Consider the following 57,671-nt stretch of genomic DNA (forward strand, 5'->3'; position numbering starts at 1 on the left):
CAGCTTCAGGTGGAATGGTTGCGTATCCATTTGCTTTTAGACAGCAAGCTTCATCAAAAGCGGATGCCCTTCATTCAAAACGACCGCTACATTGAAGCGACAGAACTACAGCCATTCATTTATACCGAAATTAAATCTCTTCAGGCTTGGTGTATGCAAAAGCGGATCGGTTTTGATATTGAGTTAGAGGAAAAGGAAGTGCTGACGGATGGCAAATGGCTCGGCTTCATGTTACGACAGTTGCTAACGAACGCGATTAAGTACAGTGAGGGCACAGATATTCACATTCATTCCTATAAAAAAGCCGACCATACTCACCTAACCATTCGTGATGAAGGTCGGGGCATTGACGAAAAAGACCTGCCCAGAATTTTTGATAAAGGATTCACCTCAACCACCCACCATGTCGATCAAGCATCAACTGGAATGGGGCTTTATTTAACAAAGAATATCGCGAATTCCTTACATATAAAAATAAAAGTAGAATCTCAGCCCGGTGTGGGGACAACCTTTTGTTTAACCTTTCCGCGCAAGAATGATCTCGTCCATCTAACAGGCGTGTGACAATAATGTCACATGCCTTGTTATTTTGTTCGGACAATCGAAGGAAGAATAATAACCTATACGTTAAGATAAAGATATCAACCAAAGGAGTGTTCGGAAATGACAATTCTACAAGCACAAAAAATATATAAAAGCTATGGAAATAAACTGAATCGACAAGAGGTTTTAAAAGGAATCGATATGGAGGTGGGAGAAGGTGAATTCATTAGCATCATGGGCGCGTCCGGTTCAGGAAAAACAACATTGCTAAACGTGCTTTCTTCCATTGATAAAGTAAGTCAAGGGTCCATTCAGATTGAGGGGAATGAACTGACTGCGATGAAAGATCAGCAGCTGGCCACATTTCGAAAAAAACATCTAGGCTTTATTTTTCAGGATTATAATCTCTTGGATACCTTAACGGTAAAAGAAAATATCCTGCTGCCCTTAACGATTCAAAAGGTTTCCAAAAAAGCTGCTAACAGTATGTTTCAAGCAATTGCTGAAGAATTAGGCATTTATGAAATCAAAGACAAATACCCAAATGAAATATCCGGGGGACAAAAGCAGCGTACCTCTGCAGCACGTGCCTTTATTCATGAGCCAAGCATCATTTTTGCAGATGAGCCAACTGGTGCTCTTGATTCCAAGGCGGCTTCTGATTTACTGAATAAACTAAGTGAAGTAAATGAAAAACGAAAAGCAACTATCGTTATGGTTACCCATGATCCGGCTGCTGCAAGCTATTCGTCTCGGGTCATTTTTATTAAAGATGGGCAGATTTATAGCCAATTAAACAAAGGCGGCGAAACAAGACAATCCTTCTTTAAAGACATCATGAAAACACAAGGTGTGCTCGGGGGCGTTCACCATGACAATTAGACAGTTGATTTATCGTAATTTCAAAAAGAATTTAGCAACCTATTATTTATACGTTTTTGCTTTATTATTTAGTGTGGCACTTTATTTCGCGTTTGTTACGTTGCAATTCGATCCATCCATGGATGAGACGGCAGGTACAATTAAAGGTGCTGCAGCTATTAAAGTTGCATCTGTTTTGCTCATTGCGATTGTCGGAGTCTTTCTCCTTTACGCCAATACACTATTCATCAAACGGCGAAGTAAGGAAATAGGATTATACCAGCTTATTGGCATGACAAGACGACAAATTTTCAATATGCTAAGCGTTGAAAATATGCTGCTTTATTTTACATCCTTGTTCATCGGCATATGTATTGGATTTGCGATATCCAGATTCATTTTAATGATATTAATAAAAATTACTGGTATCGAAGCGATTGCGAATTTACATTTTTCAACAGATGCATTGATTCAGACCGTAATTGTCTTCACTATCATTTTTGGTTTTATTTCATTGATGAATTGGATCTTTATCCGTCATCAAAGCATTTTAAATTTATTTCGGGTTCGTTCTAAAACAGAAGCGAAGATTGGTAAAGTATCCTTTTTCCAAATCCTTATCGGTATACTTGGGATTGCGCTCATTGCATTTGGGTACTATGTTTCCTCCAGACTCTTTAGTGGAGATGCCACCATAGAGCGATATTTATTCTTTGCCATGTTACTTGTGCTGGCCTCTGTTATTCTTGGGACCTCTTTATTTTATAAGGGATCGATTACCTTTATTTTCTTTCTCATCCGGAAGAAAAAAGGCGGCTACTTATCTATCAGGGAAGTGCTCTCTCTGTCATCCATCATGTTTCGGATGAAATCCAATGCGCTATTGTTAACGATTATTACGACCGTGTCTGCATTAGCGATTGGACTATTGTCACTTAGCTATATTTCGTATTATTCCGCAGAAAAAACAATCTATGAAGCTATCCCGAATGATTATGCAATTGTGAGCCACGAGGATGGCATGGCATTCAGCGCGCTATTGGATGACCATGATATTGCACACACGACAACAGAAGTCGACTTCACCATTAGCCATGCCGATTTACATGACGTGCTGGGAGAACATGCAGAGGATTTTGGTTTTAAAGTAAATGATACGCCTATGATTGTAGTTAGTGATAAAAATATAGACACAATCGATTTGCAGGACAACGACACGGTATTTATTAATTACAGTAGCTCTATCATGAATATACTCACATTCAACGATACTGGTACCGTTCAATTGTCTGGAAAATCAGATGCCCATGACTTGAAATATCAAGGTTTGGAAGAAGTTTATATCTTGCCATTTCGAATTACATCAGGCGGCTTTCCAGTGGCAGTTGTGTCTGATTCCGTCTTTCACGAGCTGCAAGCAGATGAAGACCCTGACTTGGAACCCTTTTTCCAGGATTTTGTAGGAATTGATTTGAAGGACAAAGCAGATGTCGACGAAGCGGAAGAACTTTTCCACCAAGATATCAGTCAATATGCAGGAAATGAATCACGTACTGCTTCCTTCCAGTATCAAAAGGAAAACATGGGTATTACGATGTTTGTCGTCGGTTTTCTCGGACTTACCTTCCTCGTTACATCCGGATGTATTCTCTACTTTAAACAGATGGGTGAAAGTGAAGAGGAAAGGCCAAATTATACCATTTTACGAAAACTAGGCTTTACAACGAAGGATTTACTTACCGGGATTAAACGCAAGCAGCTATTTAACTTTGGGATACCACTCGTTATCGGGCTTTGCCATAGTTATTTCGCCGTTAAATCCGGTTGGTTCTTTTTCGGAAATGAAATGCTGACACCAACCGTCATTGTGATGCTGATCTATACAGCGTTGTACTCGATATTCGGCTTCTTATCGGTACTATATTATAAAAAAGTAATCAAATCCGCACTTTAAATGATTAAAAACAGCATCTACTACCAACGTTAGCCTGAAGTAGATGCTGTTTTTCATGTTCAAGATGGGATTAGTATGCCCGCCCGTTCAAGTGCTTGACAGGCGGCGATAATTTTTTCCATGGAATCTGCCTCTAACGTATGTAAATGGATTCCCTTCGTCAAGGTCGATAAATAAGCCGCCTCTGTTTCCGTAATTCGTTGCACAAATTGGTCGACTTCCATTCGATTACCAACCATAACGGAAGCAGTCAAATCCCCATACACCGCATGCTCAACAATGACATCCTTCACAAAGACACCGTGATCAACGAGTACATACAGCTCTTCCTTTGTTTGTTCCGGTGTATGCTGGCACACAATAATTTGTGTACAAGCTGCAGGCTCAGCTTCCCGATCAACTAGTAAATATCCTTGGCTCGTTGCAATTATTGGTATTTTCTTTGCTTTCATAATGGAAACATCCTGTACAATCACCTGCCTGCTAACACTGGTTAACTGAGCAAATTCACTTCCTGTAATCGGATGGTCTGCATTGGTTAATCGTTCCAAAATAAGTTGTTGCCTGTCACTAGAAGACATCTTTTTCTGAATCATGCTGCTCCACCTTTCCCGTAACTTCTTTCCCTTGCCCCTATTATAGCAATACAAACAGCTATCGACAGCTTCTATCCATCAATTATAAAAAAGATACTTGTTATTTCCAGCATCTTGTGTAAATATAGATGACAAGACACTTGTTAATACATATTAAGTTTTGTCTTATGTTTCATTCAAACACTGGGAACATCGTGTTTTACATGTGAAATATTTCACAACTACAAGGGGTTACAAGAAAGGGAGAATCAACATGAATCCAATCAAATTAAGAAACAAGCTTGCAGAATTTTTGGCGGAAGATATAGGGGATAAAGATGTAACAAGTACGTCCATCTTTCCTGCTGGGCAAATTGGTAAAGGCGTAATGGTCGCCAAAGAAGATGGTGTCCTTGCTGGGAGCGATTTTATACAAATTGGATACCAGCTATTGAATCAAAGCATTCAAGTCGAACGCTTTGTCACGGACGGTTCAATGGTAAAACAGGGGCAACCCATCGCGGAAGTAACAGGTCCCATGGCTCAACTATTAACAGGGGAGCGTGTCATCTTAAATATCTTACAGCGAATGAGCGGTATCGCAACGATGACCGCCAATTATATTGCCGTCCTGGATGATCCAGCTATCCATATTTGTGATACGAGGAAAACCATGCCTGGACTGCGCATGCTTGATAAATATGCGGTTACATGCGGTGGTGGAAAAAATCATCGATTCGGACTTGATGACGGGGTCATGATTAAGGACAATCACATTGCCTTTGCAGGTTCCATCACCAAAGCGGTAGAAAAGGTACGAGAAAAAATTGGTCATATGATCAAAATAGAAGTGGAGACAGAAACGGTGGATCAGGTCCGAGAAGCTGTTGAAGCAGGCGTGGACATCATCATGTTTGATAACCGTTCCGCTGAGGAAGTACGTGCTTTGCGTCCACTTGTCCCAGCACATATCATTACCGAGGCTTCCGGCAATATCACATTGGATAACATCGCCACTTACAAGGGAACAGGTGTCGACTACATTTCACTTGGATGCCTCACCCATTCCGTGCAGGCATTGGATATAAGCCTAAATGTGGAAATAAGTGAAATGCCAGCAAGTAAACAGGGAGAGAAAGCACATGCAAAAAGCATTCTATAAATATATTGTCATCAGCACCTTACTACTTCTACTTGCCGCTTGTAGTGGAATAGATTCGCCTAAAACAAAAGCAGCAAAAAACAATACATCAAATGATGCAATAGAGGCCATGATTATTGGCGGACGAACCGGTGGAGCCTGGTCTGTGTTTTCAGAAGGAATCGCTGAATCTATTCGCCGCCAACAGGACGGTTCCATCGTTACCGTTGAACCTGGCAGCATTGTGGAAAATCCACCAACTGTTGCAACCAATAAGGTTTCCTATGGGCTATCTTATGCCATGACTGCTTTTGCTGCTTATCATGGTACGGAACCCTATCAGGAAGCTTACACGGATTTGCGGGCAATCAGCGTTGTCATTCCGGCCAATTATTATCAATTCATCGTACGGGCGGATGCTCCTTATGACACATTAGATGAAGCAATTCAGAACAAAGCACCGATACGCCTAGCTGTGGACCAACAAGGCTCTGCTGGAGAAATCATTACCCGTACCATCTTGAAGCATCATGGCATCGATTATGAAACGATTGTGTCCTGGGGCGGAACCGTCGATCACTTAAGCGGTGAAAAATCGTTCGAGCTCATGGCAGATAAACGGATTGATGCTGCAGCAGATGCACTTTCCGTACCCTCCAGTGATATTTTAGAAGCAGCTACCACCATGGATTTAAAGCTGCTTGCTTTGGAACAGGAAACCATTGAGGCTGTTGCTGCCGAGATCGGCATGCTCCCAGGAGTCATCGCTGCAGGTGGTTATGACTTTCAGACGGAGGACATCGGCACTGTCAATACACCTGTCCTTTTGATTGTGAACAAATCTGTTCCAGAAGATAAAGTATATGCCATTACCAAAGCGATTTATGAAAGCTTTGATTACTTACATACGGTACATGAGGAGTTTCGCAATTTATCGGCAGAAAACATGGCAGCAGTTGGCGATATCCCGTTGCATCCAGGTGCAGAAAAGTTTTACAAAGAAGAAGGAATGCTGAAATAAAGTGAAACTTCAATCAGTGGGGGTCTTACAGCCAGTTTACCTGTGATAAAACTTTCATGTTATCAAGCACATACCGACAATAGTCAGTGTGTTGAAATCTGTAAGACCAGGAACGACTAGACAAGACAGAAAAGAGGTTTGAAATTTGCATATCAACAAGCATTTAGCCGGTATCCTTCAAATGGGACAAAAACGCCAACTAACCGGGGTGCATCTCGGTTGTTTTTCCTTACTTGCATTGCTCCTATCCTGCTATCAGGTATGGTCCGTTATTTGGGGACGATTGGATCCTATGAACCAAATGGCTATCCATTTAGCGGGTATTCTTGCAATTGCCTTTTTACTTTATGGTTCCTCCAATCACAAAAGACCACGTTTATTAGACTATATTGCTACAAGTCTTGCACTAGCTGCCGGTATCCATTTCACCATCTATGCAGAATGGTTTGCAACGCGTATCCCGATTATGGAAGCTTTACGCCCTATAGATATCTTTTTCGGCTTGGTATTTGTCTTATTATCTTTGGAAGCAGCACGGCGAACCATTGGCTTGCCTATTGTTCTCATTGCTGGTGTGGGCATTGCTTATGCCTTATGGGGGCATCATTTACAGGGTATTTTTGGCCATCGTCCATTTACGAGTGTTGAGATATTGGATGATATCGTCTATAGCTTCAATGGATTATGGGGTTCTCCGATATCGGTTGCAGCCTCGTTCGTATTTATGTTTATTTTATTTGGTGCGTTTCTCAATCATGCTGGAGCGGGGGAGTTTTTCTTCCAGCTTTCTACTGCTATTGCTGGACGCTCTAAAGGAGGCGCTGCAAAGGTAGCGGTGCTAGCAAGTGCCTTATTTGGCTCTATTTCCGGTAGTCCAACAGCCAATGTCGTTACAACTGGCAGCTTTACGATTCCCGTCAGTAAAAAGACAGGCTATCGTCCAAGCTTTGCTGCTGCAGTGGAGGCAGCAGCATCTACTGGAGGAAGTATATTACCACCAATTATGGGGTCTTCTGCTTTTTTAATGGCAGCCATAACCAATATTCCGTATGGTACGATCGTGATTGCCGCAATTTTGCCAGGAATATTATATTACGTTTCTCTATTATCGATGGTCCATTTAGAAGCAATGAGACTTGATCTGCCGCGGACATCAGCTGAAGAAATCCCTAAGCTCGGCACTGTTCTGAAAAGCGGCTGGCAATATTTTATACCGCTTGTCGTGCTCATTGTATTTCTCGTATTAGGCTACAGCGCTTCCCGTACTGGATTTTATGCGATTTTATCCATTATTGCGGTAAGCTGGCTTCGAAAACACACCCGTATGGGCTTCCGAAAAGTAGCGACAGCAATGGTAGATGGCGCACGATCTGCCATCCCTGTATCGACTGCCTGTGCTGCAGCAGGACTAGTAATAGCAGGTATCATGTCAACCGGTCTAGGTGGAAAGCTCACAAGTATTGTCCTCCATTTAACGGCGGGAATGTTATTACCAACCTTACTACTCGTGATGTTGATTTGTATCATTCTCGGCATGGGCATGCCAGTTGCAGCAGCATATATTTTAACGGCAATGCTTGCTGCACCCGCACTCATGGAGCTTGGTGTATCCAGTTTATCTGCCCATCTATTCATTGTATATTTTTCAATTTTCTCAGCTATTACACCACCTGTTGCAGTAGCGGCCTTTGCTGCAGCAGGGATTGCAGATGCCAATCCAAATCGCGTCGGCCTGGAAGCATTACGGCTAGGAATCGTTGGCTTTATCGTGCCATTTTTATTTGTGTTTGAGCCAGCACTCTTACTAGACGGAACACCTGTTGAAATCAGCATTGCCATTATTACTGCTATTGCAGGTATTTTAATGCTTTCAGCAGGCATCATCGGCTGGCTAACGATGAAAACGACCTGGTGGGAACGAATATTGCTCCTCATCGGTGGGTTACTTTTTCTAATCCCCGGTATCTTATCGAAAAGTATTGGAAGCCTGTTCCTGCTTTCCATTTATATCATTCAACACCGAAAAGTACTTGTGAACAAACGCTCTACAGCACTTTGGCAAAAGGAAAAAATAAATCAGATTTAAGTACAACCCGCGGAATTATACAAGTCTTTCGCGGGTTTTTCTGTGAGTTCAAGAATAGGATTTGTTATTCGAACACTTCCCTCTTTTATTTCATTGCATTTTAAACCTTATTCCCATACAATCAGACCATACAAATAATAGAACGAACGGGGAAAGAGAGGTTTTATATATGAATAAGCAGGAATTAGAAGAAACAGCTGACCTGATTGCGTTGCTGAATCGAGAAAACACTCATCATATTGGATTTTGTGGACAGGATAAAGATGAAATATTAGATACATTACAGCATGATTTTTCCGATGTAGATTTGGATCGTTCCTTTGCTGTGATGAAAAAAGATGGTCGGATTACTGCAGCCCTGGGACTGGATATCAATCTGGACGATGGTTCAGCTGAAATGTGGGGCCCATTTATTCGCGAGACGGATTGGCAAAAAACAGCGACATTGCTTTGGCAGGATATTCTTAAAAAAGTAGGTACGCAGGTCAATACCTTTCACGGTTATTATCATGTGGACCATACGCGAGCTGCTGCCTTCATGCAAAGTATACACGCTGAAGCGAAAGACAGACATCACACACTAACGATTCATCGAAAAGATTTTAAATGTTTATCACAGCAATCTGTTCAGGAGCTCATCCCAGCACAGGAACCGGCCTTTCAGCTACTGCATGACCGAACATTTCCGAAAGCCTATTACAGCGGGGCAACCATTCTCACCCGACGCAATGAACAGCAAAAGATTTTTTATGCAGAAATAAACGGCAAACTAGCAGGCTATGTCTATGTAGAGGGAAATCCAACTTTTCAGGAAGGCAATATCGAATTTATTGCTGTCGCCCCTGAATTTCGTGGGCAAGGCATTGGAACAAAGCTTGTTCAGCGGGCATTGCAATTCTTATTTGACAACCTCCAAATCGAGGTTGTTACCTTATCTGTCATGGAACAGCTTTCGGGAGCTATCCAGCTGTATAAACGCGCAGGATTTCAAGAATCAAGCAAGCTCCAGCATTATATCGTGAACGTACAACTTGTCTAAAATGTAAGGAGGCTGGCATGGACATCTATCAACCACTACCCGTCGACTTTTATCAGCAGGATACATTGGAACTGGCTAAATCTTTGATTGGCTGTATGCTTGTTCATGAAACAACTGCAGGAATTTCTGCAGGTGCCATCGTCGAAACAGAGGGATATCTAGGCGCAGCGGACAAGGCTGCACATGGGTTTAAATACCGGCATACGAAGCGTACTGAAGTCATGTTCGGTGCACCAGGACACGCATATACCCACACCATGCATACCCATTGCCTCATTAATGTTGTAAGTGGCGCAATCGGTGAACCGGAATCCGTACTGATTCGTGCCTTGGAGCCATTGACCGGGATAGACCTCATGCTGCAGCGCAGACCTGTGAACAAGCTTCCGCTACTAACCAATGGACCGGGGAAATTGACGAAAGCAATGGGCATTTCTATGGCAGCCTACGGACATTCATTCTTACAGCCCCCCATTTGGATTGCCGTACCACGTGTAAAACCAAAGATAACGACTGGCAAGCGAATTGGTATTGATGGCTCTGGTGAAGCAAAGGATTACCCATACCGTTTCTGGGCAGCCAATCACCCATTTGTATCGAAATAAAGTGAAGCTTCAATCAGTGGGGCTTTTCGCACTTCCCCACTGATTGTTAGTTGAACCAATCGGGCCTTTACTGGCTGTTGATCCCACACTTACCATCTTGTTATCTACATAAATGCTTGAGGTGGGGGGCTTACAGCCAGTTAATCTGTGATAAAGTGAAACTTCAATCAGTGGGGTTTTCGCACTTTCCCCACTGATTGTTAGTTGAACCAATCAGGCCTTTACTGGCTGTTGATCCCACACTTACCATCTTGTTATCTACATAAATACTTGATGTGGGGGGCTTACAGCCAGTTAATCTGTGATAAAGTGAAACTTCAATCAGTGGGGTTTTCGCACTTTCCCCACTGATTGTTAGTTGAACCAATCAGGCCTTTACTGGCTGTTGATCCCACACTTACCATGCTTGTTATCAACAAAAATTATTGATGTGGGGGGCTTACAGCCAGTTAATCTGCGAAAAACCAGATGCACTTTTTCTTCTCCCCTCCATATGCTAGTAAGTAGGCAGATTACACAGGAGGGAGAGGATCCTATGGCAGAACAGCTAGAAAGCTTGCTGACCAAAACCCCTGAAGAAGGCTTTCAATTAGCTGTAAAGCTGGCACAAAAAGGAGTAGAAGTTACCCAGCCATCCGCAGCAATTCGGAAAAGGCTTCGACCGATTTACTCAGAAAATGCCAATAGCCTCATTCATGCATCGGAAGTAATAGCCATCCAATTCCAAACCGTTGCAGCAGCTAATAATTACTGGAAAAAATCAAAACCGAAAAAAAAGCACAACAGAAAATGATTTTTCCCATCAAAAAAAGAGCAGAAGCTTAAACTGCTCTTTTTTGCGTGAAAACAGTGACAATTATCACTGAATAGTTTGTACATACCATCTATAATAAACATATTGTATGAAAGGGGATGAGATGATGGCAGATTGGCTGACAAGCCTGCAAACGGAGACGCCACAACAGGGATTTGAACTTGCGATTACGCTGGCCAGAAAAGGGGTAGGATATACCCAGCCTGACCCAGAGGTTCGTGAAAAGCTTAGACCCACCTATGCTGAGGATGCAGATAGCCTCACATTTGCTTCCCACGTCATCGCAACACATTTTCAGACCGTTGCAGCAGCAAATAATTATTGGAAATGATTGAATGTAAGTTATGCTGAACAAAATGAGATACACTAAAAAATAAACGTTTGGACTACGACCTACCAAACGTTTATTTTTTTGATGGAGTGGAAATCGGCCACTGCCGATTTATTCCCCTGCAGGCATGCGACTTTGTGGATGAGGCATGCGACTTTACCGCCAGGGCATGCGACTTTCACGCCGGAGCATGCGACTTTCGCGCCAAGGCATGCGACTTTTACGCCGGAGCATGCGACTTCAGCGCCGGAGCATGCGACTTTCACGCTGGGGCATGCGACTTTCACGCTGGGGCATGCGACTTTCACGCCGGGGCATGCGACTTCAGCGCCGGGGCATGCGACTTTACCGCCGAGGCATGCGACTTCTACGCCGGAGCATGCGACTTCAGCGCCGGGGCATGCGACTTTCACGCCGGAGCATGCGACTTCTACGCCGGAGCATGCGACTTTCATGCCGAGGCATGCGACTTCCTCCCCGGAGCATACGACTTTCACGCCGGGGCATGCGACTTTCACGCCGAGGCATGCGACTTCAGCGCCAAGGCATGCGACTTCTACGCCAAGGCATGCGACTTCCGGGCCGGGGCATGCGACTTCTACGCTGGAGCATGCGACTTTCATGCCGAGGCATGCGACTTCCTCCCCGGAGCATGCGACTTTCACACCGTGGCATGCGACTTTCACGCCGGGGCATGCGACTTTCACGCCGGGGCATGCGACTTTCGCTCCAAGGCATGCGACTTCAGCGCCGGAGCATGCGACTTTCGCGCCAAGGCATGCGACTTCAGCGCCAGGGCATGCGACTTCAGCGCCAAGGCATGCGACTTCCGGGCCGGGGCATGCGACTTTCACGCCGGAGCATGCGACTTTCACGCCGGGGCATGCGACTTTTACGCCGGGGCATGCGACTTTCACGCCGGGGCATGCGACTTTCACGCCAAGGCATGCGACTTCTACGCCGAGGCATGCGACTTTCACGCCGGGGCATGCGACTTTCACGCCGAGGCATGCGACTTCTACGCCGAAGCATGCGACTTTCACGCCGGGGCATGCGACTTCTACACTGGAGCATGCGACTTTCATGCCGAGGCATGCGACTTCCAGGCCAAGGCATGCGACTTCCGGGCCAGGGCATGCGACTTTACCGCCGGAGCATGCGACTTTCACGCCGGGGCATGCGACTTTCACGCCGGGGCATGCGACTTCTACACTGGAGCATGCGACTTTCATGCCGAGGCATGCGACTTCCAGGCCAAGGCATGCGACTTCCGGGCCAGGGCATGCAACTTCAGCGCCAAGGCATGCGACTCGGCAGGAATCGGCTTTGGCCGTTTCCATCCTTATCCAAAGGGAACTCTATCGAATATGAGTTAGGTTTCCGTTCCTCACAACTTTAGCTATTCCGTGTGCGGCGCAAATTGGTGTAATCCACGCAAGATAGATGATGACCATTCAAAGCATTAAATAAGTTTTTTCTTACTTTGCAATGGGACGTACTACTATCTCCCTACGTACGATTCCAAAACCGTTGTTTAGCTACAGCTTTTACAAACTCGGAAGCAAACTGTGGATTATTATTCGCAAAAATAACTCCGGCCAGATTATTGCCTTTGGATGTATGAATATATGGCTGACCAGATGTTGCTACACCTATTGGCTTATAATGCTTATATGCATCACCGACGTATTCCATGATATTACGGTTGAATGAAGCTTGATTCTCCACATCTCCACCAACCACGTAAAAGGAATCATACAGCACAGAATAAGTAGAGGTAAAAATTTGATCAACCTTTAATCTAGTGCCATCATCTCCGACAACATCTCCTAACGCTTCACTTACAATATGGATAAATGCGCCTGCTTCCTTTAAGGCATGAAGTGCTTGGTTCACTTCTCTTGCTGGAAAATCATTACCTATGAGAACAGCAACCTTTTGTGTATAAGCGGAAAACACTGTGTTTTGCATGCTTAAGGCCGGTGAACTTTTTGATACAGCTACTTGCGGACCTTTTGGTGGATTCACCCCAATATTTTCTGCAATAGTTGTAGCCATTCCGGTATCCACATTTCCAAACATATCCACTACCTTTTGTCTTACCGATTTACTCTTAACATATCCCAAATGGAAAATAAATGTTTCGACAGTATGCTGTTTTTCCACATCTGTTAAGCTATTCCAATACAGTCTTGGCTGTCTGAAGAAGTCACGGAATGAATCACTTGGCCGCTCCCTTGTCACATGGCCTTCCACCTCTTCCGGATAATGGGTAAACCCGCCTTCTTTAGGTGGCACCTCTGCAGGTGTATTACCAGCTAAAGCATTTTTATGGTAGTTAACTGAATCTACATCTATTCGGTATCTTGAATAACTATCACGCAAATTGTAATTCGTTTCAACAATCGGCTGATTGACTGGAATTTCGTTAATATTCCCTGTTCCTAGTCGATGATAATCCGTATCTCGATAAGCAAATGAACGTCCCTGCAAGACAGGGTCATTTGTAAAATCAATGCCTGGCACAAGTGTAGATGGATCAAAGGAGGATTGCTCTTCCTCCGCAAAATGATTATCAACCAAACGATTCAAGGTAAGCTTACCAATTAGCTCCACTGGAATAACTTCCTCCGGCCACAGCTTGGTATCATCTAAAATATCAAAATCATACTTAAATTGATCCTTTTCCTCAATTAATTGCACCCCAAGCTCATATTCCGGATAAGCACCTCTTTCAATTGCCTCATGCAAATCCCTGCGATGGTAATCTGGGTCAACACCACCAATTATATTTGCTTCATCAATCAACAGGGAATGCATACCAAGTAGCGGCTTCCAAACAAACCGAACAAAGGTTGACTTGCCCGCCTCATTAATGAAACGAAACGTGTTAACCGGATAACCTTCCATCATCCGCCAGCTTCTTGGTCGTCCGCGGTCAGACATTAACCACATAATAAAATGGGCAATCTCCTGATTACTGGAAATATAATCCCACGTATTATCATGTGCAATTGTCGCTTGTGGCACCCCTGTGCGCGGATTCGGTTTTACGGCATGAACAAAGTCAGCAAATTTCATTGCATCCATCACCGCAAACACAGCAAAAGAAAGGGCGAGCATATCATAGTTACCTTCCTGCGTATAAAACTTGGTCGCAAAACCACGAATATCAATGGCCGTATCCTTGGATCCCATACTCCCAATGAAATTAGAAAAACGAACGAAAACAGGTGTCTTCGTACCCGGTTCCTGCAAAAAATGCGCCCTCGTGACGTGTTTCATGGATTTGTACAGTTCAAACTCTCCGTACGCCCCATCTCCTCTGGCATGAACTACCTTTTCCGGAATCCGCTCTCGATTAAAATGCGACTGCTTCTTATAGAAATGAAAATCTTGAAATAACGTTGGTCCGCGCTTCCCTGCCCGCAACGACCACTCGTCATTGGATATTTTCATCCCAGCGTCACTCGTTAGCTTCTTGCCCTTTCCGGTATTCTGCCTCCGATACTGCTCCAGCTGCTCACTCTTTTCATCCTGACCAGACTGCTGCCTATCCCGCTTCTTCCCCTTATCATCATCCTGATGCACATTATCACCCTCCTGGCCTCATGATCATTTGCTCCATATAGAACATATGAGAGAGGACGGGTGGATATGCTTGATTCGTTATAAATACATAATAAAAAGCCGTGACATGTTTACGACTTTTATGGTTATTCCTATAAATTACTCCCTTCCAAAATATCCTCCACATCAAAAAATGCCGTTAATGGCTCCTGCTTCCCGTTCCGATGCCATGTATGATATGCCTGAAAGGCCGCATGAACATCCCCGTTGTATTTCACCTCAACCAGATGCTTGACTGTCAAAAAACTGCGCCAGTATTCAAACATAATACTCGATAGACTTTCTGTATAGCTCCCAGCACCAAAATCATTCAGCGACCTACCACCATATTGGGATTGAAAGACAGAAACCAGCTTTGATTCTACCTCGGTACATTTTGCAAATGCCTGGCTACTTAACAAATGCTTTCGAGGTAAATACTCACACATTCCCTCTTCAAACCAAATACTGTACGCGTAGTCATCATCAAATTCATCTAAAAATAAATCGGAGTGGTGGGTTAGTTCGTGGGCAGCAATGGTTGCTATATGTATGATTGAAAGTTCCTCATAATATCTTTGTATGTCAGGCAAGTCTTTGTTGTCCAATTGTTTTACAAAAAGCTCTTGCCAGCTTGCTACATCTGGGGACATATAAATAACATCATTGTTCGTGAATGCTGGGATCGGAACGCTCGAGAAGAAGGTCGTCGCCAGCTCTTCCGTTGTCCAAATACATGCCCGCGGTACTTCCTTCAATTCATAATGCTGTTCCATGATTTTCTGGTAATCATCAAGCACAGCCTTTATCTCTTTAACATCTTTTCTTAAATTCTCAAACGTGATTACATCTTCAAAAGCGTAAATATGCTTCATCTCAATCTCCTCACTTTGTCTCCATTATCAGATTCTGCTATTTTTCAACCCTTCAGACAAACGTATATTTACTTTTAATGCTACAATAAAAGTGGCAGGTTTGCTTCAATTTCTTTCAAAAAGAGGATGTTCATACTTTTGGAGCAGTCTCAAAAATAGTAAAAGGAGTGGATACAATGCAAGAACAAGCATTTGAGAAAATCAAGCATGGCAAAGGATTTATCGCAGCCCTGGATCAAAGTGGCGGCAGTACACCAAAAGCTTTAGCTGCCTATGGTGTTTCCGAGGATGCATATTCCAATGAGGATGAAATGTTCAAACTAGTGCATGACATGCGGACAAGAATTATCACTTCCCCGGCCTTTGACTCTGAGAAGATTTTGGGAGCCATACTATTTGAACAGACAATGGATAGTAAAATTGAAGGAAAATACACAGCCGATTATTTAGCTGACGTAAAAGGCATTGTTCCCTTTCTAAAAGTAGACAAGGGATTAGCGGAAGAATCCAATGGTGTGCAGCTCATGAAGCCTATCCCGGATTTGGATGCACTGCTAAAGCGTGCAAATGAACGTCATATTTTCGGAACAAAAATGCGTTCCGTTATTAAACATGCCAATGAAGAAGGAATCAAAGCCGTTGTGGATCAACAATTTGAAATCGGCAAGCAGATTATCGCTGCTGGCCTAGTACCAATCATAGAACCTGAAGTAGACATCCATAGCGCAGAAAAAGTCGCATGTGAGGACTTACTGAAGGCAGAAATACTTCGGCATTTGGATGCATTAGACAGCGATCAAAATGTGATGCTTAAGCTATCTATACCAACTGAGGTTAATCTATATAAAGAATTAATTGATCATCCGCGCGTCGTCCGGGTTGTTGCACTTTCCGGTGGCTATTCAACCGATGAAGCAAATAAAAAGCTAAAGGCAAATGACGGACTGATCGCTAGCTTTTCCAGAGCATTGAGTCAGGATTTAAATGTAAATCAATCTGACTCAGCATTCAACGACACCTTAGCAAAAGCAGTCGACTCTATTTATGAAGCGTCAATCTAAACAAAGAAACCGAGCATCGGAAATTACTCTCCTTTGCTCGGTTGTTTTATGATCATTGATGACGTTTGATCCAGGCAACAAATTCATCGACAAATGTTTGTAAAAAGGCGGCAGTTCCTTCATTGGCAATTTTTCCATCGTCATCAAATAATGCAGCTGTATTGGCAATATATGCTTCAGGCTGTTGCAACGTTGGCATATTTAAGCTCACCAAGGACTGCCTTAAATGATGGTTGGCACCAAATCCACTCAAATTCCCCGGCGACTGACTCACAACCGCTGCGGGCAACCCTGCCCAAACACTGGAAGCCTTCGGACGCGAGCCTACATCGATGGCATTTTTTAGTACACCTGGTACGGAACGATTGTATTCCGGTGTCACAAATAACACCGCATCCATATCCTTCATCTCTTCACGAAAATCTTGGACCTCTTTAGGTATTTCACCTTCATCATCAAAATCCTGATTATAAAAAGGAAGCTTGCTAATATCGACAAATACCGGCTCAACATCCTTAGGCAGCATTTCTGCCAAATTATTTGCCAACAATTTTGAATAAGCCGCCTTACGCAAACTACCAACTAAAATAGCCACTTTCATTTCAACGAATCCCCTTTCCTTTTCCACTAGCATGTCACCAATTATGTTTAAATATGTGAACATATCGTTCTATATCACTAATTTGCTGGAATTAAACCAATCACCTGCATCTGAACCGTTTAATTTTCCCTGAGTATCATCCAATTTTTTGACGGTTCAGCTGCTTTCGTTTAATTTCCATCGATTGATGAAGGATTTTTTGACGATTAAGACCGAACCGTTTTTCCCCCGATTATCATCCAATTTTTCCACGAGTGCCTTCTATCTTTTAATCATGATGCGCCCTATGCCAGACTGCGCTCTTCTTGTTGGTTTGGTTCTTGTTTGTCAATAACTGCTGCTCCGACGATGTCGCCGACAACATTGGAGGCTGTACCACCCATGCCGATGATGGCGTCAACTCCAGCGATCAAGGCGACAATTTCCAATGGCAAACCGAACATGCTTAAAACCGCGGAAAGTGTTACCAGACCTGCAGCTGGAACGCCGGCAGTACCGACAGATAGCAAGGTTCCAATTACGACGATGACTAGAAAGTCTGTAATCGATAAATTCAGTCCTGTAATATTTGCGGCAAATACGAGTGATACCCCCATCCGTAAAGCTCCGCCATCTGAATTAAAAATGGCTCCCAATGGCAAAGAAAAGTTTGCGGTCCGTTCCGATATCCCTGCCTTCTTGGCTGCGTCAATTGCAATCGGCAAGGAAGCCAAGCTACTGGATGTGAAGAAGGCCGTTGTATATGCTTCCTTCGTATCTCTAAAAAATGCCCGCACGGAATGTCCGGAAAGCTTGAGAAAGCCCGTGTACACAACTGCCCACAAAATAATCAATCCTAAATAAAATACACCCGTAAAGACAAGTAAGGATTGTAAGGTGTTCCAGCCTTGTGTTCCAAAGGTTGAGGCACTGATTGCAAAAACACCGATTGGCGCATAGAGTAATATTCCGCGTAAAATTCTATAAAACATTTCATTTAAAGCTGTAAAAAATCGATCCAACAGGGCACCGTATTCCTGCATCTTTTCTTCCTTGGAAAATATCATTGTCGAAATCGCCATGCCGATGATGACCGCAACAAATAATATCGCCATCAAGTCGCCTGCTGAAAAAGCTGCAAATAAGTTTTCCGGAACAATTTGTAACAAAATATCGGATACATGGGGAATTTCCGGCTTGTCTACAGACACGTTTGGCAAGGTTAAATGCTGTCCGGGACTGAATCCCAATGCAAGCGCAACACCAATTAATACAGCTGCTGCAGTTGTTGCAATATAATAAAGCATGAGCTTACCGCCCATTTTTCCAAGCTGAGATATGTTCATTTTATTAACCGCCAACACAACGGTTAGAAAGATAACAGGGATAGCAATCAAGCTTAGTAAATGAATCAGCAATGTTCCTAACGGCGCCAATATATCTGCCTTTTCCCCAAAAAGGAGTGCCACAATGATTCCTAAGAAAAAACCGATTGACATTTTCAATACAAGGGAGCTATCCCGATAATGTTTCCATACATTCATGTTTGTAATTCCTTCTTCCTATGAAAAATATAATCATCTCCATACCGCTTATCTTTTTATTATATCCTTTTCTAAAAATAAAAAGCATACATCTGCTTGATCACGTGCAGATGTATGCTCGTCTATTTATTAGGAGATGGTAGCCTTTTCCCGCTCCAGTCCAAGAACGACACCAGTGGATGCATGGATTTCGCGAATCATTTCCGGTTTTTCTAATAATGAAATGCCATATGAAGGAATCATTTCTTTAATTTTCTCTTCCCATGCTGGCATTTGGTCAGGGAAGCAGCGTTGCAATACATCGAGCATTACATGGACTGCAATGGATGCACCTGGTGAAGCGCCAAGCAATGCCGAAACAGAACCATCAGCAGACGTAATGACTTCCGTACCGAATTGCAGCTTTCCTTTCCCTTCTGTATCCGAATCCTTAATAACTTGCACACGCTGGCCGGCAACTACAATATCCCAATCTGCTTCATTTGCATTGGGAACAAATTCACGTAATTCCTTAATCCGCTGTTCCTTGGAAAGCAGCAGCTGTTGGATTAAATACTTTGTCAATGGCATGTTTTTTGCTCCAGCTGCTAACATGGTCATGACATTATTTGGTTTAACAGAATTAATTAAATCCAAATTGGAGCCTGTTTTCAAAAACTTCGGCGAAAAGCCGGCAAATGGTCCAAATAGAAGTGACTCTTTTCCATCAATATAACGCGTATCCAAATGCGGTACAGACATAGGAGGTGCGCCAACCGCAGCCTTACCATATACCTTCGCATGATGCTGTGCAATGATATCAGGGTTATTACACACAAGGAATAAACCACTGACTGGGAAACCGCCAATGTGCTTACTTTCCGGAATACCCGTTTTTTGCAGTAAGGACAAAGCACCGCCACCAGCCCCAACAAAGATATGGCTCGCAGTGTGGAATTCCAATCGATCGTCCTGATAATTGCGGACACGCACTTCCCACGCTTCATCTTCTGTACGTGTTAAATCCTCTACAGTTGCTTTATACTGAATCGTAACCCCATCTTGTTTCTTTAGGTTTTCGAGCAGCTTATTGGTCAGGTTACCAAAGTTTATATCTGTTCCGTTATCAATTTTCGTGGCGGCAATCGGCTCATCAGATTCGCGTCCATTCATAATGAGCGGAATCCACTTCGCCAACGTTTCCACATCATCAGCAAACTCCATACCCTCAAACAAAGGATTATCTGAAAGTGCCTCAAATCTCTTTTTCAAGAAATTAACATTCGTTTCGCCCTGTACAAGACTCATATGTGGAACAGGCATAATGAATTCTTCTGGATTTTCAATGCGCTTTTGATGAATTAAATAAGACCAAAATTGCTTAGAAATTTGAAACTGTTCGTTGATCCGCAATGCCTTGCTAACATCAATCGTGCCATCTGCATTCTCTGTCGTATAGTTCAATTCACAAAGTGCAGAATGACCGGTACCTGCATTATTCCATGCATTTGAGCTTTCCTGCCCCGCTTTTTCCAGCTTTTCAAAAATAGTAATATTCCATTCTGGAGCAAGCTCCTTTAATAACGTGGCCAAAGTAGCACTCATGATTCCGGCACCAATTAAAATAACGTCCGTTGAAGTGTTTTTATTCATATTAACCTTCCTCATACTATAAAATTTGCTGATTTTCTTGTCAGCTTTCCTCTTTACGCACAAAAAGCCAGGAAGACCTGGTTACTTCGCTTTCTAATATAAAAAACGATATTACTACTATTCTATCAAAAAATTGTAACATATTGTAGTTTATGTGACGTTTTATCATAAAAAAACCATCCAAATTTCACAGACGAAAAGCGCAGCATCCGCATGCTGCGCTCCATCACATTCTTATTTTATGAAATAAATGATATCATCGTAAAACGCAGAGATATACGCTCCATCTTGATGGCTATCCGCGGATATATATACACTTCCAGGTCCTGCTCCAACTTTTTCATCCAAGGCAATACTTTCCAACTGTTTGCCGGATTCCGGATCGAGTTTGATCACTTTGGTTGGTTCCTCTAATTCTTTATCCCGTTTTTCTGTCAAAAGATAAAGCGTATCATTCATCATATGAGCAGTATATAAATAATCTTCTTCCGGCAGGTTTACGGACCATATTTCCTCGCCCTGATCAAGGTCTGCTGCCCATATCGTCGATAAACCCGTGTCAAAATCTACATCCTGATAAACGACAGTAGACCCATGAAATGCCGGATATGGTGATGCAAAATCGGTAACGCCGCCTTCAAAAGCAAATTCAGAGATTTTATCCCCGGTTGCAGCATCATAACTCCAGATCACTTCCTGTCCCATGACATACAGCTTATCTTCAGATAGGAATGGCAGGGTATAACGATACTTTTCCGGACCTTCCACTGCCCAGGCTTGCTCCCCGGTTTCTTTATCCAGTGCAACGATCTCACTATCCTCATTCACGTAATAGAATAGATCATCCTTCTGTGCAAATTGAAATAATGCACCCTTTGTATTTACCGTAAACATATCTATATCCTTTTCCCAAATAGCCTTTCCGTCCTTCAGGCTATGCTTATGAAAGGTGAACGTATCGGAAAATAATAAATCATCCGGGTTAGAGCGGATTCCTGCCGCAAAGTAAATCGCGTCATCCAATACATATAGCTCACTCAGATCATTGTATTTATCCAAATTAATCCGGTATACAGATTTCCCTGTCTTTTTATCCAAGGCCTCAATATATGCAGTTTCACCCTCTGACGTTTCCGTATTGATTAACAAATAATCTTCTGTCAACACGACCGTTCTCCTAATCGGATACGGTAGTGCCTCACTTTGCCAAAGCTTCTTGCCATCTGTCGAATAAGCAACGGCTTCATCGTCTCTTGTAATGGTATAAACCGTGTCCCCATCTAGAAAGGCACGACTTTGCACATCCTCTTCTGTCTCCAGCTTTAGCCAATTTTCTTCCGGATAATCTTCGAGTGCAATTACTTCCGTATCATCTATCGTGCCAAGAAAGGTATCATCCGCGGCTTCAGATTCCCCGTCTGTTTCTTCCGCATCGACTGCTTTTTCATCTTCTACCCCTTGTGCGGAATCGACATCCTCCTCAGCAGCTGTTTGATTTTCCTTTTCTTTTTCATCTGCCCCATCTGAACAACCCGTCACGATAAAAAACGCAAGCCCCATGACGAGTATGAACCCTATTTTTTTCATGTTTGTTCTCTCCCTATGTGAATAATTCCACTTTTTAGCTTCGCATAATAGGGATAACGATACAAGACAAATCATTTTAATTTATCAGATTATCTGAAAAATAATACAAACGACCTATTTCGACAAGAGATAACAACACAAGCGTTTTTACTATCTAATAATCACTTTTAGTTCAATGCCTGCTCTGAAATTATTTTAAATCCTTCGATCATTGTGTCCTCTTCAACCTCGATTAATAGGCAGTTCTTTCCTCCATAGTTTACTTGTTTAATATACCTCAAATCCTGGGGACTAACGGATATATTAGCTACTTTGGTTTTGATTTTAATGGATTTGGAGTTGTAATTAGGAACAATATTGCTCGCCTTTAGTTCATATGACCCATCATCTATGACCGTTTTGAAGGCTTCCTCTACTTTTTCTGCATCAACGTCCTGTACACCACTCGCCTTTAGCACACGCTCTACATCACGATAATCCAATGTTGGCGACTGTGTATGCTCTTCTTCCTCCTCGTCCAGCATATGATGGATTTCCTCATAGACAGTAGCCAATGTATTCGTATCTACCGTATCGCCGGCTACTTCTTTTACAACTTCTTCAAAAACCGCCTTATCCTCTTCCGCTGTAATGATATCTTCCCCTTGTAATACCCGTTCAATGAAATCAAAATCTGGCTCATTGGCCTTACCCGCAGCATACAGTACATGATTCACATCTGCCCCAAAATCCGTAAATGCCGGATATAAAAATCCAGAGATGGGTGCTTTTAAGTTAATGATAGAATCTACCGAAATACTCGATTTGAATTCCCGCTCAATAAAATCAAAGACAAGAGACCTTTTTGGCTGCTCCGTCTTGTTCATGCTGCATAAAATAAACGGATTTGTGTACACTTCATCCCGGTCGCTAATTTCCGATTCCTCGCTGTTACGCTTGGTCGGACGAAAGTATTCGCCACGAATAAAAGTCACGACGACATCCTTATCATACTGCTTCTCGCTGAACATTTTTTCAACGATATGCAGCATGTTTTCCTTCCATTCCCCTACATCCTGTGCACGCATTCCCTCATGCAGCATGGTACGGCTCGTATTGCCCTCCCCAGCTTGAAATCGCACCTGAAATAGTTTAACATCCGGCTTTCCGGTCAATACTTTTTTAAAATTGGTTAAAAATAACTCCTGCTGCTCCCGCTCCAGCATTTCAAATGGATGGCTTTCCTCATGGTAAATGTCACTGCTTTCCTGGCGTATATAAACATTGTAAATATCATGGATTTTTAATAAATCATTATCCAATTTAAATTGCTTGCGAATCGCTGCAATATCTTTTTTATTCATTACTGTTCCAGCTCCTTACTACCTATTATTCTTTTATTTTCAATCCAAGCAATCTAGCAAAACCAATGGCCTGGTGGGTAGATACCGTACACCCCGCTAGATCCTCCATCGTAATATTTAATTTTTCAAATTGGCTATCACTGAGGTCCATTCCCTTTAGTGACGTACGGGCAAAGTTAGTTTCATTAATATGGCATTCCTTCAATTGCACCTTCTGCCAATGACATTCATAGAAATCACTATTTTCCAAGAAACAGCCATGAAACACAACCTGCTTGAGCCTGGCAAAGCCAAAAGAACTAAAATTCGCCAAACACGCATCGAAATGCACATTGCCCAATGTCGCATCGGCAAGGTTAATCCCCATCATCTTGCAGGATTGAAATGCAACCCGATGAATCATAGCCTCACTTAAATCCGTATTGGACAAATCACAATGATCGAAAATCACGTCTGCGAGCTCCGCATTCTGGAATGTAACATTTTCAAATGTCACCCGTCTAAAAACGAGCCCCTCCAAAATGGCCCGCTCTATATCCTGATTGGAAATCGTACAATTTTCAATCACACCTCTATGTAAAACACGATCTTCAGGTATTTCAAAATCAATTTCCGGCATATTTTCAGCAATTCTCGGCTGCTGTACTTTCACATTCCCCGCCATCGCAGCTCCCTCATTTCTATTAAAAAATATAAACTAGGTGCTACGCCATTATACAATACAACCACATGTTTTTATAGTTCCCCGAAGCCGCTCATACATGATATAGCCCTCAGCTGAAGGGAAACGTAGGAGAATTCACTTGTACGCTATTCGTGTGAAAAAATCAATCTCCCAATACAGGAAATTTCACTCGCACGCCTTCCGAGTGAAAAAACCCAACCTATAACGCCAAAAATTTTACTCGCGCTCCTCCCCAGTGAAATAATCCAATCCATAACACCAAAAACTTCACTCGCGCCCTTTTCGAGTAAAATAATCCAACCTAAACCACTCAAAATTCAACTCGAACACCTTCTGAGTGAAATAATCCAAACCACAACACCAAAAACTTTACTCGCGCTCCCTCCGAGTGAAATAATCCAATCCACAATACCAAAAACTTCACTCGCGCCCTTTTCGAGTAAAATAATCCAACCTAAACCACTCAAATTTCAACTCGAACACCTTCTGAGTGAAAAATCCCAGCCCACACGACACTAAACTCCACTCGAGCGCCATTAGCGCAACAAAAACAGGCATCCCCTTTTCGGAGATGCCTGTTTGTCTAGCGTATCCTCAGCATTATTCCATTGGTTCTAGACCGACTGCTTTCAAGAAGTCATTCAACCCTTTTGGACCTAATTTTTCCATTGGTGCTTTCTTCACACCTTCACCAACTTTTAAGAAATTCTTTTCGATGTAGCGAATGTCAGTTTCATCCACAATCCCATCAAGATTAATATCGGTGTTCGGATGGTCCTTACCGTATTGGGCAACAACTCGCATGACATCATGAATATCAATAACGCCATCTCCATTCACATCACCAGCAGGACTCGGCACTAAATCCACCCAAAATTCTTCACCAATAAATTCGTCTTTATAATCATAGCCTGGCTGAACAGTTGTTTGCGTATTAATATGCCCAGGTAATTCGAAATAGATGGTAAACTCTTTTTCTGATGCAGGCATACCGTATAAGAGATACTCACCGTATTCATTTACTTCAGCTGTATATTTCTTACCATTGCTGGCTTCTGCGTATACCTTGAACCCTGCATTCTCATAATCCATTATTTCTAAGAACCCATCATCGTGGATAAATGCTTCTGCGCCAATGAACCCAGAAAGGATTGAGTGTTTAGGAATCACTTCCATCGCCTGCTCTAGGAAAATAGGTATATCAACTGGCTCTGTTCCACCAAGCTGCTCATACGAGAATGTTTCAATACCTAGTGCAGTTGCACCATCGAAATATTCATCACTCGTTAACTTAAATGTTACGTCCAGGAAAGCACTATCTCCCGTAAAGCCTTTAAAATCATCGTTTCCTTCTAAAGATGCACCAACATGCAGCATATCAAACCAGTCCGTTTCATCAATCACAGGCTCATCCAGCTTCACCTGGATACCATTTTCATCTGCATAACGTTGGAATGCTTCATTTACCTGAACATCTTCTAGGGTAAATAAAGTTTTATCAAATTCAACATCAAACGTTCCAGATAATAACGCTTCAACATCTTTTAACTGGAGCGTCATGGTAAAGCTATCATTTAGATAGATTTTTTCCTTATCATAGCGTTGTACCCCATAGGAGCTGCCTTCTTTTACAAAAGTATATCTCGTAAATGCTCTAGTATCCGCATTGGTTGCCAAATCCACTGGTTGCAAATCTACTTCAACCGGACCAGCTTCCAATTCCTCCGGCAGCACACCAAGGCTCATTTTACCGTCCGGTGCAACACCAAGTGCATTTGGGAAGAGATTATTTTGATAAAAAGTTACAAAATTACTTGACTGATCGTATTCATAACCTTTTTCATTCAACACATCAATCGTGTCATCATATACATTTGTATGGATCCAAAAGGCCTCTTGTCCATGTTCCTCTGTAAACATTGACTCATTCACTTCAATAATTCCCGGCTCATAATCAAGGAATGTCAACTCAGGTGGTGTATTATCTACAATCACATCTGTATCTATCGTGAATTCTTCCCCCGATTCATCTATACCTAATAATTCAAAAATGTAGTCTCCTTCTGGTAAACGCGTCAATTTCTCTTCAATTGGCTGTTCCGGATCTCCGGTAAACCGTTGAGCATTACCTAGAAAAGCTTTTGATACAACGTATTCCGTATCTGGTTCCAAATCCTTTAATGCCCCAACAATTCCAATTGGCTCACTTGTTTTTGGATCCTTAATAACAATATAAACCAAGTCCATTGGGCTTTTTAGATTCACTTTCATACTAAGAAATGGAATCAGAAATGGGTGATAAGACCATCTGTTTGGAACAGCAGGTCGATCAAGCTCTAGGTAATCGAATCCTTTAGATGATATGCGGATTGCGAATGGTACTTGATAACTTTCCCCTGCATCATCTAAAATTCGCAGATACCCTTCATAAAATCCATGTGCCGCATGATCTGGGACGGTCATCTCCGCATCAACTTCAACCTTTTCACCGCCTGATACGGTAATTGTATCTGGGATATTTAACACGACTCCATTTGCTTCTGCATCCTTACGATTACCTTCATTTGCTTGTAAAAAGTCTACTTCAATCGTATAGGACTTCTCTTCTGAGGTTTGATTTGCTATAGTCAATTTTTTCGTGCTTTCGATTGATTCACCCTCATTTATATAGAAACTACCAAACCGAATAGATCCCGTCTCATGGTCCATTTTGATTATTTCGTTGTTTTCTTCCACCATTTTAACGGTATCAACTGCGGTAATAGCTGTTTCAGCATATACAGCATCATATACATTAATACGACCTGCACCAGCCTCGTATACAGAATAATCCTCTTTGAGATCAACTGCTGTATTCATCAACGCAGCTTTTACTTGAAAAGGAGTATACTCCGGATGTTCCTGCAAAATTAACGCAGCAGAACCCGCAACGTGTGGCGCCGCCATCGAAGTACCCTGAATTCTTGCATAAGCATTATCATAGCTTTGATTGGTCGGATCGTTTACAAAAGCTGGGTAGGTTGAGAAAATCGCTACACCAGGAGCAACCACATCCGGCTTTATATCATAGCTTCCAGCAACAGGGCCTCGTGAACTAAAATCAGCCAGGTAATCGCCTTCGGATTGTGTATCACTTAATTCACCAAATGTAAATGGTGTATTCTCTTTGGCCGCTTCTACGAGTTTCTCCCCGTCTTCTTTAGATACACGGAAAGATTTTGGAAAAGAAGTGCTTTCTCCAACATAATATGGAATCTGACCTGCTTCATTATTAAATACAATAACTGCCTCGGCACCCGCGTTATACGCATGGATTAACTTATCATTGAAGGAAAGTTCCCCTCTCTCAACCAAAGCAATTTTACCTGTCAAATCCTTGCCTATATAATCATCCCCATCCCCATAGCCAACATATTCCAATGGGTAGGATTGTCCCTTTAGACCTTCTAATTTATCCGAAAAATTCTTTGCCAATAATTGTACATCAGCATAAGCAGTTTCACCTGTTGTTGCGGTGAACACTGGAATAGTTTGTGCAGCATCACTTGCGCCGACAGAAATTGCGAAAGCCGCTGTTCCCGGTGCCCCAACCGTTTGTGCGCTTGGACCGGCATTTCCTGCAGCAACAACCGCAACCACACCGGAAAGCATCGCATTATTTACAGCGATTGCAGTAGGTGATAACGCATCATTGGTATTCATACCAAGAGAAAGGTTAATCACATCCATTCCATCCGCAACTGCCTTGTCTATACCACCTAGCACCCAGTTTGTATCCCCACTACCATATGGACCAAGTACACGGTAGCTATATAATTCAACTCCGGGCGCAACACCTTTTACAGCGTAGTCCACATCATTTCCCTGTTGACCTGCTACTGTACCAGATACATGTGTACCATGAGATGTATAAAAGCTATTTCCGTACGCATCAAATTCTTCAGCATCAGATTCCAACCACTGTTCATACGTTGTCTCCATTGGGTCTGCATCATTTTCCACGAAGTCCCAACCCTTTACACTATTCGGTTCAATAGCTGCTGCATCTTCTCCTTCTTCAGCTCTATATCCCTGATAGGCATCAGTAAGATCCGGATGATTATAATCAATTCCAGTATCAATGACACCAACCTTAATTCCTTCCCCAAAGATACCTTCCTCGTGTAAACGGTCTACCCCAATTTGTGGAACACTATCAATCATTTTAGGAGTGATTGCTTTCCCTTGTTCCTTTGGAAAATCTAGCTGTACCGTTTCATTTTTCCAAATTCGCTTAACCAAGCCTGTTTGCATGATATCTTTAATCGCTGTACCAGGCATAGTAATAGCCACGCCATTAAAAGCATCACGGTATTCTTGAGTAATCTCAATACTAACTGTTTTGTTGTGTTTCGCCAATCTACTTACCTGTTGATCATCTAATTGCTTTATTGCATTTTTAAATGCAGTATGAGATGCTTCCACCTTTTGTTTCGCACCTTTCAAAGATGGAACATTTCTTTCTTTTTTCAACTTTGCCTTTGCTACCTCAACTGCTGCGGGATCCTGCTTGAATTCCACAATCAGTTCTACTAAATCATCACTTTCTTGATTAATACTAGGATGCACTGTGAATCCAACATCCGCATCCAGCTGTTTTAACGCTGCTTGCTGTTCAGCTGTTAGATTATTGATGATGTCCTTCGCATCATTTGTGCCCTGCTTTGCATAGCTAGGCGCGGCAGATGGCATAATCATCGAGCCAACCAGTAGCACGATAGTCATAACTACCATCAACAAACGCTTTACTTGTTGTTTTATCATCTTGTTCTCCCCTTCACTTTTCTAAGAATCTATCTTTTCCACGCAAAACTGTTAACTATTCTATTTATGCGAGGATGTTCCTTTATTTAAGCCTACCAAGAATATTCAATTTGTAAATTGGGGTTATTTTGTATGTTAAGACAATTGTAAATAGTCCATTCCCCCTTATGAAGTAGGTGTATTTTCCTAAAAAAGAGGAGTTTTTCATATAATAAGTGCTAAAGGCCTATGCGGTGCAACCCCAAATCTGGGGTAATAGAAGATATTTCGATGAATAAGAAGATGATGAAGATGAAAAATATCGAAAAACTGTATTTTTTTGTTGGAATCAGTTTGCTGATTCCTACCATTTTGCTTGTTGGGGTAATCATCGGATACCTTATCGGGATAGTTAACCAGGGGATTCGTTTCATTTTTGGTTGCACCTGCGGGATATGGATTCCGTTTCATTTTCGGACTCACATGCCAAAATTTTTGACGGTTCAGACGCTCCAGTTTAATTTTCAATGGTTCCGGTGAGGTCTCGGGAAGCAAGAGTCAACGCGGTCTTCGCCTCCCTTTTTCACTCGTAGATCTTTAAAAGCGATTCTCCGCGACGACCATTTCATTTTTCTCGTTCACGTCGTACCCAACAGCATCTACCACCACACAAAAAAGTTGTGGGAATCGGTTCACCGATTCCTATCCCCATTAATAAAACCCACCTTACACAACGCTGTGCAGATGGGCCAAGTCAATCATATTTGGTATCTCGTATCTATTGGTGGTTTTGGAATACTGATTACACGGTCGATATAGATGGCTTTGATCGTGTTGGAAGCAAGCAGTTCGTTAATGGCTATCCCTGGGAGCTCCAGTGCAACACCGTTCAAGCTCACCTTATAGCTGTTCGTAATGGTGTATGGCAACTGCTTGCTTTCCAATAAATTCTCTAACTCTTCTTGAAATGCCGTATGACTTTTTTCCACTAGCTCTTTTGCCTGTTCCAGCGTCAACCCGGTTGTGCTTGTAGCAACGGCAACCTTAGCTGGTTTTGTTTTAAATTCAATTATAACTTTGATCGTTTCTTCGTTGTGTAAATCTATTTGTGGATCTATATATATGGACAAAAAAACACCTCCTTACCTATTTGGTTGGTTGAAACAATTTATCGAATGGGCAATCCTCTTTTTTCATCTATACGCCCGATCAGATTGCTATATTACTTATGTATGTTCATGCATTCATCATACCAATAACGCAAGTAGCTTTCACCATATTTTCCATCATTTCCATATCCTAACAAACAAACGTCGTTTTACAATCTTCCATTTCAAGCGCAAGCGCTAACAAATCCTATTTGCTTACTTTCCAATTCACATGTAGAAAGTAAAGAGGGGTTGTCAGCAACAACCCCTCGCCCAAGTTCTTATGAAAAATTCATTCACCTAGTCTTATTCTTCGTCGCCGTATGTTGCACCATTATCTGTTTGCTTAGCGATTACATTCAAATTCGCCTCGTAAGTAACACCTTGATATTCATTTCCTGCGCTTTCATCCAACTTTACTGCAACCATGATATCGATGTACTGCCCTTCTTCAAGTTCCCAGAAATCATCCTCTGAGCCTTCTCCCAGTAAAATCTCACCAGAAGTAACCTCTTCTTCGGATAATACCTTTGCACTCAGTTCAACGCCTTCTGGTGCGTTAGCAAGAGCCGCGCGTTCATTTGTCGTACCATTGAATAGTTTATCAAGCGCAATTTTTGAATCCTCATATACATCTTGTCCAGGCTGAACGGTGTATTTCATTGCCATATAACCAACTGCATATTTATCCAATGATGCTTTATCAACTGCATGATGGTAGGTTGCTTTTAAATGCGCATCCATATCACCAGTGTTGGATAAAGAAACCCAGTTACCATACTCTAATTGTGAAGGTGCAAATTGCTCCCCTTCAAATAAAGCTTCACCAATATCCTCACCATTATTGATTTCCAATACACCTGTTTTTAGCTCACCAGATGCATTCGTTTCAGATGTGAACCAAGAGTATGTTCCTAATCCTGCTGATGCAATCAATGCACCGGAAAGTGATGTTGTCAACAATACCTTTTTTAGCTTTTTCATGTATAATTCCTCCATTTTTTAATGTTCTGGTTTTACTTTTTTCGTTCGTTCCCAAATTTCCAAAGCAACATATCCTATTAGCGGAATAATGATTAGAAATATAACCCCTTTTGAGCCGCTGGCGAACTTGGCAATAAAGCCGAGATTCGGAATATGAAAAACCTGTTTCCCTTGCAGCATATCTGCAGTGACCGGCATATCATCGGCGACATTATTGTTATCGCCTTTCGTAATAAAACTGATCCCGTTTTGATCATCGATGATTTCTTCAACGCGGTGCGTAATCAATGGCTCGCCTTTAGCTTGAAAAGTAATCACATCACCGACTTCAATTGCTGATGCATCTGTTTTTTTCACAAAAATTAGATCGCCCGTTTCGAAAGCCGGATCCATACTATTTGAGAGCACTGTTAATGGTTTATATCCCAAAATAGATGGGGATTGACCAGGATTTTTAATCACCTGAACAAAGACAAGCAACACGAGTAGAAAAATACCTACCATACACGTTTTTGCTATCATACCTAATATTTTCTGCAGTGGCTTTTTCTCTGTGTTCTTTTCCATCCTGTCACACCCCATCCTGTTGGTAGAGAGCTTCCTGCATGAACCAGTCATGCAGGAGGTCCCATGTTACTTTGTTGGTTCTAATCCAATTGCTTTCAAGAAGTCTTCCAAGCCTTTAGGTCCAAGCTTTTCCAACGGTTTCTTGTTTTTCGCATCTGGACCAACCTTTAAGAAGTTCTTTTCAATGAAACGAATATCTATTTCGTCAACAATACCATCCTTGTTAATGTCCATGGCATCATTTGATTTACCGTAGAATGCAACAATTCGCATCACATCTTGAATATCAATTACACCATCATTATTTACATCGCCTGCAAGATTGGTATCTGCATAGGCTTTTACTTCATCGCCAAACCATGTTCCGTCTTCCTCGTAGGCTGGATTTAATGTAAATGTGGTTGTTAAATGACCAGGAACTTCAATATAGAAAGTGTAATCATCTTCGGTTACTGGCAAGTCATTAATTTCGAACTGTGCATTGTTATCTACGGTTCCTTCAAACACCTTGCCATTCTTGTCTTTCGCGTATACCTTTACACCCATTCCTTCGTAGTCCTTCGTAAGCATATATCCTTCCTCATGGATAAATGCCTCCGCAAAAACATATCCAGTCACAGTTGACGTTTTAGGAATAATCTTGAAGTTATGATGATAATAAACAGGTAATTTTTTCGCATCTGTTTCACCATATTGCTGGTATTCAAAGTCATTTACATTAAACAAGGAGCTTGGCCCATAATAGGAATCATCCTTCAGCTCAAACGTTACATCAAGGAAATCAATGCTTCCGGAATAGCCTTCAAAACCTTCACCTTCCAGTGCAGCAGCTACCTTCACATAATCGCCCCACGTATCATCATAGAAGGTTGGATCTTCTAGTTGAACGTCAATACCATTTTCCTCTGCAAAACGTTGAAATTCTTCACTAACTTTGATGTCTTTAAATGTAAATAAGTCGCCATCATAACGAACATCGAAATTACCTGCCGTTAATGCTTTGACATTATTCAAGTCAACCGTCATAGTTATTTCTTCGTCTTTTTGCAGTTTATTCTTGTCGTATGTTGGCACACTATATTCCGAACCTTTTTGAACAAAAGTAAACCTGTTAAGCGTATCCATATCGGCATTAGTTGCCATATCTACTGGTATGAGCTCTAGATTTAGCGAACCATCCTCAATCTCCTCAGGCAGAACACCGAATTTCATAGTTCCATCTGGATCTACACCAAGTGCGCCTGGGAATGGATGATTTTCAAAATATGCTACAACATTTTCCGACTGATCATATTCGAACCCTTTTTCATTCAATAAATCAATAGTAGAGTCATAGATATTCGTGTGAACCCAGAATGCATAATGACCATATTGATCGGTATACATGGACTCATCAATTTCGATAACTCCAGGCTGATAATCTTCAAAAGTTATTTCTGGAGGTGTATTGTCAACGACTACAGTTAGCTCCTTGGTGTATACTTGTCCATCTTTATCCGTTCCAATCAATGTATAGATATAATCCCCTTCTGGTAAGAAGATTGGGTTCATCCCAATTGGATCATTTGGATCGTCTGTAAATGGACTAATGATTCCTCTAAATGCGTCCAACAAACTATATGTGACATCTGCTTGCAATTCACTAGCAGTTCCGATTATTCCAAGTGGCTCCAATGTTTCGGAATCCTTCACAATAATATCAATCGTTTCCATTGGACTTTGCAATTGGAAATTCATGGAGATAAACGGATTCAAGAATGGGTGGAATTCCCACTCATTCGGTACTGCATGTCGATCCAACTCTACAAAATCAAAGCCTTTATCAGATATGCGAATCGCAAATGGAATACGTACTTTTTCATCTTCATGAACAATATTTACATAACCTTCATATGTTCCAAAAGCCGCATCATCCGGAATATGAATAGAAGCTTCCAATTCCGAAGAACTATTTTTTTCAACTGTTATCGTTTCTGGAAGGTCCAGTGTAACACCATTTTTTTCTGCGTTCTGACGCTTGCCTTTTTCCTGTAAAAATTCCGCTTCAACCGTGTAGGTTTTATCAGCGTCAGAAGTATTTTTAATGACCGCTTGCTTTTGGACAGAAATCACTTCATCCGGCGTCAAATAATAATTACCGAAACTCATCGATCCAGTAAGATTTTCTACCATTACCAGTTCATTATTTTCTACCATTTCTGTTTTGTCCTGGACAATTGCTGATGTAGACGCATGAACTGCATCATATACATTAATTCGACCAGCACCTACTGCAAAAACATCGTAATCCTCTTTCATGTCTACAGAAGTATTCATTAACGCTGCCTTTACTTCAAAAGGACTGTAATCTGGATGCTCCTGTAAAATTAATGCTGCTGCACCAGTAACATGTGGTGCTGCCATCGATGTTCCTTGCATTCTAGTATAAGCAAGATCATAATTATGACCTTCTGGATCATTCATAAAGGATGGATACGTTGAGAAAATTGCAACACCTGGTGCCACAACATCTGGTTTGATATCATAGCTTCCTGATACCGGACCACGGGAACTGAAATCAGCCAGGTTGTCACCTTCAGATTGTGTATTACCTAGTTCACCAAATGTAAATGCTGCGCCATTTTCAATTTCTGCTTTTAATTTCTCACCATCTTCTTTAGAAAGACGGAATGCTGGAAGGTATTTTGTACTCTCTCCCAAATAATAAGGGATTTGTCCAGCCTCATTATTGTATACAATCGCTGCTTTTGCTCCTGCTGCTTTTGCATTTCTAACTTTTTCATCAAAGGCTAAATCGCCACGCTCTACTAAGGCTATTTTTCCTGTTACATCTACATCTGTAAAATCTTGTTCCGATCCTAGCCCAGCGAAGACAACATCATAGGATTGGCCAACCAAGGCTTCTAAATCATCGGAAAAATGCTTACTTAATAGTTGAACATCGGAAAATGATAATTCACCCGCCGTTGCAGAGAACGTAGGAATGGATTGGGACACGTCACTTGCACCGACTGCAATTGGAAATGCTGCTGCCCCCGGGCTTCCAAGTGTTTTTGCACCAGGACCAGAGTTGCCTGCAGAAATAACTGCTACCACACCAGAAAGCATGGCATTATTTACTGCAATAGATAATGGGTGTAATGGGTCATTACCAGCCGCCCCTAAGGAAAGGTTAATAACGTCCATCCCATCTTGAATGGATTTATCAATACCGCCAATAATTCCATCCATGCCGCCACTACCATATGGACCAAGCACACGATAGCTATACAGCTCAACATCAGGTGCAACACCTTTTACTGCATAATCGACATCGTTTTCTTGCTGTCCAGCAACTGTACCGGAAACATGCGTACCATGAGAGGTATAATAGCTATTGCCTAGCTGATCAAACTCAGGATAGCCAGATTCTAGCCATTCGTCATAGGTTGTTTCCATAGGATCAGCATCATCTTCAATGAAGTCCCACCCTTTTACACTGTCAGGGTCCACTGTTGCAGGATCCTCTCCTTCTGTTGCGCGATATCCTTTATATACACCTGTTAAATCCGGGTGATGATAGTCAATCCCGGTATCAAGGACCCCAACTTGGATGCCTTCACCTGTAACTCCTTCATCATGTAGCTTGTCCACACCAATTTGTGGAACACTATCAATCATTTTAGGTGAAATTTTATCGGCCTTTGCATTTGGTAATTCCAATTGGACCTCTTCATTTTTCCAAACATGCTTAATTAAACCTGTCTTTAATAATTCATTAATTGCTGTACCTGGTAATGTAACCGCTACACCATTCAAAGCATTCCGATATTCGCTTGTAATGGAAATATCAGTATCCGCTTTAAATGTTTTAGCTTTATTTAGGCTGTTTAGCGCCTTTTTAAATGCTTGATGAGAAGCCTCAACCTTATCTTCTGCATCAGCCAGGGAAAGCGTACTGCGCTTTTTGTCTACTTGTGCTTTCGCCATTTCAACTGCAGCCGGATCTTGTTTAAATTCTATAATGACATGAATCGGAGAATCCGAATCTACATTAATTCCTGGCTGAACGACATATCCAGTCTGTGTATCGAGTTGCTTTAATGCTGCACGTTGTTCCTTCGTAAGACCTTTCAGCACTTCCATCGCATCTGCTTGCTGCTTCCCTTTTGCCTGAGCAAGCTGTGCAGACGGCATAAGCTGTGAGCCGATTAGCATGATAATTGCTAATAAAACCGTAAACCATTTTAATTGTCTTTTCTTAATCATGTTATTCCCCTCTCCGTTCTAAATTTATTTTCAAAACCAATGAATAAAATAACGCAGCATCATATCCCCCTTTTTACAGATTAGAATATCTCCCATATTTAGATTATCAGCTAATTGCATATTGTAAATTGGGGTTATTCTTTTATTTCAGATAATTTAAAATAGTTCTTTTCGCCTATTCAAATGATCAAAACACCGTATTTTGGCTTATTCGGGGTATAAAACACCCCAAAAGGACTATCGATAAAAACCCCAAATCTATAATATAATCATTATTAAGACTAAAGATTCAGTATATTATTACAGGCAATAACTCAAAATTACCTTTCCATGCATCTAATAAACTACTTATGACCTATAAAAAAAGAAGGGGACACATTCATGTACGAGGGGAAAATCATCAAGTTTTACCGCGAGAAAGCCAGACTAACCCAGGAACAACTAGGAAGGGGCATTTGCTCCGCCACTCATATCAGTAAAATTGAACGAGGATTAACAGAATATGCTTCCGAAATTACATCACTTTTGGCAGAACGGCTGCAGATTGATATGGAGAAAGAAGTGCTTCACTTAACTTCGATTAAGGAAAAACTCGATTTATGGCATGAAATGATTATTTCCCAAAATATGCAGGCTGCTGCGGAAATAGAAGAAGAATTGAAGAATAATCCATTGATACAAATTTCTGATTACCAAGGCCTGTACCAGATGATTCAAGTTAAATATTATATTAAACTTGGTGATTCAGACATGGTGGAACGATATATGAAACTACTTCCCAAGGATAGTGAAAACCTGCCAGAATTTGAGAAGAATGTATATAAGCATGTTCTAGGTATTTACTACACCATGATGAGCGATCACCTGCAATCTATTAATATTTTAAAGAGCATTGATTTTGATACCTACTCCAATCCACTCGTCTATTACGATCTGGCTGCGGCCTATTATCATAATAAATCACCCGTATTAGCCTATTATTATGCCGAGCAGGCGTTAAATTTATATAAAAAAAGAAATAACTTCCTTGGCATTATTGATGCAGAAAATCTAATGATTATTCAAATTGAATCAGATTATCACCGTGATTTTAAAGAAACGGTCGAACAATATGAAAACCTCCTTACCATCTGTGATTTATGTAACTCCATGGATAAAAAAGCGAAGATCCTGCATAACTACGCATATGAACATCTAAGACGCGGGAATTATTTAGAAGCAGAAAAAATGTATAAGGAATCGATGGAGCTCAAAGAAAAGGATACGGCCTATTATTTGCTTTCATTGGAAGGATTTATTCGCTGCGGTGCGGAAGGTAATCTGTTATCTCAGGAAGAATTGCTAGGCTATATTCATGAAGGATTAAGCATTGCCAATGATATTAATGAAATGTTGTTTACCATTATTTTGAATTTGCATAAATACGCCATCCTGAACCGTGAATCACAATATTATCGTTATATTGACAGTAAGGCATTGCCATATATGGATACACATGGCTATATTATGCTGGCACAGCGCTATCGAAAGGAATTATTTGCCTACTATACAAAAATAGGAGAATCGGAAAAAGCCCTGCAAATTGCAATTCCATTAGTTGAAACATTGGATGATTAACGACAAGAAGACGGTTATGGGACAACCGTCTTCTTTTTTATAGAAAAAACCCAATATCTAACTGGATATACAACGTTTTTCACTTTTATTTCCATTATAAAAGGATTAAAATAAAACAGTACTTGATTCGGGGGAAACAACATGAAAACAATCATTCAAACGATTTTTCAAAGATATTGGCATCCATATACTGCATTAATCCTGGCCGGGTTGCTCAGTGCTATTTATTTTGGGCTGACAGCAACCGTTTGGGCTGTAACGGGGGAATTTACTCGTTTTGGCGGGCATATACTTCAATTTATCGGGGTCGACGTTTCCGATTGGGCATATTTTCAACTGGTCCATTTAGAAGGAACGACCTGGAGTCGCCCAGACGGCTGGATTGTATGGGGAATGTTCATTGGTGCTTTGATCATGGTGCTATACAGCAATAGCTTCAAAATTCGTCTGCCACAACAAAAGCGACGTTATGTACAAGGGTTGGTCGGTGGTATCATTGCCGGTTTTGGTGCAAGGCTGGCACTTGGCTGTAATCTCGCCGCATTCTTTACTGGCGTACCACAGTTTTCCATTCATTCTTGGATATTTATTGTAGCCACAGGTATCGGGACTTTTTTTGGAGCTAAAGTTACGAAAATGCGCTGGTGGAAAGGTAAACCATCGCTCATGCGCGGAGCCGCTGCACCATCGAAAGTCAACAAACATGTCGTCCAGCCATATGTCGGTGGCGTCATCACGATTGCCTATGCAGCACTTGTCATATATTTTTTCGCCAGTGGAAAAACATTACTCGGTTTTGGTGCGCTATTCGGATTAGCATTTGGGATTCTAATCGAACGCGGGCAAATCTGCTTCACCTCCGCCTTCCGTGATTTATGGCTTGTCGGACGAAGCCTAATGGCAAAAGCAATCATTGCTGGGATGGCAATCAGCTCGATTTTAACAATCATTGTCATCGTCCTATATGATATACCACCAATTACGAAAATCGCTGCATTAAGCACCTTTGTTGGCGGTGTATTGTTCGGGCTTGGGATTGTCATGGCTTCCAGCTGTGAAACCGGCATGATGTACAGACTCATGGAGGGGCAAGTTTTATATCTAACAGTTTTCATCGGAAATATTGTTGGAGCAACCTTCTTAGCCTATGCATGGGATCATTTAGGTATCTACAACCTCTTGGTGAAAAGCGGTTCACCGATTAATTTGCTCGATTCCATCGGGCCAATTGGCGCCATTGCAGCTACCTTAGCCATGCTCGGTACCCTTTATGGATTAACTGTTTATTGGGAAAAACGTTACCAACGTAATATGCAAATGAAGAGAGGAGCAAAAACACATGCAAGCTGAAAAAAAAGCAGATTTCACCTTGGATTTACGCGGTGAATCCTGTCCATACCCTGTGATTTATACATTGGAAGCACTCGAAGGCATGAATGAAGGTGAACTATTACAAGTAATTACCGATTGCCCTTCATCCTTCCGCAACGTACCAGAAGAGGCTTTGAAACACGGATACACCTTTGCCCAGGATCCGGTTAAGAACGGGCAAGAATACTTGTTTTATATTTATGCTTAAGGAAAAAAAGCAGATGCAGTTCAGGCGCATCTGCTTTTTTCTATAACTAATCCGCTTTTTTATCTAGAAATTCCTTGTGACGCAACTCGTATTCGTCCTTTGTAACTGCAATATAATCAAGCGGTTGATCAGCATTCCAATACGATAGCTCCAGCCACCTTGCCTCCTCTTGAATACTGCCCTCCAGCTTAACGGACTCTTCTTCTTTTTCCACAAACCATTCCAGCATGCGACCATCTGTAATGCCATTCGCTTCATACACCTTTTCTTGATATGTCTGTTCGTCCGCATCCCATTCTGTTACAGTCAATAAACCACTCACTTCACCTTCCAATAATGCCTCATCGATTTTAATAAACAGCTGGAGATGGTTATCCTCTGAAGCATAAACAAATCCATATACGTTATTTAATTTCTCAAAGAAGTGTTTCAACCGATTTTTTTCCTTATATTCAGCATCCTCATCCGTCGATTCGACTGCTTGCTCCAAAGCAGTCTGTTCCGCTTGCAGTGTCGCTTCATCTACAGGATGAAGTGTGGTTGGCTCTGTTTCCCCCTCTGGTTGCACCAGGAATTTACCATCAGACACCCAGCCATGGTACGTATGCTTTTCTCCATCATCCATCACATTCCATTTATATTCATTCTTTTTATAGTTGGCATTGATCATGGATGGACGCACATCTATATGCGACTCTTTCCCCTCGTCCTCAACCTGAATCCACTGGTTAAATCGTCCAGTTACTTGAGCCTTGTTCGCCTTCTCCAGCTCCACCCACATCAAAACGCCAGCTTCCTTATGCATCAATATTGCGGGAAAATCCAGTTCTTTATCCTTTTCCTTTATCGCCCAATTTACCACAATAAGACCCAACACCAATAAAATTGCTATCATACCGATGACCTTTTTGGACATGCTCAACTCCCTCCCTCACTTTGATTACACGACGATACATATTATCTATGTTATACCCTAAATTTCCATACCTGTAAAAACAATTTGAAAACGATAATGGAATATGATATGGTATATCTAAATGATATATATCTTTTAGATAGGATGAAGCAAATGAAAACATACAATGATACCACATACGCTATTCTTGGCATTTTAACAACAGGCTGCCGGTCCGGATATGCCATCAAGCAATTAATGGATCAAAGCTTAAACCACTTCTGGAAAATCAGCTATGGCCAAATCTATCCAAACCTAAAACGAATTGTAAAGGAGGAACTTGCCACCGTACAAACGACGTCACAAGCAGGCCGACCCGATAAAAAGGAATATTTCCTTACCAACAAAGGAGAAAAGGCATTGCTGGAATGGTTGAAAAAACCGATTGAACAACTGCCATCCGAACGAAACGAAGTCTTATTAAAATTATTCTTTGGACGTCACCAATCTATAGCAGACGGAATAAAGCATGTCACAGCCTATAAGCAAAAGCTTGCCACCACCTACCAAATTTACACAAGCATCGAACAAAGATTAACAGCAGAAGAAGAGAATCACAGCGATTTGGATTACTGGCTTTATACACTGGATTATGGTAAAAGAACGACAAAAGCGGCTATCGAATGGTGTGACGTAACCATGGAACAATTACGATTAAAGGAGGAATAAATCATGGGGAAACACATCCACACTGGACGTTTCACCACTGAAAATGAAGAGAATATTGTCGTATTTATCATTGGAATGCGCGTGAATAAGCGCCTAAAAATTCACAAATGGCTACCAGTCTTTAGTGCAATGGCACCAATGATTAAGGAGCTCCATCAGCATAAAGAAAAACTCGGATTTCTGAGCCAAGAAATGTACTTTGGCCTGCGAACGACCGTCATGATTCAATATTGGCGCTCCACTGAAGACCTCATCACCTACGCAAAAGATAAATTACATCTGACCGCCTGGAGGAATTTCAATAAAAAAGTCGGCAACAACGACGCGGTTGGTATTTATCACGAAACATACTACGTCAGACAAGGAAACTATGAATCCTTATACGGCAACATGCCATTATATGGCCTGGCAAAAGCAATGAAACATACACCAATCACAAAAGAAACCATCACTGCCAAAAAAAGATTACGCCAAGCCGAATAAGAATTCACCCGGGGGATGTGTGCATTCTGGAAATTCACGCCCCCCGATCCCCTTTAGCTGAACATTCGTTCATGCCACCACTCGTTATGCGCAATAGAATAACAAACACTATGACATGTTTTGGGTAGGTATAGGATTGAAAACGCACAATCTGAGGTTTACTAGAGATTTACAGCATACTAAATGTGTGTTTTTGTATTGTCTTTGAGATTTGATGGATATATTACACCCAACCTGAGGGCCGTTGGAAGTCCGATAGCACTCGTTACGTGTGTTTTATGGCGACTTTCCGGGATTTAGAAAAATAAAACACTCAATCCGTGTGTTTGCGAACTCTTCCCTGGACTTTTAATTACAAGTATGATTAAGGTTTATTTTAGCTAAACGAAGATACGAAGCGAATTTTTCAGGGTTTCCGTCTGATTTTTTTACTCGAACCGAGGGCGAGGCGAATTCCTCAGCATTACCACATGATTTTTTCACTCAAACTGTGAGCGAGGCGAGATTCTTAGTGTTACCGTCTGATTTTTTCACTCGAACTGAGGGCGAGGCGAATTTTTCAGCATTACCGTCTGATTTTTTCACTCGAAATGGAAACGAGGCGAATTTTTCAGCATTATCGACTGATTTTTTCACTCGAACTGTGAGCGAAGCGAATTTTTCAGCGTAACCGACTGATTTTTTCACTCGAACTGTGAGCGAAGCGAATTTTTCAGCGTAACCGACTGATTTTTTCACTCGAACTGTGAGCGAAGCGAATTTTTCAGCGTAACCGACTGATTTTTTCACTCGAACTGTGAGCGAAGCGAATTTTTCAGCGTAACCGACTGATTTTTTCACTCGAACTGAGGGCGGGGTGAAACCCAAGCAGCATTTTGTTTACCATCTGCCAACAAAACAAAGGGCAGATTTGATTTCAATCTCAAATCTGCCCCGCATACTATATTTAGCGGTGGTCCATTCCTTGTCGGAAAATTTAGTTCCATACGTATCCATATAATCGTCAAAAAATGTAGCTTCTTCCTTATCAAATGTTGACTTTTTTGTACCAGACTGCTTCCATCGAATCTGCGGTAAGCTGTTCATCCACTTGCCCATGCACCTTTATTTTTCCATCTGCACATGCAGCAAGAAAGAGAATTCCTATCGCAAACATGACCAACCATTTTTTCATTCTGGCCCCTTCGCCTATTGTCTATTTTTCTATTGCTAACAAAAGCACAAACAAATTCAACCTGATTTAAGGCCGCATTTCCCAAGGATCCACGACACCAACCGTAACAAGCCGCTCTTTACCCTTTATCGCTTCTATTACCCCCTGTGAAATTTCTTCACTGGTCAACCATCTCGAATGATTGCCTTCCACTACGAACCCGAATCTAATTTGATAATATACACCATTCTTCGGTAATTCTTTCTTTTTTTGATTGCTAGCTTTCTTCCACTGCCAAATTCTCTTTCAAAAACTGCATGCGCTCGTTAAATAGGGTTGGATAAGATAAATACCCGAGCATAATGCTTGTAGTAACTGCAGTTGTCAACAATAAAAATAGAATGAGCAACTGAAATAAAACCGCTTGAACCGGATCTGCACCAGCAATAATTTGTCCACTCATCATCCCTGGCAGTTGCACCAGACCAATCGTTTTCTGACTTTCAATGGTTGGTATCGTGCTTGCTTTAATAGCGGTAATCAATTGCGTATGAATCGCCTGCTTTGGTGTGCCGCCTAATGATAAAATAAGCTCTGTCTGCTTCTGGTTGGTTTCCACCTCTGCCGTAAAACGGTTAAGAAAAAGAATCCCAAGCACCATGGAATTACCGATGACCATGCCGCTTATCGAAATAATATATTGAGCCTCTGGCGGAGTAATTCGAAGCCCAAGCAAAATTGCTTGTGTCAGCACCTCAATACATACAAAAGTAACAAATAACTTCCAAGTGATTCCTTTAATCGACGTTCCTTTTTTTCTTGCATTATGGGTTGCGGCAACAATCATCAACAATACCATTAAAACGATATAAATCATTTGCTTGGAATCAAATACAAACTGGAGCACATACCCTACCGCAAGTAATTGTATGATAGAGCGAACAGCTGCAATAAGGGTATCCTTTTCCAAACCAAGCTTGAATGTTTTCGATAATACGAGGGGAATAAGGACGAAAATCAGTGTCAGACTTAATGTTACATAACTCATTCAATTTCCCCCTTCACAAACCGCTTCACTCGTGCATCACTCGGATTATTTAATAAGTCACTTGGGCCTGTTTCCACAAGCTCCCCATCCATCATGACCCAAGTATAATCGCCAATCGACATGGCCTGTTCCAGATTATGCGTGATCCAAATTATTGTCGTTCCGAACTCCTGATTTATTTTTACAATTAACTTTTCAATATCCTGCTGTGAGACTTTATCCAAGGAGGAGGTAATCTCATCCAATAATAAAGTTTGGGGGCGATTGACTAACGTACGGGCAATGGATAGCCTTTGCCGCTGACCTCCTGACAGGTCACTAGCATCCCGATTAAGAAACCCCTGATCGAGCCCGACAATTTCCAATAAATGAGCAGCTTCTTCTTTCTCCATTTGCTTACCCTGCAGCGTCAATGGCACGGCAATATTTTTCATTACAGAACCGCTTAGCATCGTTGCCTCTTGAAGCGCAATTCCTACAAGTCTTCTTAATTCTGTAGGTTCATATGACCCTATCCTTTTATTTTTTATATAAATGTCCCCCGAGCTTGCGGTCTGCAGTCCATTACATAATTTAAATAATGTAGACTTCCCAGCACCTGATGGACCAACAAGCGTCGTTATTTTCCCTTTTGGAATAACCCCCGTAATATCCTTTAAAATATGTAACCCATTAACTGAAAAATGTACATGCTTCAATTCCAGCGCAGCGTCTTTCATATGTATGCCTACCTCTCATTTTTTCAAACTTTCGCTTACCATCCATTTTACCAGTTTGCCCCGGATTTCGTATATTAAATCTGATGGATATACCAGATTTCTATCATCATATGTTGACTATAATTAACACCTGTAATATATTTATTACATGAATATTCAAAATGGCGACGAACTATTACGGATTCTTGAAGCCCTTTCTAATCCCTACCGGTTAAAAATTATTTCAATTTTACATCAGGAAAGACAATATGTGAGTCAGTTGGCACGGTCGTTGGGAATCAGCAGACCATTGCTGTATCTACATTTGCAACGATTGGAGGAGGCAAACCTAATCAAAGGAGATTATGAAGTCTCTGATAAAGGAAAGACAATGAAATATTTTGAACTAAACCCTTTTTTCATTGAACTGAACCCACAATTTATTACCGAGTTAGCGGACAGTTTAACTTTGAAAAAGAAGAAGGAATAACGGCAATGACGGAAAGGAGCAATAATATGAGTATGTTTAACTGGGGAGATTTCATCATTCAAATCATCTTTTTTGCACCGTTCCCTTTATTAATCATTGGAATTATATTCGCGTTCCGGGTAATGAAACGAGCTGAAGTACGTGCTGAAGAAAGATTAAAAATAGCGAAGGAACATGCTAATTTTCAGCAAAAACAAATGCACACCTTAGATGATTTAAATAACCGACTAACCAAAATAGAAACCATTCTAAAATCAGTAGATTAGGAGGGATCATATGGTAGCCTTACCGGGACTTCTCATTGCATTTATGCCCATCATATTAGCGATTACGGCAATTATATTGGTTATCCGATTCGTCAAACGCGCTGAAGCACGTGCAGATGAACGATTAAAAATGGATCAAGAAAATGCTTCGAATCAACAAGCACAATTACAGATGATGAATGAGCTTGGGGAAAAAATTACAAGAATTGAACGATTATTAAAGGACGTGGAATAATAACCATAGTTAGAAATAGGGATTTTATAAAAAAAAGACGCCATTCCAATTAGGATAGCGTCTCGTTTTTGATTGTACATCACGAAAAATCATAATTTGGGCTAATATGCGGAACATGATAGGTTCCTCTTTGGAAGCAATACAAAACCGCTAGCTGGTGCTGCGTATCTCCTATTATCTGGTATACACTTATATTGGTGTTGTGTTGTTAATCATATATGAGTTGTATAATGAAGGAGAGAAACTAAGCAAATACAAAAAAGTATTTTTAGCATAGCAATGATCGTTTTAACAGTATTAATTTTTATTGAATTTAGTAATTAGCAAGTATAGCCCATATAGTAATATGAAAGAAACAAAATTCCGCCCATAAGGCGGAATTCTGTTGTTTAGACATTTATTTTGCTTTCAGTTCTTCAATGGAGTCGATGTCCATATATTCTGGCACAACAAGTCCTATTTTCGCTCCATTTAGATTTGGTCCAAGATCAACGAGATCATCTTTATTTTTCTCATAAAATTCTTTATGCGTATAAGGTAGCCATGCAGCAATAGTTGCATCTGCATCCCCATTCGTTACCGATTCAAAGATAATTGCAACATCAACGGGGGTCACCGAAACCTTGAATCCCTTTTGTTCCATCACTTCTTTCAATACGCTTGAGGAAGCACGCTCAGAATCCCATGGTGTAGAAACAAGTTCAAATTCAACCCCATCTACATCTGCAACGCCTTCTGTCCATTTGGATACTTTATCGTCATTTTCTTCCACCCAACGCTTAGCGATATCTTCAATTTCTTCGCCAGTATCATTGGCTTCATACATGATTTCCTCCATATCCTCTACATCCCACTCAAATTGATCAATGAGTTTATAGGCTTCAGGCATGTCTTCTTCCAATCCGATTCTAGCTAATGTATGGATACTTTCATCTCCACCATACACTTCTTTTGGATCATCCAAATATTTCATATCTGGATACTTCGCAAACATCCAATGTGGATTCCAGCCTGTAATAACGATAGGCTTCTCTTCCTTATATGCTTTTTCCAGCTCTGACATCATCGCTGCTGTGGAGGAGAACTCAACAGACCAACCATCCAATTCCTCATATTCTTCCAGCGCCTTTTCTGTGGTAACAGAAATTCCTGCACCTGGTTCAATACCTGTAATGGTATAATCTACGGCCTTACTATAATCTCCTTCTTCCGCACTATCACTTCCATCATCGCCACATGCCGCCAACGCAAGCAAGCTCAGCATCATGACTGATAGAAATAAAACCTTTAATTTACTGTTCATTCTTCTTTCCAACCCCTCGTATATTATATTTAGGCATTATTTTTTCCACCTATTTTTTCTCACTGTTTCTAAAAATTATTACATCTGTTAGACCCGTTAATTTGCACTACAGGACGCTTTCCGCGGGCATGGCTTGAGCCTCTTCGGAAGAAAACCACTTCCTGTGGGGTCTCAAGACTCATGGGATTGCACTATCGTTCATCCCACCGAAACCATTTGCTTTTCCCGCAGGAGTCGCCGCCTTTCGTTCCAAGTAACTAAAAAAGTGCAATTATTTTTATAAATGATTGCGTACCTATCTGAATAATATGGCAAACGCCTTGGACGTTCCGTGATATTCCTAGATAATGGTCATAGGATCATTTGGGACAATTCTTTCAACCCCTGCGGGCATAACCGCATAAGAAAGACTGTTTCCCAGTGTGCGTTTTGATCTTCATACACGCAGGCTGTACACCTTGATATTCGAACTTGGATGTTAGTAGCTCCAAGGCGGCTTTCGATACAAGGATAGTACTCATAGACGAGGCTGCTGATCAACGTTCACACTAGGGATATCTCAGAGCGTCCAAGAGCTAAGTTCCAATGATTCTAAATCGAAAGGAGTGTTAATCCCATGAAATTATTTGTTGGTTTAGATGTTAGTTCTTTTGATATCAAGGTTTGTTTTTTAAATGGTGAAGGAGATAAGTTAAGTTCCTTCACAGTAGACAATGACTTGCCTGGTGCTACTCAGTTAAGAGACGAAATCCTACATGCCGTTCAAGGGAAATCTGTCAGTGAATTACGCATCGGTCTTGAATCAACTAGTGTGTATAGTTTTCATCCGTCCATGTTTTTACACAATGATAAGTTCATTCAAGCACTTGGTGGACAAGTGTTTGTGATGAACCCTAAACAAATAGCTAATTTCAAAAAGAGCTATAGTGACATGGATAAAACAGATGAAATCGATGCCTTCGTCATCGCGGATTATATGCGCTTTGGACGTCTGCCCATGTCTATTGTGAAAGAAGAACAGTATGTTGCTCTTCAACAGTTAACACGAGCGCGCTACCAATTAGTCCGGCAGGTCACACAAGAGAAACAACGCTTTCTGCAATATTTAAGCTATAAATGCAATACGTTTACAGAGGATGTGGAGTCATCTGTATTCGGTAAAGCAATGATGGATTTCTTTTTAGAAAGTTATAGCTTAGAAGAATTATCTTGTATGGACTTAGAAGACTTGGCCGATTACTTAAGGGTAAAGGGAAGGAATCGCTTCCCAGACGCCAACCAAGTAGCTAAATCCATTCAAAAAGCAGCACGATCCTCTTATCGCTTAGACAAGGTTGTTGAAGATTCCATAGATGCGATTCTTTCAACGTCTATCACATTAATTCGGACGTTTGAAAAACAGATTAAAGAACTGGATAAATCTATTGAGCGAATTATGAAAGGTATTCCTCAAGTATTGCAATCGATACCTGGTATTGGTCCTGTTTTCACAGCGGGAATTATCGCTGAAATTGGCCAAGTTGAACGGTTTGATAATGAAGAGAAAATCGCCAAGTACGCTGGTCTGTATTGGCGAAAACACCAATCTGGTCGCTTTACTGCAGATCACACTTCCTTGTCGCGTAATGGTAATCAGTATCTACGATATTACTTAGTTGAAGCCGCCAACTCGGTAAGAAGGCAGATCCCTGAATACAGTGAGTATTACGCAAAGAAATATCAAGAAGTACCGAAACATCAACATAAAAGAGCCCTCGTCTTAACCGCAAGAAAATTTGTGCGTTTGGTTGATGCGCTACTACGCAAAAACCAAATTTACACGCCCAAAAGGAGCGTAGATATATGAAGCATAAATAGCTTCTGAATCCTTTAGCTTTACCAGTAATTTACATAATTTTACTGGTATCGGTTTTGTGTTGCCTTTTTTAAGATAATTGTACCTTGATAAATAAATAACTAACTATTTTTATCTTGACATATTACCGCAGGTCTTTATATTAAATATATTTTTTAAAGCAATGTTAAGGTGATCTGATGTTGTATCTTGTTCTTCGTTTCAATTGCCTTTGAACAACCTATATAATGTTAAAGCCTATTTTTCAATTTCACAAACTCTAAATACAGTTAAAACTGTACAAATTGTTTATACCGTATTAGATTTCGAGGTTTTTTTTAGTAAATATATTCATTTCATTCCATTTCCTCGTAAATACTCCCCAACCTTATACAGCGTAAACCCATACTCAATCATTTTAAAAAGAGAAAATCATTCCTACCAGGGGAACATTACTTCCCTGCCATTATCTCTGATTGGAATCGTCCAAAGACGATTCCCTCAACCGAAATATAATGTTGAAATCGGCTGCTGCCGATTTCTTCCCTGTTGATGCATGCGACTTTTGATCATTTGTATGCGAGTTTGGGCCAAACCTATGCGACTTTATGGCCGAGGCATGCGAGTTTGAGTGGAAGTTATGCGAGTTAAGGGGCAAGTCATGCGACTTTCACCCAAAGCCATGCGACTTTCTGGCAATATGGGATAAATAATTCTTTTGAAACAGATGGGGGTGGAATCGGCAGACCGATTCCATCATTTTAAATTTTCTTCGGCTGGGGGAAGCGCGAGTACGGGGGGAATGGCGCTCGAGTTTAGCCTGTTGACGCGCGACTTTACCTGGTTGATGCTCGACTTTACCTGATTGGTGCTCGACTTTACCCGATTGACGCGCGACTTCACCTGATTGGTGCTCGACTTCTACCGATTGGTGCGCGACTTCACCCGGTTGGCGCTCGACTTCACCTGGTTGGTGCTCGACTTTACCTGATTGGCGCTCGACTTTACCTGGTTGATACTCGACTTCTACTGATTGGCGCGAGACTTCACCCGGTCCACGCGCGACTTTCAGCCATAGACGCGCGAGTTCTTACCTGGCAGTCATTCCCCACCTTAAAGAAAAAAGGTTCCGCTTGTGGCGGAACCCTTCTTCTTTGGATTAACCTGTTTGCTCTTCAGCAAACTGGCTATTGTATAAATCGGCGTAAAAGCCGTTTTGTGCGAGTAATTCTTCGTGTGTGCCTTGCTCAATCACATTTCCTTGATCCATCACAAGAATATTATCTGCGCCTTGTATGGTGGAGAGGCGGTGGGCGATAACGAAGCTTGTTCGTCCCTCCATAATGTTGTTCATTGCTTCTTGAATAAAGACTTCTGTTCGTGTGTCCACGCTTGATGTTGCTTCATCCAAAATCATAATTGGTGGATCTGCCAGAATGGCTCGTGCAATGGTTAGTAGCTGTTTCTGGCCTTGTGAAATATTGGATGCATCCTCATTCAAGATGGTGTCATAACCATCTGGCAGGGTGCGTATAAACTGGTCGGCATGGGCTGCTTTGGCTACCTGAATGATTTCTGTTTCAGAGGCATTGTTTTTACCGTAAGCAATATTGTCTCTGATTGTTCCATTAAACAACCACGTATCCTGTAACACCATGCCAAAATGATTTCGTAAATCATGACGTGACATGGATTGGATATCTTGACCATCCACCTTAATGGATCCACTATTCACTTCATAAAAACGCATGAGTAAATTAATGAGTGTCGTCTTACCTGCACCGGTAGGACCAACAATTGCAACGGTTTGGCCTGGTTTCACATCAATATTCAAATCCTTCATAAGCAATTCTTCCCCATAGCCAAATGCGACATGTTCAAAGGTGACTGCTCCGTCTGCCTGTACGATTTCGCCTGAAGATGTTTCTGGAATCTCCTCTTCCTCATCCAACAATGCGAAAACACGGTCAGCTGCAGCAATCGTGGACTGAATAATGTTCGCAATGTTAGCTACTTGGTTAATTGGCTGATTAAACTGTCTCGTGTACGTAATAAATGCCTGGATATCCCCAATCGCAATGACGCGTTGTGTTACCAAAATACCACCGACAATACTGATCAGCACATAGCTTAAGTTTCCGATAAACATCATGACTGGCATGATGATTCCTGAAATGAACTGGGCACGACGACCTGCCTCATATAAATCTTCATTTACATCATCAAAGGTTTCCAGCGCTTGTTGTTCTTGTCCGAACGCTTTGACCACCTGATGACCTGTATACATTTCTTCAATATGCCCATTCAAATTTCCCAACGTATTTTGTTGCTTTGAAAAATATTCCTGTGACTTTTTCAAGAATGGCCGAATCGCAAATACGGATAACGGCAAGCTCACCAACGCAATCAATGTGAGGGTTGGACTAATTGTCAGCATCATCACGATAATACCGACAAGTGTTACGACTGAGCTAATGAATTGGGTTAAGCTTTGCTGTAGTGTATTCCCAATCGTATCAATATCATTCGTAACCCGACTTAACGTATCGCCATGGGAATGGCCATCATAATATTTCAGTGGCAGCTTTTTCAATTTCTTAAAAATATCTGCGCGCAAATCATAGACGGTGTTTTGTGCGACACTAGCCATGAGATATTGCTGAAGAAACGTAAATAAACTGCTAAATACATACAAGGCTCCGAGGAAGAGCAGCATTTGGCCGACCTTGCCAAAGTCAATGCCTGTACCTGTTCCAGTCAACCGAGCATAGGCCCCCTCAAACACCTCTGTAATGGTATCCCCCATCACTTTTGGTCCTAAAATCATAAATACAGTACTTAAAATGGTTGCTAAAAGCACCAGAAAAAGTCTTTTACGACGGGGTGCCAAATAGCGAAGGAGCCGCTTCAATGTACCTTTTTTCTTTTCTGGTTGTTTTTGCTTGGTCATGCGGTCTCCTCCTCTCCATGCTGTGATTCTACAATTTGTTGATAAATGGCACTGGATTCCAGTAATTCCTCATGTGTACCAATACCATCCACTTTTCCATGATCCAATACGATAATTCGATCAGCATCCATTACCGAGCTTACACGCTGAGCAACAATTACAATCGAAGCATCTGTCACTTCTTCCTTCAATGCCTGACGTAACTTCGCATCGGTTTTATAATCCAATGCAGAGAAACTATCATCAAATAAATACAAATCTGGACGTCTGACCAAAGCCCGTGCAATTGCAAGGCGTTGCTTTTGTCCACCAGATAAGTTGGCTCCACCCTGTTCGAGCTTCGTATCATAGCCATGCTCCATTTTGGAAATGAAATCATCTGCCTGGGCAATTTTTGCTGCCCGCTGAATATCCTCCATCGTCGCATCGTCTTTTCCGTAGCGAATATTTTCAGCAACTGTTCCAGTAAATAAAAATGCTTTTTGTGGAACGAGACCGATTTTGGAACGAACCTCTGCCTGTGATGCTTCTCTAATATCCACACCATTGACCCGAATCGCACCATTCGTTACATCATAAAACCGTGGGATCAAATGAACGAGCGTCGACTTCCCGGATCCTGTACCACCGATAATCGCGGTGATTTCACCTGGGTTGGAACGGAAATTCACATCGGTTAAAGCAGGCTCCTCCGCTCCAGGATAATAAAAATCAACATGATCAAATTCCAATGTACCAGTTGCAGCAGCAGTGGATCGATGTGCCTCTACTTGATCGGTGATGGATGGATCTGTATCCAGCACCTCTTTGATCCGGTTCGCGGATACTGCCGCACGCGGTAAAATAACAAACATCATCGAAGCCATGACGAGTGCAAACATAATTTGCATCACATATTGGATAAAGGCCATCAAATCACCAATCTCCATGCTGCCTCCGTCAATTCGCATCCCACCAAACCAAATGATACCGACGACAGTTAAATTCATGAGCAACATCATGAGTGGCATCAAGAAAGCCATCAGCTTATTAACCTTAATTAATACATTGGTCAAATTGCCGTTTGCTTCTTTTAATCGCTTCGCCTCTGTATTTTCCTTATTAAATGCCCGAATAACACGGGCACCGGTCAAATTCTCACGCATGACCAAATTCATCTTGTCCAAACGCTTTTGGACTGCTTTAAACAACGGCATTCCTTTTCTCATAATCAATACAATTGCTAGCACGAGAAACGGCATGACACCAAGCACGACAAGTGATAATTTAGCATCCTTGGAAACGGCCATAATAATTCCGCCAATCATCATGAGCGGAGCGGTAATCACCAAGCGCAGCATCATCATCATAACCTGCTGGATTTGGGTAATATCATTCGTCGTTCTCGTAATGAGCGAGGCGGTACCAAGCTCATCAAATTCTTTCATCGCAAAGGTTTGGACATGACGAAATACATCCCTGCGGATATCCCGCCCATGCCCCATAGCAATTTTCGCAGAATACAAGCTTGCCAGTACAGATACAGCAACGGTTAATATCGACACACCGAGCATGACACCGCCAATCTTCCAAATATACGGTATCTCGCCGGCAACAACCCCATTATCCACAATATTCCCCATCAAGGTTGGCAAAAGGAGGTTGGACATTGCCTGTGCAAAGAGCAATACAAATACCAATGCAATCAACCATTTGTAGGGGGATAATTTCTTAAAAATTAATTTCATTCCGTTTCACTCCCTTCAAAAAACGATACAATATGCTGATGTAAATGAATCAATTCTGTAAACTCTTCATCGGAAAAGGAGTCAACGGCCTGCTTGAACCTGACATAAACCCCGTCTTCCTGCAGTTTCATATGATTAATTAACGCCAATCCCTGTTCACTTAAGGACAATTCCATTTCCCGACGATTTCCTTCCACAGGGGTACGCTGTAATATACCTGCCTGAACAAGCCCTTCAATAGCATGACTCAACGTACTTTTTGGAAAATGGGTTTTCGTCTGTAATTCCTTTTGTGCAATCTGTTGTTTATTACGCATCATTTCCAGAATCGAAAACTGCGGCATCGTTAAATCATTTGATGCAGCTGTTTTCTTCGCCCGTACCATAATAGACTTCTGCAGACGCCAAATGGACTGCATTAATTCTTTTTGCCGATTGGCATGATTCAACTCTTTTTCCATATCTTCACCCGCTTCTTTCAGAAAATGCATCTGTGTTCAATCCAGCACATAATAATTTACTTTTGAACTGTTCAATATTGAACTACTAGAAAATAATATACCCGTTAACAAACCAAGTCAAGCATTTGAAAGCAATATTTCTAAAAAAACTTCCCAAAACAAAAAAAGGTAACTACCCGTGAATCGTAGCTACCTCTTTCTATTAATTTTCTTCATCCACTTCAGCCTTTGGCATATAGATCATCGATTTGAACAAATCCCCATCGATATCAATCATAAACCTACCCCGCTGCATATCAATTAAGCTTCTGGCAATGGATAATCCCAAGCCGCTACCCTGGCTCGTTCTCGATTCATCGCCTCTTTTGAAGCGCTCCATCAGTTCATCCGCTGAAATATTCAGCTCATAAGCAGAGATATTTTTGAACGTGAGCAAAACATCCTTTTCTACTTCCGTTATTTCAATATAGACACGAGAGCCTTCCAGTGCATATTTATATATATTGGACAACACATTTTCAATCGAACGCCATAATAGTTTCCCATCCGCTTTAATAAAAATCTTCTGCTTCGGAGGCTGGAAACGAAACTCCAGATGTTTTTCAGCCATTTTTTCACTTACTTCTCCGAGTCCCTGTGTAACTAATGACGCCAGATCAATTTGTTCGAGCGCGACAGGAATATTACCGCTAGTCGCTTTGGCAGCTTCAAATAAATCATCTGTTAAATACTTCAGCCGCTTTGATTTCTGATCAAGAATCTCAATATAGCCCTTCATCTTCTCAGGGTCTGTCTCCTGCTTTAATAAATCCACATACGTAATAATTGACGTTAATGGTGTACGAATATCATGTGATACATTCGTAATCAGCTCTGTCTTTAGTCGCTCACTCTTCAATTCACCATCAACCGCATGCTGGAGACCATCTGCAATGCTATTAATATTGGTTGCAAGGGTTGCAAACTCCCCGTTTCCCTCAACAGCAATTTGGTGACGAAGCTCCCCTTCCTTAATACGAGCAACCCCTGTTTGAATCGCATTGAATTCCTTCACCTTCTTCAACGTAAACCAAGCAGCCGCTCCAATCGTAATAGGAAAAATAAAGAACGTTGCCGCAATCAGCAGTGGATAAACAATGACGAGAATTACCGTCTTCACCCCTACATTACCACTTTTGTAAACTTCTCCAATAAACCGGAACAAATGACCAACCACTTGATAAATCAACGTATGCTTATACCAAGTTCCATTTTTCAAATGACGAATCAAAGAAAAGAGGAGGATGGCCACCGCTGCGGTCAATGGAACAGTGATTGGCGCTGCCCATTTGGTAGACATTTGAAAATAGACCATATCAAATAAAAAGAACCAAAACACAGACAAGCTAATACATAAGAGAATATTGACATCTACAAATAACCGATCAATAGGATGAAGATGAATCGCTTTATCCTCTGGCTTCCTGCCACTTACCACGATCAAATAGATGAAGGCAAACAAACCCACCGCTGCATAGGCAAGCAAACGATAAACAACGTTGGTTACCTCCGCCTTATGCTCCTTCCACTCGAATATATGCTGATCCAAAAAGTCCTGGGTAAAAGCCAAATAAATGACCTGGTCCTTCGGTGCACCATTGCTTAGATTGCCATCCACCCAATACATATAACCATCATCATCTATTTCACTTGGAAAAACATCTCTCCTTTGCCCTTCAAATATCAAATACGCAGGAAATTCTTTAAACTGTTTTTTATCCTTCAACTTACTATTACTAAAGGTTTCTTTACCATTGCTCGCATAAAAAAACTTGCCTGAAGTTGTCTGCTCGATACGATTCTGAAGCGAGTGAAATGTGCTCAAGTCGCTTTGAATCATACTTTCCTTGATGTGAGCAATTTCATCCTTATACTGCTTCGTAAATGCTTCATCCTGTTCAGGATCTTCCATATACTCTAAATCGGCCAAATCCAAATATTCATCATATAATTCATTTAATTGGAAACGATACTCATCCTTGTTCAGTGTGCCGCCATCTAATATATGTTCCTCACTTTTATAAACCTGTAACAGTTCAACAAGATCATCTACGAGAAACCCACTTTCATGCATGAAATCCGTACCATGGAAGTAATTATCCTGTAAAACGATTTCATAATCGCCTTTGTTTTCTTCCTCCACATGAACAATCGTTTGTATAATGAGGGTAAAATAAGCAATCAACACCACAAATGCAATACATTTCAATACGATAGAATGGCTAAATTTTTTCAACTTTATACCCCACTCCCCACACCACCTTTAAATAGGTGGGCTCTTTCGGATTTATTTCAATCTTTTCCCTTATTTTTCGAATATGTACGGTCACCGTGTTTTCCGGATTAAAGGCTGGCTCTTTCCAAACCTTTTCATAAATCTCTTCAATAGAAAATACCCGCCCAGCATTCGCTGTCAGTAACCGTAAAATTTTATATTGCACAGGTGTCAGATGAATATCCTCTCCATCCACCGTGACACGTTTACTGTCATCTTCAATCATAAGACCGCCCGTTTGAAATACATTGCTGCGCAGCTCCATGCTACCCAACGTTGTATACCGTCTCAGCTGCGACTTCACACGCGCCATAAGCTCCAACGGATTAAACGGCTTCGTAATATAATCATCCGCTCCTAAATTCAATCCCAATATCTTATCATAATCCTCCGATTTAGCCGAGAGCATGATTAACGGAATATTATTTTCTTCCCTAATCCTCATCGTTGCCCTTTTCCCATCCATTTTTGGCATCATAATATCCATGATAATTAAATGAATTTGCTGATGATCAATGACCTCAATCGCCTCCATACCGTTATACGCCTTAAAAACGGTATAGCCCTCATTTACCAAGTAGATTTCAATCGCATCAACAATTTCTTTATCATCATCACAAACCAATATATTCATGAGCGCTCTCTCCTTTGGGAATTGAATATCTTATCCCATTATAAATCCATCCCATAGGTTGTTCAAAAATCGGGACAACAAATTCTAATTCGCAGTAAACAGTGTAATGGCCACAGCTTGCAAACGCCGGCTCCGCAACATGGTCCATACACCAACAACTGCCTACCACTGCTATTTATATTAAACGATAAATCTTAGCAATTAGTGGATGAAATTATTAAGAAATTATTAAGGTGGGGGATAAAAAAACACTCCGAAGTTAGATTTTCATTCTAACTTCGGAGTGTAGGTTGATTTGTCTGTAATTATTCCAAATCCTTCTCATCTTCTTTGTTCCAATATTGCATACCAAATCCTACTGCAATCGCACTACATATGCTACCAATTAAGACTAAGATTTCCAACATTGCTTACACCTCCAAACGTAACGTTCCGGATCGTGCAAATGGCAAGTTATCGTCTTTTGCTATCTTAACTGTTGTACGGAAGGGTTAGTGAGATGGTTTCATTTATACATTAATGATTTACCCGTTAAACAACATTTTTATTCGCTTTAGCTACAAAACCAGGTGGCATTTCTTCTTTCAGTTCCCAAATGAAACTAATCGGCTTTTCACCGGAATGACTTACATAATCACAGGTTCCCATAAATGTAAATGGTGAAGTATATCCGTTTTCCCTTTTATATTCTCTTACAAATAGAGCAATCTTACTTCCCATCTTTCTGTGATTGATGTATCTATTTGCTGTTGGGCTCCGTAATGTCAATGTACTTTGGGATTGCCAATGAAATAATGTTTCATTTATTGCATAATCTTCATATAAAGTGGAAGGGGAAAAATCCTTTTCAGACTTATTAAGTGTAGTAAAAAACACATCTACATTTTGGTCTTTAAAATACTTCGCACCCTCCCGAAATTGTGGACACTTTTCTTCATTGTAATAACCAAATGCGGCCATGATCTGGTCTTTGGAATAGGTTGAATGCACCGTTAATGGAGTTGTAAAATCGAAATCATTTTCCAACTCCATCGATGTAATCGAATGATATTTAAATACAAGGATGTCGTGTATTTCTTGGCACATTTGTGGTGTCTGCAGCACTGCAGCCAATGCCGCTTGGACAGACCCAAATCCTTCCTTTTCAGGTGGGTGTTGATAAAAACTGTAATACAACATATTGAGCATCAGTCTTTCTTCCTCATTTTTCACCTGAATATTGCCTTCCATCTTTACGTAATGGATAAAGAATTTTAATAGTTTTTGAGAATTTAAGTGAAATAGTTTCGGTAGGCGTTTCATAATTTGCACTTCATTTTCACAGCTAAATGCATCTTCTATTCCAATATCAACGAGCATTCGTTGGAAGGTGCGATTGCCACCTTTTCCATAAAAGTCATATACTGATAAATGATAGTGATTTAGAAAGTTTTCAAATGTTAATTCTAGCCCAGTGTCATGACTGAAGTACTTCATTTTATTCAAAAGATTTGCCTTTGTATTCGATGTGGACTGAATATTTCGCAAAACATATGCCTTTGCTTGCTTTTCAAGCTGAATAAAGCTCCCTTTAGGCAAATTTGAAAAGCCATCCTCTACATAATGCTTAATAGAATGCTTTGTTTGACCCACCAAAGCAC

At 41.3% G+C, this 57,671-nt stretch carries 47 protein-coding genes (2 of these 47 running past the window's edge); 21 read left to right on the forward strand and 26 right to left on the reverse strand.

All coding sequences use genetic code 11. The annotated features are described in order from the left end of the window. The 3 genes from DX933_RS12910 to DX933_RS12920 form a co-directional block, all read left to right on the forward strand. Nucleotides 1-564: the 3' portion of a sensor histidine kinase gene (locus tag DX933_RS12910; RefSeq protein ID WP_123316857.1), read on the forward strand. The gene continues 441 nt to the left of window position 1, outside the view; 564 of the gene's 1,005 nt are visible here — the last part of the coding sequence; its start codon lies beyond the left edge, outside the window; it ends in the stop codon at nt 562-564. A 99-nt stretch (nt 565-663) separates the two neighbouring features. After that, nucleotides 664-1,425, forward strand: a complete 762-nt coding sequence (locus DX933_RS12915) for an ABC transporter ATP-binding protein (protein ID WP_123316858.1) — start codon at nt 664-666, stop codon at nt 1,423-1,425. Then, complete coding sequence (locus DX933_RS12920) at nt 1,415-3,358, forward strand: FtsX-like permease family protein (protein WP_123316859.1); 1,944 nt, start codon at nt 1,415-1,417, stop codon at nt 3,356-3,358. The genes DX933_RS12915 and DX933_RS12920 overlap by 11 nt, the downstream gene beginning before the upstream one ends. Before the next feature lie 59 nt (nt 3,359-3,417). Here the strand turns inward: DX933_RS12920 and DX933_RS12925 are convergent, their stop codons facing one another. Then, on the reverse strand, nt 3,418-3,954 hold the full coding sequence (locus DX933_RS12925) for a transcription repressor NadR (RefSeq protein ID WP_123316860.1): 537 nt from the start codon (nt 3,952-3,954) through the stop codon (nt 3,418-3,420). A 253-nt stretch (nt 3,955-4,207) separates the two neighbouring features. Between DX933_RS12925 and nadC the strand changes: the two genes are divergently transcribed. From nadC to DX933_RS18485, 8 genes are all read left to right on the forward strand, one after another. Next, complete coding sequence (nadC, locus tag DX933_RS12930) at nt 4,208-5,095, forward strand: carboxylating nicotinate-nucleotide diphosphorylase (RefSeq protein ID WP_123316861.1); 888 nt, start codon at nt 4,208-4,210, stop codon at nt 5,093-5,095. Beyond that, nucleotides 5,076-6,095 (forward strand): TAXI family TRAP transporter solute-binding subunit, encoded by a 1,020-nt coding sequence (locus DX933_RS12935; protein ID WP_123316862.1) that lies wholly within the window; start codon nt 5,076-5,078, stop codon nt 6,093-6,095. Before nadC ends, DX933_RS12935 begins: the two co-directional genes overlap by 20 nt. A gap of 145 nt (nt 6,096-6,240) precedes the next feature. Further along, nucleotides 6,241-8,181 (forward strand): TRAP transporter permease, encoded by a 1,941-nt coding sequence (locus DX933_RS12940; RefSeq protein WP_123316863.1) that lies wholly within the window; start codon nt 6,241-6,243, stop codon nt 8,179-8,181. Nucleotides 8,182-8,350: 169 nt separating this feature from the next. Further along, nucleotides 8,351-9,220: a GNAT family N-acetyltransferase gene (locus DX933_RS12945; protein ID WP_123316864.1), complete on the forward strand. Its 870-nt coding sequence runs from the start codon at nt 8,351-8,353 to the stop codon at nt 9,218-9,220. Nucleotides 9,221-9,237: 17 nt separating this feature from the next. Then, the gene (locus DX933_RS12950) at nt 9,238-9,825 is read left to right on the forward strand and encodes a DNA-3-methyladenine glycosylase (protein ID WP_123316865.1); all 588 of its coding nucleotides are present in this window, start codon (nt 9,238-9,240) and stop codon (nt 9,823-9,825) included. Nucleotides 9,826-10,360: 535 nt separating this feature from the next. After that, nucleotides 10,361-10,618: a hexameric tyrosine-coordinated heme protein gene (locus DX933_RS12955; protein WP_123316866.1), complete on the forward strand. Its 258-nt coding sequence runs from the start codon at nt 10,361-10,363 to the stop codon at nt 10,616-10,618. Nucleotides 10,619-10,745: 127 nt separating this feature from the next. Beyond that, nucleotides 10,746-10,970 carry a hexameric tyrosine-coordinated heme protein gene (locus DX933_RS12960; protein WP_223805964.1) on the forward strand — a complete coding sequence of 75 codons (225 nt, stop codon included), beginning with the start codon at nt 10,746-10,748 and terminating at the stop codon, nt 10,968-10,970. A 148-nt stretch (nt 10,971-11,118) separates the two neighbouring features. Further along, nucleotides 11,119-12,369: a hypothetical protein gene (locus DX933_RS18485; protein ID WP_190279518.1), complete on the forward strand. Its 1,251-nt coding sequence runs from the start codon at nt 11,119-11,121 to the stop codon at nt 12,367-12,369. Nucleotides 12,370-12,479: 110 nt separating this feature from the next. Here DX933_RS18485 and DX933_RS12970 read toward each other — a convergent pair whose 3' ends face one another. Together DX933_RS12970 and DX933_RS12975 are read right to left on the reverse strand one after the other, a co-directional pair. Beyond that, nucleotides 12,480-14,561 (reverse strand): catalase, encoded by a 2,082-nt coding sequence (locus DX933_RS12970; RefSeq protein ID WP_123316869.1) that lies wholly within the window; start codon nt 14,559-14,561, stop codon nt 12,480-12,482. A gap of 131 nt (nt 14,562-14,692) precedes the next feature. Continuing rightward, nucleotides 14,693-15,454 (reverse strand): hypothetical protein, encoded by a 762-nt coding sequence (locus tag DX933_RS12975; protein WP_123316870.1) that lies wholly within the window; start codon nt 15,452-15,454, stop codon nt 14,693-14,695. 176 nt (nt 15,455-15,630) lie between these two features. Here DX933_RS12975 and DX933_RS12980 point away from each other — a divergent pair, with 176 nt between their 5' ends. Beyond that, the gene (locus tag DX933_RS12980) at nt 15,631-16,515 is read left to right on the forward strand and encodes a fructose bisphosphate aldolase (RefSeq protein ID WP_123316871.1); all 885 of its coding nucleotides are present in this window, start codon (nt 15,631-15,633) and stop codon (nt 16,513-16,515) included. A gap of 52 nt (nt 16,516-16,567) precedes the next feature. Here DX933_RS12980 and DX933_RS12985 read toward each other — a convergent pair whose 3' ends face one another. The 11 genes from DX933_RS12985 to DX933_RS13045 form a co-directional block, all read right to left on the reverse strand. Then, on the reverse strand, nt 16,568-17,116 hold the full coding sequence (locus DX933_RS12985) for an NADPH-dependent FMN reductase (protein WP_123316872.1): 549 nt from the start codon (nt 17,114-17,116) through the stop codon (nt 16,568-16,570). A 284-nt stretch (nt 17,117-17,400) separates the two neighbouring features. Continuing rightward, nucleotides 17,401-18,639 (reverse strand): dicarboxylate/amino acid:cation symporter, encoded by a 1,239-nt coding sequence (locus tag DX933_RS12990; RefSeq protein WP_123316873.1) that lies wholly within the window; start codon nt 18,637-18,639, stop codon nt 17,401-17,403. A 129-nt stretch (nt 18,640-18,768) separates the two neighbouring features. Further along, on the reverse strand, nt 18,769-20,286 hold the full coding sequence (locus DX933_RS12995; protein ID WP_123316874.1) for a malate:quinone oxidoreductase: 1,518 nt from the start codon (nt 20,284-20,286) through the stop codon (nt 18,769-18,771). Nucleotides 20,287-20,505: 219 nt separating this feature from the next. Further along, nucleotides 20,506-21,858: an outer membrane protein assembly factor BamB family protein gene (locus DX933_RS13000; RefSeq protein ID WP_190279519.1), complete on the reverse strand. Its 1,353-nt coding sequence runs from the start codon at nt 21,856-21,858 to the stop codon at nt 20,506-20,508. A 167-nt stretch (nt 21,859-22,025) separates the two neighbouring features. Next, entirely contained in the window at nt 22,026-23,201 is a 1,176-nt protein-coding gene (locus DX933_RS13005; RefSeq protein WP_123316876.1) for a DUF4317 domain-containing protein, read from the reverse strand. A gap of 25 nt (nt 23,202-23,226) precedes the next feature. Continuing rightward, nucleotides 23,227-23,865, reverse strand: coding sequence for a pentapeptide repeat-containing protein (locus DX933_RS13010; protein WP_123316877.1), 639 nt, complete (start codon nt 23,863-23,865; stop codon nt 23,227-23,229). Nucleotides 23,866-24,486: 621 nt separating this feature from the next. Continuing rightward, nucleotides 24,487-28,689: a S8 family serine peptidase gene (locus DX933_RS18745; protein WP_123316879.1), complete on the reverse strand. Its 4,203-nt coding sequence runs from the start codon at nt 28,687-28,689 to the stop codon at nt 24,487-24,489. A 737-nt stretch (nt 28,690-29,426) separates the two neighbouring features. Then, the gene (locus DX933_RS13030; RefSeq protein WP_123316881.1) at nt 29,427-29,798 is read right to left on the reverse strand and encodes a protease inhibitor I9 family protein; all 372 of its coding nucleotides are present in this window, start codon (nt 29,796-29,798) and stop codon (nt 29,427-29,429) included. 324 nt (nt 29,799-30,122) lie between these two features. Continuing rightward, complete coding sequence (locus DX933_RS13035) at nt 30,123-30,800, reverse strand: hypothetical protein (RefSeq protein WP_123316882.1); 678 nt, start codon at nt 30,798-30,800, stop codon at nt 30,123-30,125. Between the two features lie 18 nt (nt 30,801-30,818). Next, the gene (locus DX933_RS13040) at nt 30,819-31,367 is read right to left on the reverse strand and encodes a signal peptidase I (RefSeq protein WP_190279520.1); all 549 of its coding nucleotides are present in this window, start codon (nt 31,365-31,367) and stop codon (nt 30,819-30,821) included. A 66-nt stretch (nt 31,368-31,433) separates the two neighbouring features. Next, nucleotides 31,434-35,615 carry a S8 family serine peptidase gene (locus DX933_RS13045; protein WP_123316884.1) on the reverse strand — a complete coding sequence of 1,394 codons (4,182 nt, stop codon included), beginning with the start codon at nt 35,613-35,615 and terminating at the stop codon, nt 31,434-31,436. A 381-nt stretch (nt 35,616-35,996) separates the two neighbouring features. Between DX933_RS13045 and DX933_RS13050 the strand changes: the two genes are divergently transcribed. From DX933_RS13050 to yedF, 3 genes are all read left to right on the forward strand, one after another. Beyond that, a complete protein-coding gene (locus DX933_RS13050) occupies nt 35,997-37,232 on the forward strand; it encodes a helix-turn-helix domain-containing protein (protein ID WP_123316885.1) in 1,236 nt (411 codons plus the stop codon). Between the two features lie 141 nt (nt 37,233-37,373). Continuing rightward, nucleotides 37,374-38,582 carry a selenium metabolism membrane protein YedE/FdhT gene (yedE, locus tag DX933_RS13055; protein WP_123316886.1) on the forward strand — a complete coding sequence of 403 codons (1,209 nt, stop codon included), beginning with the start codon at nt 37,374-37,376 and terminating at the stop codon, nt 38,580-38,582. Further along, nucleotides 38,572-38,811, forward strand: a complete 240-nt coding sequence (gene yedF, locus DX933_RS13060) for a sulfurtransferase-like selenium metabolism protein YedF (protein WP_123316887.1) — start codon at nt 38,572-38,574, stop codon at nt 38,809-38,811. The genes yedE and yedF overlap by 11 nt, the downstream gene beginning before the upstream one ends. A gap of 46 nt (nt 38,812-38,857) precedes the next feature. Here the strand turns inward: yedF and DX933_RS13065 are convergent, their stop codons facing one another. Next, complete coding sequence (locus tag DX933_RS13065) at nt 38,858-39,727, reverse strand: hypothetical protein (RefSeq protein WP_123316888.1); 870 nt, start codon at nt 39,725-39,727, stop codon at nt 38,858-38,860. 153 nt (nt 39,728-39,880) lie between these two features. Here DX933_RS13065 and DX933_RS13070 point away from each other — a divergent pair, with 153 nt between their 5' ends. Together DX933_RS13070 and DX933_RS13075 are read left to right on the forward strand one after the other, a co-directional pair. Continuing rightward, a complete protein-coding gene (locus DX933_RS13070; protein ID WP_123316889.1) occupies nt 39,881-40,435 on the forward strand; it encodes a PadR family transcriptional regulator in 555 nt (184 codons plus the stop codon). A gap of 3 nt (nt 40,436-40,438) precedes the next feature. Next, a complete protein-coding gene (locus tag DX933_RS13075) occupies nt 40,439-40,918 on the forward strand; it encodes a DUF4188 domain-containing protein (protein ID WP_123316890.1) in 480 nt (159 codons plus the stop codon). A 483-nt stretch (nt 40,919-41,401) separates the two neighbouring features. Here DX933_RS13075 and DX933_RS13080 read toward each other — a convergent pair whose 3' ends face one another. From DX933_RS13080 to DX933_RS13090, 4 genes are all read right to left on the reverse strand, one after another. Next, nucleotides 41,402-41,758: a hypothetical protein gene (locus DX933_RS13080; RefSeq protein WP_145962281.1), complete on the reverse strand. Its 357-nt coding sequence runs from the start codon at nt 41,756-41,758 to the stop codon at nt 41,402-41,404. 187 nt (nt 41,759-41,945) lie between these two features. Beyond that, nucleotides 41,946-42,092, reverse strand: a complete 147-nt coding sequence (locus DX933_RS18490) for a hypothetical protein (RefSeq protein WP_190279521.1) — start codon at nt 42,090-42,092, stop codon at nt 41,946-41,948. A gap of 256 nt (nt 42,093-42,348) precedes the next feature. Then, nucleotides 42,349-43,119 (reverse strand): ABC transporter permease, encoded by a 771-nt coding sequence (locus DX933_RS13085; RefSeq protein ID WP_123316892.1) that lies wholly within the window; start codon nt 43,117-43,119, stop codon nt 42,349-42,351. Continuing rightward, complete coding sequence (locus tag DX933_RS13090; RefSeq protein WP_123316893.1) at nt 43,116-43,838, reverse strand: ABC transporter ATP-binding protein; 723 nt, start codon at nt 43,836-43,838, stop codon at nt 43,116-43,118. The genes DX933_RS13085 and DX933_RS13090 overlap by 4 nt, the downstream gene beginning before the upstream one ends. Nucleotides 43,839-43,986: 148 nt before the next feature. Here DX933_RS13090 and DX933_RS13095 point away from each other — a divergent pair, with 148 nt between their 5' ends. From DX933_RS13095 to DX933_RS13105, 3 genes are read left to right on the forward strand one after another with little or no spacing between them, the layout of a single operon-like run. Continuing rightward, nucleotides 43,987-44,307 (forward strand): ArsR/SmtB family transcription factor, encoded by a 321-nt coding sequence (locus DX933_RS13095; protein WP_123316894.1) that lies wholly within the window; start codon nt 43,987-43,989, stop codon nt 44,305-44,307. A gap of 26 nt (nt 44,308-44,333) precedes the next feature. Then, complete coding sequence (locus tag DX933_RS13100; protein WP_123316895.1) at nt 44,334-44,573, forward strand: hypothetical protein; 240 nt, start codon at nt 44,334-44,336, stop codon at nt 44,571-44,573. Between the two features lie 10 nt (nt 44,574-44,583). After that, nucleotides 44,584-44,808, forward strand: coding sequence for a hypothetical protein (locus tag DX933_RS13105; RefSeq protein WP_123316896.1), 225 nt, complete (start codon nt 44,584-44,586; stop codon nt 44,806-44,808). Between the two features lie 397 nt (nt 44,809-45,205). Here the strand turns inward: DX933_RS13105 and DX933_RS13110 are convergent, their stop codons facing one another. Continuing rightward, on the reverse strand, nt 45,206-46,111 hold the full coding sequence (locus DX933_RS13110; protein ID WP_123316897.1) for a glycine betaine ABC transporter substrate-binding protein: 906 nt from the start codon (nt 46,109-46,111) through the stop codon (nt 45,206-45,208). Between the two features lie 616 nt (nt 46,112-46,727). Here DX933_RS13110 and DX933_RS13115 point away from each other — a divergent pair. Further along, entirely contained in the window at nt 46,728-47,957 is a 1,230-nt protein-coding gene (locus DX933_RS13115; RefSeq protein WP_123316898.1) for an IS110 family RNA-guided transposase, read from the forward strand. Nucleotides 47,958-49,104: 1,147 nt separating this feature from the next. Here the strand turns inward: DX933_RS13115 and DX933_RS13120 are convergent. The 6 genes from DX933_RS13120 to DX933_RS13145 all read right to left on the reverse strand — a co-directional run. After that, nucleotides 49,105-50,895 carry an ABC transporter ATP-binding protein gene (locus tag DX933_RS13120; protein ID WP_123316899.1) on the reverse strand — a complete coding sequence of 597 codons (1,791 nt, stop codon included), beginning with the start codon at nt 50,893-50,895 and terminating at the stop codon, nt 49,105-49,107. Beyond that, nucleotides 50,892-52,622, reverse strand: a complete 1,731-nt coding sequence (locus DX933_RS13125) for an ABC transporter ATP-binding protein (protein ID WP_123316900.1) — start codon at nt 52,620-52,622, stop codon at nt 50,892-50,894. The genes DX933_RS13120 and DX933_RS13125 overlap by 4 nt, the downstream gene beginning before the upstream one ends. Beyond that, complete coding sequence (locus DX933_RS13130; RefSeq protein WP_123316901.1) at nt 52,619-53,113, reverse strand: MarR family winged helix-turn-helix transcriptional regulator; 495 nt, start codon at nt 53,111-53,113, stop codon at nt 52,619-52,621. The genes DX933_RS13125 and DX933_RS13130 overlap by 4 nt, the downstream gene beginning before the upstream one ends. Before the next feature lie 172 nt (nt 53,114-53,285). Beyond that, nucleotides 53,286-55,358: a sensor histidine kinase gene (locus DX933_RS13135; RefSeq protein WP_123316902.1), complete on the reverse strand. Its 2,073-nt coding sequence runs from the start codon at nt 55,356-55,358 to the stop codon at nt 53,286-53,288. Further along, a complete protein-coding gene (locus DX933_RS13140; RefSeq protein ID WP_123316903.1) occupies nt 55,345-56,031 on the reverse strand; it encodes a response regulator transcription factor in 687 nt (228 codons plus the stop codon). Before DX933_RS13140 ends, DX933_RS13135 begins: the two co-directional genes overlap by 14 nt. Nucleotides 56,032-56,562: 531 nt before the next feature. Next, nucleotides 56,563-57,671, reverse strand: partial view of a DEAD/DEAH box helicase gene (locus DX933_RS13145; protein WP_123316904.1) — the end only. It continues 2,056 nt past the right edge of the window; only the last 1,109 of its 3,165 coding nucleotides appear in the window; its start codon lies beyond the right edge, outside the window — the gene reads right to left on this strand; its stop codon occupies nt 56,563-56,565.

The sequence above is a fragment of the Ornithinibacillus gellani genome (assembly GCF_003730295.1).
Classification (GTDB): Bacteria; Bacillota; Bacilli; order Bacillales; family Amphibacillaceae; genus Ornithinibacillus_A; species Ornithinibacillus_A gellani.

Excerpts from the sequence above, each read along its gene's own strand:
- DX933_RS12915 (WP_123316858.1), top strand. The coding sequence starts at position 664 with ATGACAATTCTACAAGCACAAAAAATATATAAAAGCTATGGAAATAAA.
- DX933_RS12925 (WP_123316860.1), bottom strand. The coding sequence starts at position 3,954 with ATGATTCAGAAAAAGATGTCTTCTAGTGACAGGCAACAACTTATTTTG.
- DX933_RS13000 (WP_190279519.1), bottom strand. The coding sequence starts at position 21,858 with ATGAAAAAAATAGGGTTCATACTCGTCATGGGGCTTGCGTTTTTTATC.
- DX933_RS12920 (WP_123316859.1), top strand. The coding sequence starts at position 1,415 with ATGACAATTAGACAGTTGATTTATCGTAATTTCAAAAAGAATTTAGCA.
- DX933_RS13090 (WP_123316893.1), bottom strand. The coding sequence starts at position 43,838 with ATGAAAGACGCTGCGCTGGAATTGAAGCATGTACATTTTTCAGTTAAT.
- DX933_RS13005 (WP_123316876.1), bottom strand. The coding sequence starts at position 23,201 with ATGAATAAAAAAGATATTGCAGCGATTCGCAAGCAATTTAAATTGGAT.
- yedE (WP_123316886.1), top strand. The coding sequence starts at position 37,374 with ATGAAAACAATCATTCAAACGATTTTTCAAAGATATTGGCATCCATAT.
- DX933_RS13075 (WP_123316890.1), top strand. The coding sequence starts at position 40,439 with ATGGGGAAACACATCCACACTGGACGTTTCACCACTGAAAATGAAGAG.
- DX933_RS18490 (WP_190279521.1), bottom strand. The coding sequence starts at position 42,092 with ATGAAAAAATGGTTGGTCATGTTTGCGATAGGAATTCTCTTTCTTGCT.
- DX933_RS13050 (WP_123316885.1), top strand. The coding sequence starts at position 35,997 with ATGTACGAGGGGAAAATCATCAAGTTTTACCGCGAGAAAGCCAGACTA.
- yedF (WP_123316887.1), top strand. The coding sequence starts at position 38,572 with ATGCAAGCTGAAAAAAAAGCAGATTTCACCTTGGATTTACGCGGTGAA.
- DX933_RS12980 (WP_123316871.1), top strand. The coding sequence starts at position 15,631 with ATGCAAGAACAAGCATTTGAGAAAATCAAGCATGGCAAAGGATTTATC.
- DX933_RS13085 (WP_123316892.1), bottom strand. The coding sequence starts at position 43,119 with ATGAGTTATGTAACATTAAGTCTGACACTGATTTTCGTCCTTATTCCC.
- DX933_RS13110 (WP_123316897.1), bottom strand. The coding sequence starts at position 46,111 with ATGAACAGTAAATTAAAGGTTTTATTTCTATCAGTCATGATGCTGAGC.
- DX933_RS13120 (WP_123316899.1), bottom strand. The coding sequence starts at position 50,895 with ATGACCAAGCAAAAACAACCAGAAAAGAAAAAAGGTACATTGAAGCGG.
- DX933_RS13105 (WP_123316896.1), top strand. The coding sequence starts at position 44,584 with ATGGTAGCCTTACCGGGACTTCTCATTGCATTTATGCCCATCATATTA.
- DX933_RS13070 (WP_123316889.1), top strand. The coding sequence starts at position 39,881 with ATGAAAACATACAATGATACCACATACGCTATTCTTGGCATTTTAACA.
- DX933_RS12955 (WP_123316866.1), top strand. The coding sequence starts at position 10,361 with ATGGCAGAACAGCTAGAAAGCTTGCTGACCAAAACCCCTGAAGAAGGC.
- DX933_RS12945 (WP_123316864.1), top strand. The coding sequence starts at position 8,351 with ATGAATAAGCAGGAATTAGAAGAAACAGCTGACCTGATTGCGTTGCTG.
- DX933_RS13045 (WP_123316884.1), bottom strand. The coding sequence starts at position 35,615 with ATGATTAAGAAAAGACAATTAAAATGGTTTACGGTTTTATTAGCAATT.
- DX933_RS13010 (WP_123316877.1), bottom strand. The coding sequence starts at position 23,865 with ATGGCGGGGAATGTGAAAGTACAGCAGCCGAGAATTGCTGAAAATATG.
- DX933_RS13125 (WP_123316900.1), bottom strand. The coding sequence starts at position 52,622 with ATGAAATTAATTTTTAAGAAATTATCCCCCTACAAATGGTTGATTGCA.
- DX933_RS12990 (WP_123316873.1), bottom strand. The coding sequence starts at position 18,639 with ATGAATGTATGGAAACATTATCGGGATAGCTCCCTTGTATTGAAAATG.
- nadC (WP_123316861.1), top strand. The coding sequence starts at position 4,208 with ATGAATCCAATCAAATTAAGAAACAAGCTTGCAGAATTTTTGGCGGAA.
- DX933_RS12935 (WP_123316862.1), top strand. The coding sequence starts at position 5,076 with ATGCAAAAAGCATTCTATAAATATATTGTCATCAGCACCTTACTACTT.
- DX933_RS13095 (WP_123316894.1), top strand. The coding sequence starts at position 43,987 with ATGAATATTCAAAATGGCGACGAACTATTACGGATTCTTGAAGCCCTT.
- DX933_RS12950 (WP_123316865.1), top strand. The coding sequence starts at position 9,238 with ATGGACATCTATCAACCACTACCCGTCGACTTTTATCAGCAGGATACA.
- DX933_RS13130 (WP_123316901.1), bottom strand. The coding sequence starts at position 53,113 with ATGCATTTTCTGAAAGAAGCGGGTGAAGATATGGAAAAAGAGTTGAAT.
- DX933_RS12995 (WP_123316874.1), bottom strand. The coding sequence starts at position 20,286 with ATGAGGAAGGTTAATATGAATAAAAACACTTCAACGGACGTTATTTTA.
- DX933_RS12985 (WP_123316872.1), bottom strand. The coding sequence starts at position 17,116 with ATGAAAGTGGCTATTTTAGTTGGTAGTTTGCGTAAGGCGGCTTATTCA.
- DX933_RS18485 (WP_190279518.1), top strand. The coding sequence starts at position 11,119 with ATGCGACTTTACCGCCAGGGCATGCGACTTTCACGCCGGAGCATGCGA.
- DX933_RS12960 (WP_223805964.1), top strand. The coding sequence starts at position 10,746 with ATGGCAGATTGGCTGACAAGCCTGCAAACGGAGACGCCACAACAGGGA.
- DX933_RS13115 (WP_123316898.1), top strand. The coding sequence starts at position 46,728 with ATGAAATTATTTGTTGGTTTAGATGTTAGTTCTTTTGATATCAAGGTT.
- DX933_RS13040 (WP_190279520.1), bottom strand. The coding sequence starts at position 31,367 with ATGGAAAAGAACACAGAGAAAAAGCCACTGCAGAAAATATTAGGTATG.
- DX933_RS13065 (WP_123316888.1), bottom strand. The coding sequence starts at position 39,727 with ATGTCCAAAAAGGTCATCGGTATGATAGCAATTTTATTGGTGTTGGGT.
- DX933_RS18745 (WP_123316879.1), bottom strand. The coding sequence starts at position 28,689 with ATGATAAAACAACAAGTAAAGCGTTTGTTGATGGTAGTTATGACTATC.
- DX933_RS13140 (WP_123316903.1), bottom strand. The coding sequence starts at position 56,031 with ATGAATATATTGGTTTGTGATGATGATAAAGAAATTGTTGATGCGATT.
- DX933_RS13100 (WP_123316895.1), top strand. The coding sequence starts at position 44,334 with ATGAGTATGTTTAACTGGGGAGATTTCATCATTCAAATCATCTTTTTT.
- DX933_RS13035 (WP_123316882.1), bottom strand. The coding sequence starts at position 30,800 with ATGAAAAAGCTAAAAAAGGTATTGTTGACAACATCACTTTCCGGTGCA.
- DX933_RS12975 (WP_123316870.1), bottom strand. The coding sequence starts at position 15,454 with ATGAAGCATATTTACGCTTTTGAAGATGTAATCACGTTTGAGAATTTA.